The sequence below is a fragment of the Methylobacterium sp. J-072 genome (assembly GCF_022829425.1).
Classification (GTDB): Bacteria; Pseudomonadota; Alphaproteobacteria; order Rhizobiales; family Beijerinckiaceae; genus Methylobacterium.
The window spans coordinates 1-53,435 of record NZ_JAKSYK010000072.1 but is presented as its reverse complement, the minus strand read 5'-3'; the positions used below and the strand labels follow the sequence as shown (position 1 = coordinate 53,435).

Sequence of the window (53,435 nt, the reverse complement as noted above, 5' to 3'; positions counted from 1 at the left end):
ATCTGGTTGGGGATGTCGGTGACGACCCGTTCGTCGCCGGCATAGCGCAGCCATTCGGCGACGAGGTTGCGGGTCTCCGGGCTGACCATGAAGGCGATCCAGGTCGCCTGGATCTGGTCGGCGTTCCAGTAGCGCTCGGTGTCGCAGTCCATGAGCACGAAGCAGTCGCGCTTGGTCCAGACCCGCTGCGGCTTGCCGTGCAGCACACCCACGGCCACCCGGCGTCCGGACCCGGCGAGCCAGGTCAGGAGCGGGGCGACCGGCGGCAGGGGCGCGTCGTCGATCGCCTGCATGCCGGTATCGGTGAACACGATGAAGTCGCCGTCGCGGCTCTGCGCCAGCGCCTCGGCGATGATGTAGGGCTTCCAGGCCCAGTTCCCGGCGCCGCGGGACCGGTCGAGGATCGCCCTGTGCGCCGCGTAGAACGGGGTCCCGCGCAACCGGTCGGGCGACCAGCTCTCGATCGTGTCGAAATCCCCGGTGGCGGCCGCGGCGGCCACGAGGCGGCGCTGGCTCTCGACGTAATGGTACTTCGCGGCGAAGCTGACCAGGGTCTTGCGGCGCGGACGCAGGCGCCGCCGCTGCCGCATCAGGATCTCGGCCCGGTGCATCGGGAAGGCGTTGACCCGCAGGGCCTCTGAGGGCTGGACAGCGCTGACCAAATTGATCCTCCGGGATAGCTCGCGGAGCTTGTCACCGACTTTCTGAACCACGGCAAGGCACGTCGCCCGAGGGCGTTCAGGCGTCGTCGAAGGCGAGGTTCTCGAGCGGGTAGTCAAGCATCAACTGCCGACGCTCCGGCGAGTTGTCCCATTCTCCGACTTTGGTGTACGCGCCCGCCACATCGAGTACTTCGATGATGGTCCCAATAGTTGGAATGCCACGAAAGTGTTGAGGCCAGCCGGAGGCGAAATAAAAGACTTGCTCAACAGACTCCGAAAGATGACAAACTCCTGGCCCAAAGGTTCCAAGGCCAAACACTAAGTAACGCCCGTTCGCTAGTGCCGCGACGTCGTCTGCCAGGGTGCCGCTCTGAGTTGCTAGTGGAATCCCAATTTCAGAAATATATGCCTCTAAGGCAGTGATAACCGGATTGAGACGGTTCTCGAAGACAATCTTAATCGATGAGATACGCTTCTCTGCGAGGAGGCGGCTAATGACCAATTTGTAAAAGGCTAGGGGTGGCTGGGGGTAATGGGGGGCGACCCAAGTGCTGAAAATATCGCCGGAGCGGATATGGATGAGCAATTGGTCGCGCGGTTTATCACTAAATTTGGCAGGTAAGCGATTAAAGAGTGGATGGATATATTTCGTTATGATGTGCCGGGATTCTTTTTGCTCAAGATCTTGTGACAGTTTTTGTACTTTGACGTCAAAAAACATTCCAGACAAAAAATAACCGTCATCGGGAAGCGCGTCTGTCGATGGTATGAAAGTTATGCCACCGATATCAACAGGGTGTTTTATGTCAAGAACTTCGCTTCTATCCATGATCGAGAGTTTGATATATTTAAGTTTAAGCGCGCGGCAGATGCCGATGGCGAGCAAGCATTGGATGATGAAATTGCCGAAGGCGCCATTCTCGTAGAGATCGATACCGACAAGAGCTAAGCTTTTCTGATTTGGGCTGCTCAGAAATCTGTAAGCTCTGTAAACATCGAGACCTGGACGCTCAGACACAATATCAAAATCTGCGTCGAGAAGCTTGCGCAGGGCGATAAGATCGAAACTGGTGCGCTCACTCCAGATACGCACGGCGCTTCCGATATTCAGCCCTACTCCGATTCGGATATAGCGTGTCCAGCTCGTCTCGCCCGGAACAAACTGCATCGACAGCGCGCCATCCTCCCCACCGACTGGCGGGATTATCTCAGGATGCGACCACGTCTCGCCGTCATCCGAGAATGCAACGATATCGTTGAACGTCTTCTGGATTGGCCTCGGGTTTGATGAGTCTATTTGTATAGACTGGATTGGAAACCGAAGGCCGAGGTCGATCTTCCGCCAGGAAAGGGATGGGTTTATTTCTGCTTGCAAGGAACCGTCCTGATTGACAGCTTGCCATGAGCCGCCCTGCATCAGGTCGATCAGATTTTGACGGTATACGGGTCCCATAGACATCAACGTGTGTTCCGTGCCTTTCCGCCTAACTGACTGCCGACAACCACACGCCCTGGAGCCTGGGTGTTGCAAGTTCAGGCCTTCTACCACGAGCGCGATCGTTGTCGCGGGACCGGCCTGCATTCAGGTAAGAGGGTGATCCGAGCGTTTAGCCCCATGGCAGGTGTCTCTACGGTAGCCCGCTACACCGGTCGAGGGGTGAGGGCGTCGAGAATCGGGGGATCCGCGCCGGATGGACAAGGCTCTCGAACCGATGCGATATTGGCGTGACTGTCGATGGAGTCTAGCGCTCGGTCCCTCGGTGCAGCATCATCGTTGTGGCTCACGCTGGATTGCGTAAGATGAGATTGATCGAGCATGCCAATCAAGATCGTTGACCGCGGCCACAATAACCAAATTGATACGTCTGACGACTTTCTTGAGACTCAAAATGGAACAATTTTTTTTGAGCGCGATAACAGCCATGTGATTATCGGTAAGAACTCTAACAGTGACGATATTTATTTGCATTGTGGGTCAGGTGCCGTGGTCCATATCGGCGATCACGTGCGATTGGCCAAAGCTAGAATGCATATTGTGGCTCCGACAAAATTAATTATCGCAGAGTTTACCTCATTTGTCGGCAGCGCTCAAATATCTACGCACGAGCCGGCGGAAATCACTTTTGGACACAACTGTCTTATTGCTGACGAGGTTACCCTTTCCGTCAGTGATATGCATTCAGTGATAGACTTGGAGACCGGCGCGCGTATCAATCCTGCACAGCCGATTATGCTCGGTCATCGTGTGTGGATCGGCGCGAGATCGACGGTTTTGAAAGGCACGACGATCGGCGATGGATCATTCATCGGTGCGCATTCGCTGGTGCGCGGGACGTTTCCAGCCAATGTCATGGCCGCAGGCGTGCCGGCTAGAATAATTCGATCGAATGTGACATGGCGCACTGAGTTGCTGTAATAATTCTCTTTTGTCGTAAAAATCATCCGGGGCGGTCGATCACTGTATCGATGTTTTGGATGCGGACTGTTTAAGGCTTCTCTTGCGATTTGACGAGGGTATCGAATGGGTTCGTGGTTGAGAAACCTCGGTGAACAGATGACGCTTGTTCGCTTTTACAGGGGAACAGAGCCCGGATCCGCTCCCGATCCCGAAAACCTCCGTCCACGCGGAATTGCAGTCAACGTCGTAGATCGGACGTTTTATTATCTCGATAATCAGGGTAAACTCGCGCAATGGAACGCTTCAGAAATGCCCGAAGACTTGTGGGATCGGTTCGCAAACGGATTCGAGGTAAAATCTAATATCTAGCATCGCTCAATGGTACGCAGCGACTGCGAATGAAAGCTCGGCGTTTGATCGATCGGGCCGAGCTCCCAATATTGTGGGTTGCTGTACCGCTTGTCGCGTAAGGAGCTGTCAGCCGAGGTTCGGTCTGAGCATTGCGGAGTGCATCACAACTAGCGCCCGACTCGGTCTTATGCCGGGTGCTGCCGGGTGGCGGCAACCGTCGTCGCAGAACCCGCGTAGGGTGCGCCGGTCCAGGCCGACATCACACAGGGCGTCGTCGTCGAGCGCCGAGAGGACGCGGTAGGTTCGCGCAGCCGCGCGCCGGACTCGGATGGATCTCAAGATCGAGACGAGCATATCACGCTCTCCTCCGCCATGAATATTAATGTTGTGTCGATATTCGACGGATGTGAGCGTCGTTTTATGCTGCGTTACGCGCATCACTCATTTGAGCGATGCTGCGTTGAAAATCGTGTCGGCTGCCAATTTGCTTCGGCGGCCGCCGCGACCGGAAGCGGGCACAGCAGCAGGAGGCGCATCAGCTCGGCCTGCCGGCGGGTGCCGGTCTTCTCGAACAGGCGGCGCAGATGCGCGCGGGCCGTGTGCAGGGTGACCCGGCGCCGGGCCGCGCTCGCCGCGAGGTCGTGCCCGGCCATGATGTCGGTGGCGAGCGCCGCCTCGGCGGGGGTGAAGCCGAACTGCGCCTGCAGCACGCTCGGGTCCGGCAGCGGGGCGGAGGCGGGGTCGATGACGCGCAGGAGCACGGCGTTGCCGGGGATCGCGCAGGCGGCGATCAGGAGGGTGCCGGTCTCGCCCGCGAGGCGGAGGGAGCAGCCGGTGCCGACCGCGCAACGGGCGATGAGCCGGCCGATCGCCGCGCCGTGCTCGGGCGATCCGCTGCACAGGCATCCGTTCTGGAGGCGCAGCAGGCCTCTGCGGATCAGGGTCTGCGCGGCGTGGTTCAGGAAGAGCGCGCGTCCGGACCGGTCGGTCACCGCCACGCCCTGTTCGAAATGCTCGATCAGGAGGTGAAGCGCGGCCTCCACGGGGACCGGGTCGGGGGCGGCTCGCGGGGCGCCGAACCCGCAGGCCGGGCGCGTGTCTCGGTCGGAGATGGCAATCACGCGCGGCCCCCGTCGGATCGATGCGGATGACGGGGTGAAGAACCCGAGTCCCCTCGCCTTTATTCCCGGGGCGGACTGGAATTCGTCAGCGCGGCCGGGCGGTCCGGGTGCGGTACAGTTCGACGAAGCCGCGCAGGTCCCGGGCATTGAGGTCCGATATGGCCCAGTAGGTGAGATCGCCGGCCTCCCAGCGCTCGATGAACGTCCCGTCGCGGCGCTCCTCGCCGGCCGGCGCGCCGTCGGTCGCCGGGACCACCGTGACGCTGATCACGTGCCGGTCGTGGCGGTAGACCAGGGTCGGCACCGGCTTGCCGTCGACGATGTCGACCCGGCCGCCGACCAGGGGGTAGCCCCGATCGGCCAGGTCGGGGGCGTCGGGTGCGATGGTCGTGCGGCCGTTGAACCACGGCTTGACCACGTGCCCGTCCGCGGAGGCGATATCGAAGGGCTGCGGCGCGGCGAGACCCCGCAGATGGCCGGCGAGCACGGCCTCGGCCGCCGGGGCGGGCGCTTCGGCGGTCCCGAGCGGGACGAGGCCGCCCCCGATCGACGCGCCGATGGCGAGTCCCGCCACCAGCGTCGCGGCGAGCGCCGGCCAGGACCCGAACCAGGCGCGGCGGGGCTCGGGATCGGCGAACCCGACCTGCTGGACGATCCGCCCGCGCAGGGTCTCGGGGGTCGGCACCTCCGCCAGCGTGGTCCGCACGGCACCCGAGAGGCCGCGGAGGCGCTCGGCCAGCGCGCGCAGGTCCGGCTCGGCCGCGAGGCGGCGCTCCATGGCCAGCACCTCGCCGGGCGACAGCTCGCCGTCGGCGTAGGCGCTCAGCAGCAGGAGGGTTTCGTCGTCGCCGGTCATCGCCCGTCCTTCGCGAGCCGTTCGAGCAGGTGCTGGCGCGCCCGCGCCAGACGCGACATCACGGTCCCGATCGGCACGCCCGTCACCTCGGCGATCTCCCGGTAGCCGAGGCCGTGGTATTCCCGCAGGACCAGCGCCTCCCGGAACGGGACCGGCAGCGCCTCGATCGCCTGGCTGAGCCGCCCGGCCTCGTCGCGGGCGATGAGGGCGGTCTCGGGGGTCTCCGGCGCCTCGGCGAGCACGCTCCCGGCATCCAGGGCGGCCCGGGTCGCCGGGGCGAGGTCCTCGGCGAAGATCACCGCGCGCGGCCGGTGCCGCTGCAGCCACGAATAGCCGGTGTTGCGGACGATGGTCAGGAACCACGCCCTCGCATTGCCCTCCGCGAAGGTCTCGATCGCCCGGTAGGCGCGCAGACACGCCTCCTGCATCACGTCCTCGGCGTCGGTGGCGTTGCCGGTGAGCCAGTGCGCGAGCCGGTAGCCCTCATCGAGGCGGGGCAGGACCAATTGGCTGAAGCGCGCACGGGCGAGCGTCGTCATGCGCCGCCGCCCCCCGGATTCCTCTCTCGCGCCGCCATCCGCCGCTCACCCCGCAGCTCCGCGCCCCGGAATGAAAACCGCCAAGCCGCCCCGGGTATTCCCGAGGTCGGCAAAAAATCAGGCGTCGAGCCCGAGCATCAGCCCGAGATTCTGCACCGCCGCGCCGGAGGCGCCCTTGCCGAGATTGTCGAGGCGCGCCACCAGCACCGCCTGCCCGTGCTCGGACGAGCCGAACACCCGCAGCTCCAGCCGGTCTGTGTCGTTGAGATCCTCGGGCGTGATCTTTTCGCGGTGGGCGCCGGCCTCGGCGCCGGTCACCACCTGCACCAGGGGCTGACCGGCGTACCAGTCGCGCAGCGCCGCCTCCAGATCGCCGGCCGCGGGCTTGCCCGGCAGCGCGTCGAGGTGGAGCGGCACGCTCACCAGCATGCCCTGGCGGAAATTGCCCACCGACGGCACGAAGATCGGCCGCCGGGCGAGCCCGCTATAGAGCTGCAATTCCGGCACGTGCTTGTGGGCGAAGCCGAGGCCGTAGAGCAGGAACGGCGCCGCGCTGCCCCGTTCGTACTCCTCGATCATGCCCTTGCCGCCGCCGCTATAGCCGCTGACCGCGTTGACGCTGATCGGGAAATCCGCCGGGATCAGGCCCGCCTCGACCAGGGGGCGCAGCAGCGCGATGCCGCCGGTCGGGTAGCAGCCGGGATTGGCCACGCGCCGGGCGCGGGCCACGGCGGCACCCTGCTCCCGGGTCATCTCCGGGAAGCCGTAGGTCCAGCCGGGGGCGACCCGGTGGGCGGTGCTGGCGTCGAGGATGCGCGGGCCGCCCTCGGGCAGGCTGTCGGCGAGCGCCACCGTCTCCTTGGCGGCGTCGTCCGGCAGGCACAGGACCGCGAGGTCGACCTCGGCGAGCAGCGCGCGCTTGGCCTCCGGATCCTTCCGGTGCTCGGGCGCGATGCTGCGCAGGGCCACGCGGCCGTCGCGCTCCAGGCGCTCGCGGATGCCGAGGCCGGTGGTGCCGGCCTCGCCGTCGATGAACACGATGGGCCGCGTCGCTGCTTCGCTCGCCATGATCCGTCTCGCAGGCCAGAATCACACCCGGCCGTTACGCCTCGGAGGTGGAGCCTGCGGACGCCCCTGTCAACGCCGTCAGGTCGGCAGGCGGCCGTCGGGCGAGTAGCGATCGATCGCCGAGGGCAGCTCGCGGGACAGGCGCGCCAACAAGGCCGCCCGGCTGAGCCCGGTCTGCTGCGTCAGGTGATCGAGGGTCTCGGGCCCGATGGCGCGCTCGAGGTCGGTCTCGGGGATGTCGCGGTTGGTGCCGTGATTGATCCACGAGGTCGCGGTCTCCCCGTGGCCGCCCTTGGTGAAGTGGTCGACCAGTTCGCTGAGGCCGCTGGCGATCAAGCCGCCGACCCCGGCCGTCCCGGCGCCGCCCAGCAATCCGCCGATGCGGGAAAGGGGATCGGTGCCGCTCGCGGAGGCGGGGTTCGGCACGGACGGGACGGGCGACGGTGCGGTCCCGTGATCGTGGCCCTTCAGCAGCTCGGCGAGCTTGTCGCGGTTCTGGTAGCCGGCCAGGGCCAGCAGGCCCAGCAGCGCGGTCATCGAGGGGTAACCCTTGCTCATGGCGTGTCCTCTTCGCTGTCCGCCGAAGGCGTGTCACTCGCGGGCCCCGGCCGGCGGAATCCGGGGCTCGCGACGGGTGTCAGCGCGGGCGACGCGACGGGGCCGCGGACCGGCCGGCGAAGCGGCGGCCGACATAGGCGATCAGCTTCGGCAGGACGAAGATGGTGAGGAGCTTGCGGATCATCGGGGTTCTCCGTGGAGGGGACGGGGGAAGCGACCGGATCGGGATCCGGTCGCCAATCGAGGGACCCCCGCGCGAGGTGCGCGGGGATCGCGGGTCTCAGGCGCGGCGGGTGCCGTAGGAATCCACCAGGGTCTCGACCTTCGGGGCGCCGAGGCGACCGCCCAGGAAGGCGGCCAGCGCGCCGAGGATCAGCGCGAGGGCGGCGTAGAAGGCGCCCTGCGTGGCCGCCGACTTCGTGGCGACGGCGGCAGCCTCGGCCTTCTGCTTGGCGGTGGCGACCGCCTGGTCGTACTGCTTCTCGTAGTCCTGGATCTGCTGCTTGGCCTGGTCGGCCGGGATGCCCTGCGCCTTGGCGAGGGCGTCCGCGGCCCGGGTCTCGGCCTGCTGCTTCTGGGCCGGGTCACCGGTCAGAACCGCGCGGACCGCCGCCACGGCCGCGTCACGCGCCGCCTGCGGATCCTGGCCGGACGCCTGCTGGCGCACGGTGCTCTCGATCCCGTCGAGCGGGTTCGTGATCTTCGACAGCGAGGGCGCCGCGGCCTGGGCGGCCGTCTGAACCGTACCGCCGACGAGGTTGCCGGCACCGCCCAGCGTGGTCGCCACGCCGTTGAAGGCACCGCCGACGATGCCGCCCACCGCCGAGGTCAGCAGGTAGAGGACGACCAGGGTGGTCACCGACCAGGAGACCAGGCCGTGCAGGCCGGCCGCGCCGCCCACCGGCTTGCCCGAGAGCCGCCCGGCCAGGAAGCCGCCGATCAGCGAGGCGACGATGCCCGAGGCTACGAACCAGATGCCGGCGCTCATCGACAGGGTCGAGGCGGCCGGGTTGTCGGCGGCGTTCATGCCGACGCTGGACAGGCCGATGCCGACGCCGAGCATGTTGAGGATCACCTGGGCGACCAGCGCCGTGGTGGCACCCGCGAAGATCGCACCCCACGACACCTGGTGGAGAAGGACGGTGCGCGCGTCGCTCGTATGGGCGAGCGGCGCGGTCGAGAGGCTGGGGGAAGCGGTCACTGTGGACTCCTGGTCGTCGTGTCGGAAAGGGTGCCGGCGCTCAGCGGCGGGCGTGCATGAGCAGGGCGAGGCCGTAGCCGACGGCACCGGCGATCAGCAGCGCGACGAGCGGGCTTTCCTCGACCTGCTGGGCCACGGCGCGGGTGCCCCGGCGGGCGTAGTCGCCGGCGTTCTCGTAGGCGTCCTCGGCGTAGCGGCCGGCCTCGTCGGCGACGTTGCGGGCGGTGTCCTTGGCTTGGCCGTAGAGATTCTCGGCCGAGCCCTGGGCCTCGCGGAAGCGCCCCTCGACCGAGTCGCTCTTCGAGCCGGTGAGGTCGCCCACGGCGCCCTGGGCCTTGCCGACGAATTCCTTGGCGGCTCCGGTCACGCGATCGGTATCAACCATGGTGTTTCTCCTGTTGGGGTGTTGCGGTTTGGGGTGGTGGGTGTGCGCCGCTCGACCCGGACTGCGCGTGGCGCGGCATCCGGGGTCTCGCGTCGGACTTCTGCGAAGCGTGCCGAGCCGGGCTGCTCGTCGCGGCGATGCCGCGTCGCCGGGCCCTGGGCTCTGATGAGTGAACCCGAGACCGGACCGAGGGTTGCCCGCATGACGGTCTCGATTTCGAAATTCGGACTTCTCGCGGATTGATCTCGAACGATACCGCAGGTGGGATCTGATTTGCTCGGATCAATAGTTAATTCATACCGGTATCGTTCAGCTCATGTACTGGCTTCCCGCGTGGTGAAGCCGTTGTCCCGGCCCCAGACGATCACCTCGGTGCGCTTGTGGACGCCGAGCTTGCGATAGAGCGAGGCGGCGTGGTTGCGCACGGTGTTGCGCGACAGGTTCAACCGCTTGGCGATGGCCTCGTCGGAGAGGCCGGCGCAGACCAGCCCGAGGATCTGGCGCTCCCGGACCGTCAGGCTCTGGACGCCCTCGTCGGCGCTGTCCCGGCCGGGATGGCGCAGGCCGGCGAGCTTCTCGATCAGGCCGCGGCTGAACCACGAGGTGTCGGCCATCACGGTCTCGATCGCGGTGAACAATTCGCGCTCGGAGCGCTTGCGCTCGGTGATGTCCTGGAGCACCGCGAGTACGTAATCGTCGTCGCCGATCACCACCCGCTCGGCCGAGACGAGGCAGTCGATCTCGGTTCCGTCCTCGTGCCGCATGCACGTCTCCAGCCCGAGCACGTAGCCGGTGCGCCGGACCGTCGCCTCGAACTTCGCCCGGGCGGACTCCGAGATCCACAGGCCCATCTCCTCGGCGGAGCGGCCGATGGTCTTGTCCTGGCCGTAGCCGAAGATCCGCGGGAAGGCCTCATTGACGGCCGTGACGGCGAAGCCGTCGGCCCGGGCGAGGAGCGTCGGCACCGGGGTCATCCGGAACGCCGTGGCGAAGCGCGCCTCGCTCTGGCGCAGGGAGGTCTCGGCCTTCTTGCGCAGCTCCAGATCCGCGAAGGTGAAGAGCATGCACGGCTCCTCGCCCATCTCGATCGGCTGGCCGGCCACGATGACGAAGCGGGTGCCGCCATCCGGGAGCTGCAACCGGGCCTCCATCTGGGGAATGGTCGCGCCGGCATTGAGCCGCGTCACCGCCAGGTCGCGCTGCTTGGCGTCGGCCAGCACGTCGACCTCGTAGACGCTGCGCCCGATCACCTGATCGCGGGTGTGGCCGGTCATCTCCAGGAAGCCGACATTGACCTTGACGTGGCGCAGGTCGGACAGGCGGGTGATCACGGCGGGCGCCGGGTTGGCGTTGAAGGTCTTTTCGAACCGCTCCTCGGCCTCGAATTGCGGCGTGACGTTCTGGAGGATCAGCGCCAGGCAGCTCGGCTGCCCCGCATGGTCGGTGGCGACCAAGCTGCGCAGGGAATGGACGAAGGCGACGTCCGGCTGGTCCGTGCGCACCACCTCGACGATGACGTCGTGGAACGTCTCGCCCCGAACCACCCGCTCGATCGGGTAATGCTCCAGCGGCCGGTTGTTGCGGTAGCGGACCGAGAACCGGTCCCGGTAGGCGTCGACGGTCTCGCCGAGCTCCTCCAGGCTGCCGGCGCCGTGCATGGCGAGCGCCGCGTCGTTGGCCCAGGTTATCGTCTGGTCCGGCTCGACCAGGATCACGCCCTCGGTCAGGCCGGCGATGATCTGCCTCAGCTCGTGTCTGTCGACGCCCGCGGTCACGGTGGTTCAGCTGCCTCGCCTGATGCGACCCGGACTGGATCGGCGGCGGGTAACAGGTCGCGGGCCCGGTTGTTCCGTTGTGCGCAATCGTTTTGCTGGTATATTTTACTTAGGTCAGTAATCGGGCGCGGTGGTGCGGGAGTTCAGGCCGATGGCCCGGAATCGTGGGATCAGCGTGCGCGACGGTGATTGCGTTGGCGAGCTGTCACCAAATCCGATCCCTGCGTTTCGAGAACTGGGTGCGGCATGGAGTGAGCGGATCGCTACCCTTGCCCTCGGACATCGTCGCGCGGTCCTGTCTTGCGCCGCTGCGGCGACGATTGTACTCATTCAAGACGTACAAGGCTTGGGGGGAAGGGTGATGCCGCGGGCGTCGATCGATGACAGCAAGCGCATGAACCTACGGATTTCTCCGGAGGTGAAAGCCAAGCTCGTGCGGGCCGCAGCCTTGCGCAACACCGACCTGACGAACTTCGTGACGCAGACGGCCCTACGGGAGGCCGAAGCGGTTATCGAGGCGGCCGAGGTTCTACGCCTTTCCGAGCGCGACTACGCGCGCGTCCTCGCGCTACTCGAAGATCCGCCGCCGCCCAATGAGAAGCTGCGGGCTGCGATCGCGGCATTGCCAGACGCTCCGTGACGCTGCCTGCTTGGCGCGAAGAGGCCATCGCGAAGTCTCACGATCGCCAATCCTTCGACTGCGGCAACGCGGCGATGAATGATTTCCTACGCCGCCACGCCCGGCAGAGCCACGTACAGAACGCGGCAAAAACCTTCTGCGCGATCGAGACATCCGCGTCCCATCGCATCCTGGGCTTCTACACGATCGCCCCCTCGGCTGTCGCGCGTGAGACAGTGCCGGCGGCAATGGCGAAGGGCTTGCCCCGATATGAAGTCGCGGGGTTCAAGCTCGCTCGGATCGCCACGGATCTGACGGTTGCAGGGCAAGGGTTGGGCGGCCAACTCCTCGCCGCCGCGGCTCGGCGCTGCCTACGGGTCGCGGCCGAAGCCGGCGGCGTGTTGCTGATCATCGACGCCAAGGATGAGCGTGCAGCGCGGTGGTATGCCGGTTACGGGGCTGAGTCGCTTCATGGCCGGCCGCTCACGCTGGTCATGCCGCTGGCGACCTTTGCGACCGAACTCACCACGAATGGGCTTTGACCCTGCTCCGCGAAATCCTGCTCGTTTGAACGATAAGGGTGGACCTGCAGCCGCCGGCAAGCCGGCCTTCGAGGGGACGGAAGTTCCATTCCTATCGGGCCGCGTTGGCGCCCTCGGACAGCAGTTTCTGCAACGCCCCAAAGGCCTGCTTCGCGACGGTCTCGGGCGATTCGCCCTTGAGCCGATCGTTAAAGACCTCCAGCCCGACCGGCCCGCGATAGCCGATCGCGCTGAGCTTTCCGACGAGGCCGGACAGCGGCAGGCGTCCGTCGCCCGGGAGCAGGCGCGCGTGCCGGGCCACCTCCCGGTAGTCCGACGGCTGCACCGGGCCGGGGATATCGGAGAACTGCACCAGGAAGATCCGCTCGGGCGGAACGTCGCCGAGGATCGCCGGCGTCTCGCCGCGGACGAACAGGTGGTAGCTGTCGACCACCAATCCGGCATGGCGCGGGTCGAGGTTGCGGATCGTCGCCCAGGCGCCGGCGTGCGACGGATTGACCGTGCTCCAGGCCAGGCCCTCGTAGGCGATCCGCAGGCCGCGGCGGCGCGCCTCGTCCACCAGCCAGACCAGATCCTCGGTGATGCGGGCCGGATCGCAATCGGGGTCGGTGGAGGCGGGGGCGAGCAGCGTGGAGGCGCCGACCGCCGCCGCGGTGTCGAGCATGGTCAGGGCCTCGGCCCGCTTGGCGGCGCGCTTGTCGCCGGGCGCGCCGTCGAAATCGAGCAGCACCTGATAGTCGGTGAGGCCGAGGCCGATCTCGGTGACGAGGGCGCGCACGCCCGCCGCCCCGCCCTCGGCGCGGGCCACGTCGGTGGTCCAGAGCTCGACCTGATCGAACCCGGCGGCCCGGGCGGCGCGGAGCTTCTGCTCCGGCGAGCCGCCGAGCAGCACGGTGTTGATGAAGCTGGGGCCGGGCAGCAGGGGCGCCGCCGAGGCGCGCCCGACCGCGAGGCCCAGACCGAGGCCGATCCCGGTGGCGAGGAAGCTGCGTCTGTTCATCCGTATCAAGGCTCCAGGGCGCGGCCGAGCGCGTCGATGACGGATCGCAGGTCTGCCACGTCCATCTGGCCTGGAGCTGAGGCCGCCCCGACCTTGCCGAAGGTCGCGGCCGAGCCGAACACCGCCCCGGAGACCCGCGTCACGGCGCCGAGCGCGCCCATCGCCATGGTCAGCAGGGGACGGTCGGGGTGGCGGGACCGCATCTGCCGGGTGGCGTCGAGCAGGCGGATCACGTCGCCCGCATCCTTGGGCATCACGGCGAGCTTGCAGATGTCCGCGCCCCGGGCGGCCTGCTCCTCGAGGAGGGCCAGCATCCGCTCGGTCGGCGGCGTGCCGCCGAAATCGTGGTGCGAGAGCAGGACCGCCACGCCCGCACCCTGCGCGCGCCTCTGCACGGCGGCGACCGCGGGTGCCTCCAGCAAGGCGCCTTCGAGGTCGATCAGGTCCACGGCCTTCGTGTCGAGCAGGGCCTGGTAGAGCGCGGCATAGCGGGGCGGCTCGATCGCGGTCTCGCCGCCCTCGCGCTGCGTCCGAAACGTCGCCAGCAGCGGCTTGCCGCCGATGGAAGCCGCGACCGGCGCCGCCAGGGCGGCCGCGGCGGCGGGGTCGAGGGCCTCGGCGAGGTGGTCGATTCGCAGCTCGACGATGTCGATCTCGGGCCGCCCCGCGAGCGCACGCGCCTGTTCGAGCACGGCCTCCGGCGTCTTGCCGGCGAGCGAGACGATGATCTTGGGCCGGCCCGCGCCGATCGCCAGGCCCTTCACCCGGACGACACCACCCGGGGCGGCTCCCGCCGGGGCCGGTCCCGCCAGGGCGAGCAGGGCCGCGCCGCCGGCGCCGGCCGCGAGGAGGTCACGTCGCTTGAGGTCGGCCATCGTGTCGGTCCCGTCGTCCGGATGGGGTGAGCCGCGCGCGATTCGCCGGTGCGCTCCGCAGCCCGTGAACGGCCGCGCTCGGGCGCCGCCGTCAACCCCGGCACAGACCGGCCCGAACACGAAAAAGGGCGGCTCCCGCAGGAACCGCCCTCCCCCAAACCGTCGATGAAACCGCGGATCAGCGCTTCGAGAACTGGAAGCTGCGGCGGGCCTTCTTGCGGCCATACTTCTTGCGCTCGACCACGCGGGCGTCGCGGGTCAGGAAGCCTTCGCGCTTGAGCGGGGCGCGCAGCTCCGGCTCGAAGTAGGTCAGCGCCTTCGAGAGGCCGTGGCGCACGGCGCCGGCCTGACCCGAGAGACCGCCGCCGGCGACCGTGACGTTGATGTCGTACTGGTCGACGCGGTTGGCGATCTCCAGCGGCTGGCGCAGGATCATGCGCAGCACCGGACGGGCGAAGTAGACCTCGACCGGACGCTTGTTGATCGTGACCGTGCCCTTGCCGGGCTTGATCCAGACGCGGGCGACCGCGTCCTTGCGCTTGCCGGTGGCGTAGGCGCGGCCCTGCGCGTCCAGCTTCTGGACGTGGACCGGGGCCTCGTTGGCGGGGTCGACCGCGCCGGTATTCGCCCGGTTGAGGTCGGCGAGGGACTGGAGGGTCGCCATGATCAAGCGCTCACGTTCTTGCGGTTGAGGGCGCCGACGTCGAGCGCCTGCGGCTGCTGGGCGACGTGCGGGTGCTCGGCGCCCTTGTAGACGCGGAGGTTGCCGAGGATCTGCCGGAAGAGCGGGCCGCGGGGCAGCATGCGCTCGACGGCCTTCTCGACGACGCGCTCAGGGAAGCGCCCTTCGAGGATGAACTTGGCCGTGCGCTCCTTGATCCCGCCCGGGTAGCCGGTGTGGTAGTAGTAGCGCTTCTGGACGTACTTGCGGCCGGTGAACTTCACCTTGTCCGCGTTGACGACAATGACGTGGTCACCGCAATCGACGTGGGGCGTGTAGGCGGCCTTGTGCTTGCCGCGCAGGCGCATGGCGACGATCGAGGCGAGGCGGCCGACGACGAGGCCCTCCGCGTCGATCACGATCCACTTCTTGTCGACCTCGGCGGGCTTTAGCGAGGTGGTCTTCATGGTGAGATCCCAGGGTTCCGACGCGCCGGAACCCCGACGGATCGGGACGCGGACAGCCTCGGGGTGCCGAAAAACGAGCCGCCGCGTGGGGAGCACGCGGCGGCGACGGCCGGTGGATAGCCGGGGATGCCCAGTCCGTCAACCGATAAAATCGAAATCCCGAAAACGCCTTTTTCTGGAATGACTTGGCATTAGCGGTAACATGATACCGCGTCGCTCATTCCGGGCGCTTGCCCCGCTCGGCGATGGTGAGCCGCTGGACGCCGCGGCCGGCCAGCACCGGCTTCTTCGCGGTGAGGATGCGCGAGTTCACCCCGGTCCAGCCGATCTCCCCCGAGAGCCGGCCGTACTCGATCTTCGGGCAGCGGTTCATGATGACCGTGAGCCCGCGCGCCTCGGCCCAGGCGGCGGCCGCGTCGTCGCGCACGCCGAGCTGCATCCAGATCACCTTGGGCAGCGGCTCGAGGGCGAGCGCCTCGTCCACCAGGGGGCCGGCGGCGGCGGAATTGCGGAAGATCTCGACCATGTCGATCGGTTCCGGAACCTCGGCGAGGGAGGCCACCACCCGCCGCCCGAGGAGATCCTGCCCGGCGAGGCCCGGATTGACCGGACTCACCGCGTAGCCCCGGTCGAGCAGGTATTTCAGCACGATCCAGCTCGGGCGGGCTGGGTTCGCGGAGGCGCCGACCAGGGCGATCGTGCGCGTGTCGGTCAGGATTTTTCGGATCTGCGCCTCGGGATAGCGCGCGTGCCGGGCGGCGAAGTCCGGATCCGGCGCGTCCGGCGGTGGCGTCCCTTGGCCGTCATTGGTCTGGTGCATGCCCGCCGCTCCCGCCGTACCCTACGGTTTCCTGCTCACGCGCTCGGCCTATCGACCCGCGCCGTCATCTCGAGCGCGCAGCGAGCCCGTCAGCGGGATGCCCCATCATCGCTGAGCCGCCGGCCTTGCGGAAGGATTCTGTCAGAGCCGCCAGACATTGTGCCCCAGCGCCCGGAACGCTTCCGCCTCGTAGAGGGCCTTCACGTCCACGATCAGGCCCCCGGGCTTGAGCAGCGCGGCGATCTCCGCCGGGGCGCGCGCGGAATAATCCCGGTGCGGCACCGCCACCACCACGGCGTCGGCCGCGTCGGGCAGGTCGGCCCAGTCGACCAGGTCGATGCCGTACGCGGCTCTTGCCTCGTCCTTGCGGGCACGGGGATCGTGGACCGACACGGCGCAGCCGAACTCCGCCAGCTCCCGGATCAGGTCGGCGACCTTGGAGTTGCGCAGGTCCGAGCAATTCTCCTTGAAGGTCAGGCCGAGCACGATGACCCTGGCGCCCCGGGCGCTGCCCCCTTGCCGGACGATCAGCTTGACGGTCTTGCGGGCGACATGGGCGGCCATGCTGTCGTTGATCCGACGCCCGGCCAGGATCACCTGCGGGTGGTGGCCGACCATCGCGGCCTTGTGGGTCAGGTAATAGGGATCGACCCCGATGCAGTGGCCCCCGACCAGCCCCGGGCGGAACGGCAGAAAGTTCCACTTGGTGCCGGCGGCCTGCAGGACCTCCTGGGTGTCGAGGTCGAGCTTGTCGAAGATCTGCGACAGCTCGTTCATCAGCGCGATGTTCAGGTCGCGCTGGGTGTTCTCGATGACCTTGGCGGCCTCCGCGACCCGGATCGACGAGGTCGCGTGGATCCCGGCCTCGATGATCGTCCCGTAGAGCGCCGTGAGATGCGCCAGGGTCTCGGGAGTGTCGCCGGCCACGATCTTCACGACCTTGGCGAGGCTGTGCTCCCGGTCGCCGGGATTGATCCGCTCGGGCGAGTAGCCGACCCAGAAACCCGCCTTCCAGCGCAGGCCGGAATGCTGCTCCAGAACGGGGACGCAGACCTCCTCGGTGGCGCCGGGATAGACCGTGGATTCGAACACCACGATCGCCCCGTCCCGCATGTGCCGCCCGACCAGCGCCGAGGCCTCGGTGAGCAGGCTGAAATCCGGCCTCTGGGCATCGTCGACGGGGGTCGGTACCGTGACGATGATCACGTCGGCCTCCGACAGGGCGGCCGGGTCGTCGGTGATCGCCAGGTGGGTTGCGGCCCGGAACGCCGCCGGCTCGATCTCCCCGGCCGGGTCGATCCCGTCCCGATAGGCCGCGACCTTGGCGGGGGCGCGCTCGTAGCCGATCGTGCGCAGGCCCTGGCCGAACGCCAAAGCGAGCGGAAGACCGACATAGCCCAGGCCGACGATGGCCACGCAGGTCGTTTCGGAGGGGGTGACGTCCATTGATGATGCCGTGCGGGGCGCGTGCCGCCCGGATCGGGTCATACCCGCTCTCGGCGGGTTCCGGTATGCGGGGGCGAGGGCGCATCGCCTGACAGCGCGCGCGCCCTCCCCCGCCCTCTGCGGGCTACGATGTTCTCACATCGGCTTGTGCAAGGCGCGGGTCCCCTCTCCCGTGCGGGAGAGGGCTGGGGTGAGGGACCAGGTTCATCCGGAGAGGGCGCATCCCTCACCCTGTCCCTCTCCCGCACGGGAGAGGGGACCCGCGCCGCATCCGGAAGCACCTGAAACCGGTCGCCCACACGGGGGCGAGAAACGCACGCGCTTGGTCGGCGACCGCCCTCACCCCAGCGACATCCGCAGCGGCGGCGCCACCTCCGGGGGCAGGGGCGAGACGTAGCCCCCGGCGCCGACCCGGCGGGCGAGGTCGGCCTTGGCGGCCGCGCGCAGGGCCGGATCGGTGAGCGCCAGGGCGCCGGTGGCGGCCATCGCCTTGGCGACTTGGACCATCGCCTTGTGGGCCGCGGGGCTGCGCCCCTGGGCCACCACCTGCCAGGTGTGGAACGGGGTTCCGATCGCCACCGTCGGGGCGTGGGCCTGCACGGTCGGCACCACCCAGCTCACGTCGCCGACATCGGTGGAGCCCACCGCCGGGTTGCGCGGGGCGTCGAGCGGCACCAAAAAGTCGGCGAGCGGCGCCTCTGTGCGCGGCAGCCCGATGGCGCGGAACACGGCATCGATGTCGCCGTCGCTGAGCGTGCCCCGGATCGCGCTGGCGAAGGCCCGGTCGGCGGCGTCGAAATGTGGCGGCCCGAGTTCCTCCATGACCCCGTGGAGCGCCCGCTCCAGCGGGTCGTTGCCGAGCAGGTTCGACACGGCGCTGACGATCCGCATTTCGACGCTGGTCTCGGTCATCAGCGCGGCGCCTTGCGCCACCTTCTTCACCCGCTCGACGAGCGCCAGCATCCCCGGCAGGTCCCGCGCCCGGATCGAGTAGCGCACCCGGGCGCTCGCCTGGACGACGTTGGGGGCGATGCCGCCGGCGTCGAGATAGGCGTAGTGCACCCTTGCGTCCGAGGGCATGTGCTCGCGCATGTAGTTCACGCCGACGCTCATCAGCTCCACCGCGTCCAGCGCCGAGCGGCCGAGATGCGGCGCGGCGGCGGCGTGAGCGGTCCGGCCGGTGAAGATGAAGTCCGCCCGGGTGTTGGCCAGCGCCACCGGGGGCGCCACCTCCCAGAAGCTGCCGGGGTGCCAGGAGATCGCGATGTCGGCATCCGCGAAGGCACCCTCGCGCACCATGAACGCCTTGGCGGCCCCGCCCTCCTCGGCCGGGCAGCCGTAATAGCGCACGCGGCCGGGGGTGCCGGTCTCGGCGAGCCAATCCTTCACGGCGGTGGCGGCCAGCAGCGCCGCCGCCCCGAGGAGGTTGTGGCCGCAGCCATGGCCGTGGCCGCCCGGCTCCACGGGCCGGTGCTCGGCGACGCCCGCCTCCTGCGACAGGCCCGGCAGCGCGTCGTATTCCCCCAGGAAGGCGATGACCGGACCGCCCTCCCCGGCCTCGCCCATCACCGCGGTGGGGATGCCCGCGACCGGCTCGGTGACGCGAAAACCCTGGTGGCGCAGCTCCGCCGCGTGCTCGGCGCAGGAGCGCGTTTCCGTGTAGCAGACCTCCGGCATGCCCCAGACGCGCTCGGAGAGGGCGATCAGCCGCTCCTTCTGCGCGTCCACGTGGCGCCACACGGCGTTGCGGTTGTCCATCCGGTCGTCTCCGAGCGTGTCGCTGGGCGTGTCGCACGACCATAGCGGGTGCGGCACCCTGCATGTCAGGCGTTTCCCGGTCTCGTCGCTCGGCCGATCCTTCCACCGTCATCGCGAGTGCAGCGAAGCGACCCAGGGATCCGCCACGGTCCAAGATCGCGCGCTGCCCTGGCTTGCTTCGCTGCGCTCGCAATGACGGGGAAGGCCGTTCGAGGTCTTCGACCGGAATCCGTATCCGGCTCCGTCATGCAGGGCCGGGGCCAGGCTGCCGAGGCCCGGCGATGAGGTTTCGGCCGAAGCGTAACTGGCGCGCCCCTTGCCAAGAGCCTTGCCAAGGCCGCACCCAGAAGGATGCTGTGTGGGTCGCGGCGACAATCAGGGATCGATGCATGGACGAGCGGGATCTGCGCGGGCTCATCGGGCGGGTGAAGTCCGGGGACCTGTCACGGCGCGGCTTCGTGCAGCGGATGCTGGCGGTCGGCCTCTCCGCACCGCTGGCCGGGCTGATGCTGGCCGAGAACGGGGTGGCGATGGCCGCCGATCTCCGGGCCGCCTACAAGCCGGCCAAGGCCGGGGGCGGCGGCGCGCTGCGGCTGCTCTGGTGGCAGGCGCCGACCCTGATCAACCCGCATTTCGCCATCGGGACCAAGGACCAGGAAGCCTCCCGGATCTTCTACGAGCCGCTGGCCGCCTGGGACCCGGACGGCAACCTCGTGCCGGTGCTCGCCGCCGAGATCCCGTCCAAGGAGAACGGCGGGCTCGCCGCGGATGGCCGCTCGGTGGTCTGGAAGATCAAGCCCGGGGTGACGTGGCACGACGGCAAGCCGCTCACCGCCGACGACCTCGTCTTCACCTGGGACTACGCCCGCGACCCCGCTACCGCGGCGGTCACGATCGGCTCCTACAAGGACTGCAAGGTCGAGAAGGTCGACGACCTCAGCATCCGGATCCTGTTCGACAAGCCGACGCCGTACTGGAGCGATGCCTTCGTGGGCACCGTCGGCATGGTGATCCCGAAACACCTGTTCGCCGCCTATACCGGCGCCAAGTCCCGGGAGGCGCCTCAGAACTTGGCGCCGGTGGGCACCGGCCCGTACCGGTTCCTCGAATTCCGGCCCGGCGACATCGTCCGCGGCGAACGCAATCCGAATTACCACCTGCCCAACCGCCCCTATTTCGACAGCGTCGAGATGAAGGGCGGCGGCGACGCGGTCTCGGCGGCCCGGGCCGTGCTCCAGACCGGCGAGTACGACTACGCCTGGAACCTGCTCGTCGAGGACGAGGTGCTCAAGCGCCTGGAAACCGGCGGCAAGGGCCGGGTCGACGTCGTCTACGGCGGCAAGCTCGAGTTCCTGCTGCTCAACACCACCGACCCGAATGTCGAGGTCGACGGCGAGCGGTCTTCGCTCAAGACCAAGCACCCGGCCTTCTCCGACCCGAAGGTCTGCCACGCGATGAGCCTGCTGGTCGATCGCAAGTCGATCCAGGACTACATCTACGGCCGCACCGGCCGGGCCACGGCCAATTCGGTGAACGGCCCGGAGCGCTTCGTCTCGAAGAACACAAGCTTCGCGTTCGATCCGGCCAAGGCCAACGCGCTCCTCGACGAGGCCGGCTGGGCGAAGGGCTCCGACGGCGTGCGGGCCAAGGACGGCAAGCGCCTGAAGCTGCTGTTCCAGACCTCGATCAACGCCCCGCGCCAGAAGACCCAGGCGATCATCAAGCAGGCCGCCGCCAAGGCCGGCATCGAGATCGAGCTGAAATCGATCACCGGCTCGGTGTTCTTCTCCTCCGACACCGCCAACCCGGACACGTTCCCGCATTTCTACGCGGACATGGAGATGTACGCGATCAGCATGACTCAGGCCGACCCCTCGACCTGGCTGCTCCAGTACGTCTCCTGGGAGGCCGCCACCAAGGAGAACAAGTGGCAGGGCCGCAACATCGCGCGCTGGCGCAACGCCGATTACGACGCCGCCTACAAGGCCGCCCAGGCCGAACTCGATCCGGTCAAGCGCGCCGCCCTGCTGATCAAGGCCAACGACCTCGCGGTCTCGGAGAACATCCTGCCGCTGATCCACCGGGCCGAGGTCTCGGGGGTCTCCGCCAAGCTCGTGGCGCCGCGCAGCGGCTGGGACAACGACCTGTCGTTCCTGCCCGAATGGAGCCGGGAGGCCTGAGCGGGAGCCGCGCACCAAGAATCGAGGCACAACAATGGGCGCCTACATCCTGCGCCGGCTCCTGATCGCGATCCCGAGCCTGCTCGGGATCAGCCTGATCCTGTTCGTCGTCCTGGCGCTCGCGCCGGGCGACCCGTTCGGCGAGCTCGCCGCCAACCCCAACGTGCCCCCGGAGGTGCGCGCGGCCCTGCGGATCAAGTTCGGCCTCGATGACCCGATCTTCACCCGCTACCTGCGCTGGCTCTGGGCGATGCTGCACGGGGATTGGGGTTTTTCGTTCGCCAGCCGGGTGAACGTCGACGCCCTGATCCTGCAACGGCTGCCCACCACCCTGTTCGTGGTCGGCTCCTCGCAGGTCCTGGCCCTGCTGGTGGCGGTGCCGGTGGGCCTCTACGCCGCCCGCCGGCCCTACTCGCTGGCCGACCAGGTCGCCAACACCCTGGCCTTCGTGGGCTTCTCGCTGCCGACCTTCTTCACCGGCCTGCTGTTCATCCTGCTGTTCTCGATCAAGCTCGGCTGGCTGCCCTTCGTCTACCAGGCCAACCTCCCCGGCACCGGCCTGGCCTGGGCCTGGGAGACTATCCGGCAGGCGATCATGCCGGTGGCGGTGCTGGGCTTCTTCCAGGCGGCCTCCTACACCCGCTACGTGCGCGCCTCGGCGCTGGACGTCGCCCGCCTCGACTACGTCACCACCGCCCGGGCCAAGGGGCTCACCGAGGGCACGGTGACCCGCCGGCACATCGCCCGCAACGCCCTGATCCCGGTGGTGACGCTCGTCGCCCTGCAGATCCCGGCAGTGTTCGGCGGCGCCATCGTCACCGAGCAGATCTTCCGGATCCCCGGCATCGGCTCCCTGCTGATCGACGCGATGCTGGCCAACGACACGCCGGTGGTGATGGCCGTGACCTTCGTGTTCGCCGGCCTCGTCGTCCTGTTCAACCTCGTCGCGGACCTGCTCTATGGCTGGCTCGACCCTCGCATCGCCCTCCGTTGAGGCGCCCCCTCGCGCCCGCGCCCCGGCCTCGCCCGGGCGGGAGACCTTGCGGCGCTTCCGCCGGCACCGGCTGGCGCTGGCGAGCGTCGCCGTGCTGGCGGTGCTGGTCGGCGGCGTGCTGTTCGGCGGCCTGATCTGGCCGCTCGCCATCGACGACATCGACTTCGCCGCCCAGCTCCAGGGCCCATCCTGGGCGCACCCGTTCGGCACCGACGATCTCGGCCAGGACCTGCTCGCCCGGATGATCTATGGCGGCCGGATCTCGCTCGCGGTGGGCTTCGCCGCGATGGCGGTGGCGAGCTTGATCGGAATCGTGGTCGGGGCGCTCGCCGGCATGTCGCGCCGGCTGCTCGATCCGGCCTTGATGTGGCTGACCGACCTGTTCCTGTCCCTGCCGCAACTGCCGCTGCTGCTCCTGATCATCTACCTGTTTCGCGACAGCCTGAAGGCCGTGTTCGGGGTCCAGGGCGGCGTCTTTCTCATGATCGTCGCGGTGATCGGGGGGCTGCGCTGGATGCCGGTCGCCCGGCTGGTGCGGGCGCAGTTCCTCACCCTGCGGGAGAAGGAGTTCGTCGAGGCGGCCCGCTCGCAGGGGGCGACCACCGGGCACCTCGTGCGCCGCCACATCCTGCCGAACGCGCTCGGGCCGGTGATCGTGGCCGCCTCCATCGAGGTCTCGGCGGCGATCATCGCGGAATCCACACTGTCGTTCCTCGGCCTCGGCTTCCCCCCGGACATCCCGACCTGGGGCCGGCTGCTGTTCGACGCCAAGGACCATCTCGACGTCGCCCCGCACTGGGCGCTGTTCCCCGGCGGCGCGATTTTTTTGACGGTCCTGTCGATCAACTTCATCGGTGACGGCCTACGCGACGCCCTCGACCCGCGCCGGGTTTTTTGACGTGGGGCGGCCTGCTTCCGGATCTCCCACCCGACCCCCTCATCCTGAGGTGCCCGGTGATCGCAGATCGCTGGGCCTCGAAGGAGCCCTCCAGCCGGCCGCGCGATCCCTGGAGGGCTCCTTCGAGGCCTCCGCTCCGCTTCGGCACCTCAGGATGAGGTGCAGGGTGGGAGGCGCGGAGCCGCATGAAACCAAGCTGAGTCAGGAGCCAAGGCCGTGACGGACCCGATCCTGTCGGTGCGCGACCTCACCGCCGCCTTCCGCTCCGAGGGGCGCTGGCGCGAGGTGGTGCACGGCGTCTCGTTCGATATCGGCCCGCGGGAGACCGTGGCGCTGGTGGGCGAATCCGGCTCCGGCAAGAGCGTCAGCGCGCTATCGATCATGCGCCTGCTCGCCCGGGACGCGAGCCGCATCGGTGGCAGCGTGCGCTTCGAGGGCCGGGAACTGCGCACCGCCTCCGAGGCCGAGATGCGCCGGGTCCGGGGCGATTCCATCGCCATGATCTTCCAGGAGCCGATGACCTCCCTGAACCCGGTCCTGACCATCGGCTTCCAGATCGCCGAGGCGCTGATCCGGCACCGGGGCCTGTCGCGGGCCGCCGCCGAGGCCGAGGTGGTCCGGCTCCTCGACAAGGTCCGGATCCCGGGCGCCCGGTCGCGGATCCATCAATACCCGCACCTGTTCTCGGGCGGCATGCGTCAGCGGGTGATGATCGCCATGGCGCTCGCCTGCCGGCCGAAACTCCTGATCGCCGACGAGCCGACCACGGCGCTCGACGTGACGATCCAGGCCCAGATCCTCGACCTGATCAAGAGCCTCCAGGACGAGGAGGGCATGTCGGTCCTGTTCATCACCCACGACATGGGCGTGGTCGCCGAGATCGCCGACCGCACGGTGGTGATGGTTCACGGCCGCGCCGTGGAGACCGGCCCCACCGCCCGGATTTTTTCCGCGCCCGAGGATCCCTACACCCGGGCGCTGCTCGCCGCCGTGCCGCGGCTCGGCGCCATGGCGGGCCGGGCCCGGCCGATGCGCTTCCCCGTGATCGACCGCGCCACCGGCGTCGCGGAGCCGACCCCCGAGACCCCCGACACCGTCCGGGCGGCCGAGCGCCCGGTTCTGGAGGTGCGCGACCTGACCACCCGGTTCGAGATGCGCGCCGGCCTGTTCGGCCGGGTGACCGGCCGGGTCCACGCGGTGGAGCGGGTCTCGTTCAGCCTCGCGGCCGGCGAGACCCTGGCGCTGGTCGGCGAATCCGGCTGCGGCAAGTCCACCACCGGCCGCTCGATCCTGCGCCTGGTCGAGCCCCTCTCCGGCTCGGTCCTGCTCGACGGCGAGGACCTGATCGGCCTCGATGCCAAAACCCTGCGCACGCGCCGCCAGCGGATGCAGATGATCTTCCAGGACCCGTTCGCCAGCCTCGACCCGCGCATGAGCGTCGGCGCCGCGGTGGCCGAGCCCCTGCTGATCAACCGCCTCGCCTCCCGCCGGGACGCGCAGGAGCGCGCCGAGGCGCTCCTGACCCGGGTCGGGCTGCCGGCCGAGGCCGCCGGGCGCTTCCCGCACGAGTTCTCCGGCGGCCAGCGCCAGCGCATCTGCATCGCCCGGGCCCTGGCTTTGCGCCCCCGCCTGATCGTCGCCGACGAGGCGGTCTCGGCGCTCGATGTCTCGGTGAAGGCGCAGGTGGTCAACCTGATGCTCGACCTGCAGGCCGAGATGGGGCTCGCCTACCTGTTCATCTCCCACGACATGGCGGTGGTCGAGCGGGTGAGCCACCGGGTGGCGGTGATGTATCTCGGCGAGATCGTGGAGATCGGCCCCCGGGCGGCGGTGTTCGGCGACCCGCAGCACCCCTACACGAAGAAGCTGCTGGCCGCCGTCCCGGTCCCCGACCCGGCCCGCCGCCGCGACCGCCACGCCCTGCCGGACGACGAGATCCGCAGCCCGATCCGGGCGCCGGACTACGTCGCGCCCGAGCGCCTCTACCGGGAGGTCTCCCCGGGCCACATCGTGCAGGACTGGAGCGCCGACTGGGAGGCCGCCACGACGCGGGTCGCGGCGGCGTGATGGGGCGCGCGCTCAGCCCAGCAAAGCGCGAACCGTCGCGATCGGGAGAAAGAGGCGCAGCGGTTGGGAGGGCAGCGGCATAAACCCGTACCCGCTGTAAAGCTTCAGGCGCCGTGCGACCCGCTCGGGATTCCCGCAATCGAGCACGTCGAGCATGACCACCGCAATCCCGAGATCGTCGGCGGCGCGGGCGATCCGGCCGAGCCCGTCGACAAGCAGGTCGCCGCCGAATCCCCGTCCGGCGAAGCGCGTATCGACGCCGATCATCGCGATGTAGGCCGCCGGGATTTGGCCATGGCCAGGACGGGTCCGGGCATAGCGCGGCGGCAGGTCGGCATAATCGACGGCGTGCGCGTTCACGGCATAGAAGCCGATCAAACCGTCATCCGGCGACGTCATCACGAACACCCGCAGGTTGTCCGCCCTGACGAGCTTGCCCGCCGTCTTCCTGAAGAAATTGTCGACCGGCTCGACCCCGCACGAGAAGCCCGCCCGATCGTGCCGGGCGGGATCCAGCGGCTCGATGAGGGTGCCCCCGGTCACCGGCTGACGATGGTCGCCCTGTGACGGTCGAAAGCCGCGCGCAGTGCCTCCGTGGCGGGCGGTGGGTCATCGAGGGTGGCGAAGAAGGCCGCGTGATCGACCGGTTGCAGCATCGTGCGCTCGTGCGACGCGATCGTCTCGACCGCCGCACGATAGGCCGCGTTCATCGTGAAGACGGAATCGTCCACCCCTGACAGGGCCGCCGCGCGCTGGATCGCTGCCTTGATATGCGGCTTCGTCCGGAAATTCATCCGTTCGGTGCTGCGCTCGTCCGGATTGTGCACCGAATCGTGGGAGGGACGCATGCCGGTTTCCTCCTGAAACCAACCCAACATGTACGTCGGAAAGGCGTACAGCGCAACCACGTGAGTGCCCGGGAACGCGGTTGCCGAACAGCTTGCCGGTGTCCCGCAAGCGAAGGACAACGCCATACATATCGGTGGAAGGCCGTTCAACGATGGTCCGGACAGCTGTGAGGATATGGCAACGCGCGAGTCGGCCGCCCCCGGTGGGCGAGGCCGAACGGAACGCCATCGTGGCCGCCTGCGAGGCGCTGATCCGCGATGTCCTGAAGCCGCGCTTCCTGCCGGAGATCCGGCCGACCGACTGGAACTATCCGGTCGATATCCGCGGCGACTGGCGCGGCGGCCGCTACCGGTTCATCCAGCGCTACCGCTCGGGCATGGCGCATAATCGCGGCGAGGAGTTCGACGCGCCCTTCGCACGCCTCGACCGGATGGGGCCGGACCGCTTCGACATCCAGTGGATGCGGCACACCGGACAATGGTGGCGGCTCCATACCGGGCTCACGCTGGCGGAGGCACTCCACATCCTCGAAACCGATGGTATCCTGCACCCGGTCTGATGCGCCCGATGGTGAGGCTTCGGCGTGAGCGAATACCAATATTATGAGTTTCTGGCCATCGACCGGCGACTGGACGAATCCGACCGGAAGGCGCTCCGGGCCCTGTCGACCCGCGCCACCATCACGGCGACGCGGTTCGTCAACACCTATCAGTGGGGCGACTTCAAGGGCGACCCGGCCAAGCTCATGGAACGCTGGTTCGACCTGCACCTCTACTTCGCCAATTGGGGCACGCGCCGGCTGATGCTGCGCCTGCCGGAACGGTTCGTCGATGTCCCCGGCCTCGGCCGCTTCCTCGACGCGGTCGACGAGGTGACGATCCGGCGCGCGAGCAACAATGTCATCTTCGACATTCTGAGCGAATGTGAGGAGCCCGACGACGACATCTGGTACGACGATGAGGACGACGAATCGGACGAGGGCGGGCGGCTCGCCGAACTGGCGCCGTTGCGCGCGGACCTGATCGACGGCGATCTCAGGCTGTTCTATCTCCTCTGGCTGAAGGCGCTCGAAGCCGACGCCCTGGACGACGCCACCGTCGAGCCGCTGCCGGGGATCGGCCCGCTCACGGACGCGCTCGCCGCTTTCGCAGAATTTTTTCGCATCGATCCCGATCTCGTGGCGGCTGCGGCTGAAATCGAGGCGTCGGCCGCGGTGGCTCCCTCGGCCCGCGCCCTGGAAGCCGCGGTGGCCGGGCTTCCGGAGGCCGAGAAGACCGCGTTCCTGGTCCGGCTGGTCAACGCTGACCCTCATGCCGGCACGGAGCTGAAGCGCCTGCTGCGCCACCATCTGCCGCAGGCCGAGACCGCGTCGCAGCCGCCGCTGCGGAATGTCGGAGCCCTGCGTGCCCGCGCCGAGGCGATCCGCCACGAGCGCGACCGGGCCGAGGCCGAAGCAGCGGAAGCCCGGCGCCGACGCGAGGCCGAGGAGGCCGAGAAGCAGCGTCGCGTCCGCCTCGACGCCCTGGCGCGGCGCGGCGAAGCCGTCTGGCGCGAGATCGAGACCGAGATCGATCGGCGCAACGCGTCCGGCTATACCAAAGCCTTCGATCTGCTGTCGGACCTGAAAATTCTGGCGGCCGAACGCGGCCTGACCGCGGATTTCGACATGCGCCTCGCCGGCATCCGGCAGCGGCACGGGCAAAAAGGCCGCTTCCTCGAGCGGCTGGCAGCAGGAGGACTATAGAGGCGCGAAGCGTCGGGCCAGGGTGGGTCAGATGGCGGAGGGAGCGTCCTTCAAAGGACTGTCCGCCACTGTCCGCCGTTGACCGTAAGCTGTTGTTTTTCCTGGGGCGCCCTCCCCCGCGATGTCTTCCCGTACACACACGGACACGCTACAATCCGGCTCTCGTTTGTAGGTAAGGCTGTAGGTTGTGAGTTGAGGCGCGGGCCGGGACAGCTGTCTGCACTGGTTGTCTCGCGCACGCGGGAGCCGGGCCTCTATGCCGACGGCGGAGGCCTCTACCTCCAGGTGACGCATGCCGACGCGCGGTCCTGGATCTTCCGGTTCATGCTCAACGGCCGCGCCAGGTCGATGGGTCTCGGCTCGCTCCACACCCTGACGCTGGCCGAAGCGCGCAACAAGGCCACGGAGTGCCGAAAGCTCTGCCTCGACGGTATCGATCCGATAGAGGCCCGTCAGAGGGTTCGATCGGCCGCTCAGCTCGACGCCGCGAAGGCCATGACGTTCGACGCCTGCGCCGAGGCCTACATCGAGGCGCACAAGAAGGGTTGGCGCAACGAGAAGCATGTCGACCAGTGGCGCAACACCCTGGCGACCTATGCCTCGCCCGTGTTCGGCGCCCTCCCCGTCCAGGCGGTCGACACCGGGCTCGTGATGCGGGTGATCGAGCCGATCTGGGGCGACAAGACTGAGACCGCCACACGAGTTCGGGGCCGGATCGAATCCGTTCTCGATTGGGCTGCGACCCGCGGCTACCGCCAGGGCGAGAACCCGGCGCGCTGGCGCGGGCACCTGCAGAACCTCTTGCCGAAGCGATCGAAGGTGCAGCGCGTCGAGCACCACGCCGCCCTCCCCTTCGTTCAGATCGGCGAGTTCATCGCTAGCCTTCGCCAACAAAACGGGACCTCGCCCCTGGCGTTGGAATTCACGATCCTGACGGCCGCCCGCACCGGCGAGGTGATCGGGGCGACCTGGGATGAGATCGACCTAGCCGAACGGGCCTGGACCGTGCCGGCCGAGCGGATGAAGGGCGGTCGCGAGCACCGGGTACCGCTCTGCGCTCAGGCCTTGAGGATCCTCGAACGGTTCAGAGCGCTCGACGACAAGTATGTCTTCCCCGGCGGCAAGCGCAGCAGGCCGCTGTCCAACATGGCCATGCTGGAGCTGCTGAAACGGATGGGCCGGCCGGACCTGACCGTGCACGGGTTCCGGTCGACGTTCCGCGACTGGGCAGCTGAGACGACGCATTTCCCGAATGAGATGGTGGAGATGGCGCTCGCCCACATCATCGATAACAAGGTCGAGGCGGCTTACCGGCGCGGCGATCTATTCCAGAAGCGTCGCGATCTGATGGATGCGTGGGCGGTGTACTGTGGTGGATGAATGGATCTTGCTTTCGGAAGCATACAGACTGTTGCTCATCACTGAGCAGGATCCGGTCCTTGTGGAGAGGCTGCTGCTTCCTCTTCTCTGGCATGGCGAACTACCCGCAATTAGTCGTCGAGCTTTTGTGGAAGACAGACTGACAAACAACCTCAAAGTCACAACGAGCAAAGAGTGGCCATGGGAAACTAGTCCCATCATCTTCGATTGGTCTACATCTCGGGCAACTCAACCGCGTGGCTTCCATAGACCTACTAGAGACGCAGCAGAGATCAAATTTCCACTGATTGAGTATTATAGGATCGAGATAAAAAAAGATAACCTTTTATTGATTTTTCCAGAATGCGCAGAAGACAAATCTTCCGCGCCAGAAGCTATAATAAAAACTGGCTTGGTTGGTCGTTCGACGGCACGGCATGTCATCGCAGCTGAAATAGAGCGCCGGTCTGCTTTAGGAGAGCGAAGAAAGTCTATAGCAGCCTGGGGTGATGAGCTGTCAAATTGGCTGGATGCCACCTATGGTGACAAGGCCCCGAGCACTACATCGAAAACAATTCAGAACACATTCCGCGCTCGCCTCAAACAGCTCCTCGCCGCGGATAGCTGAAGCTACCGCCCGAAATTGCGCCCAGAATTATAATTTCGGGGGCACTTTTTCGGGCGTCTGACTCAGTCCAGGTTCTGCTCACCCACCGGCAAATGCCAGTGGACACGAAAGGAATATCCAATGGCTCTGCAGCAGATGCAGGCGCCGCAGGGAGACCTGCGCGCGTCGACGGAGAAGCTTTGCTTCACGCTGATGGAAGCTTGCTTCAGCACCGGTCTCGGTCGCTCGACCATCTACCAACTGGTGAAGGACAAGAAGCTCCGCGCGATCAAGGCCGGCAATCGCACCCTGATCCCGGCGGACAGCCTGCGCAGCTACCTCGCCTCGCTCCCCTCGCTCGAGACGGAGGCCGCGTGAAGCATGGCCCGTAAAACAGATGAGGGGCGGAGCGCCGGCCAGGGCGTCCACCCCTCGGAATGTCTATCTCGCCAGATTGACCATTCCGAAATAGCACCAGCCCCGCTCGAAATCCAGACCGCGCGCCTGCGTGCTCGGTACGTTTTCAGCCCCAGCCTCGCCGCGGCAATCGCGGAACTGGCGTTCCCTCACATCGACAGCTGGCGGGGTGCGCGATGATCCCCGCCGTCGACCGCTGGGGGCCGTTCGCCGACCGCATCGAGCCGGGCGAGCGCATCGCCCGTGCTCGCACTCTTCGGGCGATCGCGCACATCACCTGCGGCCCCCGCGGTGTCGAGCTCGTCGCCTTGCTTCGGGTGGCGGAGGCCGACGAGGCCGCACTTTCTGATGCTCTGGCGGCTTTGAACCGGCTGGCCTCGCTCGACAGGCGGAAGGTCCTGACGACCTACGCCGTCCTCAATCGACCTGTCTTCCAGACCGGCAAGATGGAGGCGTCGCAGTAATGGACCCCCGCTCAGCCGCCCATGCACTCGGGGGTGAGGTGTCCGGCCGTGGCGTGCTCTGCCCCGGGCCCGGCCACAGCCCCCGCGACAGGTCCCTGTCGATCACCTTCGCGGCCTCGGCCCCGGACGGGTTCACCCTGTTCAGCCACGCCGGTGACGATTTCGGCATTTGCCGGGACTACGTCCGGGCCCGACTGGGGCTTCGTGCCCCCTCTCTGCCGCGAGAGAGGGTTACCTCGCCATCCGCCGTTCGTGTGGGCGTAGTTGAAACTACACCCTCATCCTCTGAACGCGCCGCCGCCGCGCTGCGCATCTGGAGCGAGGCCGGTTCGCCGGTGGGAACACCGGTCCAGGCGTACCTCGCCCACCGCGGCCTCGCCCTTCCCTCCGATGCCGCCGAAGTTTTGCGGTTTCATCCGACGTGCCCCTTCGCGGGGCAGCGCGTGCCGGCGATGATCGCCCTGGTGCGGAGTATCGCCTCCGACGCGCCGCAAGCCATTCACCGGACAGGGTTGAGCCTCGGCGGTGAGAAGATCGAGGTGAACGGCAAGGATCGGCTCGCGCTAGGGCCACTCGCCGGCGGAGCGGTGAAGCTGACAGCGGACGCTGAGGTCAGCACCTGCTTGGGCGTCGGCGAGGGCATTGAGTCGGTGCTGTCGCTGCAGCAGTTGCCGGAGTTCGGCGCCTCGCCGGCCTGGGCCCTGCTCAACACGGCCGGCGTCTCAGGCTTCCCGGCTTTGTCCGGCATCGAATGCCTGTGGCTTGCCGTCGATCACGACCCGGCCGGCGAGCGTGCCGCCGACGCCTGTGCCGAGCGGTGGCGGGCAGCCGGGCGGGAGGTGTTCCGCGTCAAGGCGCGGGCGGCCGGCGCGGATCTCAACGACCTGCGGGAGGTGCGTCTTGCCTGAGCCCTCCTACACCATCGAGCGTTTGACGCCCCTCAAGGCAGTTGTGGCCGAGACACGCGGGATCCGGTTGCGGTGGCACGGCGACGTCGATCCTGATGCCGACCGCCCATGGCTTGTTCGAGATCTCATCCCGGAGAAGGGCAAGGGCTTGGAAGCTGGCCAGTGGGGTGCCGGCAAGACCTTCGGCGCCTTGGACCTCAGCACGTCGGTGATGATGGGTATCCCGTTCGCGGGGAAGCGCGTGATGCGGCAGGGCGGCGTCCTGTTCATCGCGCCGGAAGGAGCCGTCGAGATCCCGATCCGGCTTCGCGGCATCGTCCAAGGCAAGCTTGGGCCGAACGCCCCAGATCGGTTGCCCTTTGCGTGGATCGAGGAATGCCCGCGCCTGCTCGACGCCGATGCGGTGCCGCAGCTCGTGACCGTGGCCAGGTTGACCGCCGATCATCTCTTGGAGGCCTTCGATCTGCCGCTTGCTCTGATCGTGATCGACACCGTCGCAGCCGGCGCCGGCTTCATGGATGAGAACTCAGCCGCCGAGGCGCAGCGGGTGATGAACGCCATGGAGGCCCTGAGCCACCAGACCGGCGCCTTCGTGCTGGGCGTCGATCACTTCGGCAAAGCGGTCGAGACGGGCACCCGGGGATCCTCGGCGAAGGAGGCTGGCGCCGACGTGGTACTTGCCATGCTCGCCAACCGGGATGAGGCGGGCGGCATCAGCAACACGCGCATGGCGATCCGAAAGGTCCGCGGCGGCCGGTCGGGCTATGAAATCCCCTACTCCTTGGAGGTGATTACGATCGGCGAAACTCGCGATCGAGAGCCGATCACCACGTGCATCGTGAACTGGCAGACGGACCGGACCTCGGCCGCTGCAGCCGCAATCGCCAAGGAACACTGGCCGACGTCGCTCAAGGTGTTCCGTCAGGCGCTGACCGCCGCCCTGGATGAGCACGGCATGCGAGCATGGCCCTACGGGGCCGAAGCCGCCGAGGTTCGCGCCGCACCTTTCGAGCGCGTGCGGGATGCCTTCTACACCACCTATCCTGTCGACGGCGAGGATAGCGGGAAGCGAGCGGAGGCGAAGCGCAAGGCCTTCAACCGTGCGATCCAGAGCGCGACTGGCCGCGACCTCATCGGTTCGGTCGAGCTTACCGGCGTCGATCACCTTTGGCTGAAGCCGGATGCGGACTAACCGGACATCCGCCCGGACAGACGGGACACTCCTTAGTGTCCCTGTCCCGTCCGTCCCGCTGCGGACCCCGGACGGACGGGACAAATGTCCCGAATGTCCCGGTTGTCCCGGTGCTGTAGCGGAGGTGATCATGACACCCGTCATCAGCCTGGCAGCCGGGGTGGTGACCGGTCCGCGCGGGTCGAAAGAGATCCCGAGGGAGGACCCAGGTCGCCGGAGGGGTCGAGTGGGTCCTTGGGACCACCCCCGGCAGGAGGGGGTTACGCGCGACCTCGCAATCTCCGCAGGTTCAAACTTTTACAGCGCGTTTCGCTTCGCGCCTCAAATCCAATTTGACATCGCACACACAGGGAGGATCGCTCGATGGTAGCGAAATCCAACGCGACCGATTTCGCAGCTGATGCGGCCGACGCCGCGCTGATGGTGCCGGTCTCGACGCTCGCCAGCGCCTTCGATCTGACGCCGCGGCGGGTCCAGCAGCTGGCGGCGGACGGCATCATCCCGAAGGCCGAACGTGGCCGGTATCCGCTCATCGCGGCGGTGCGGGCCTACCTCGACCACATCCGCGCCGTGCCTGAGATCCCGGTCGGCAACATGGACCCGGCCCAGGAGCGGGCTAGGAAAGATCGAGCCTTGGCGATCAGCGCCGAGATCAAGAACAACATCGCCATTGGCAAGGTCGTTCTGATCGACGTTGTTATCTCCCTGGCAGTGGCTGAGTTCCGACGCATGCGGAACAAGATGCTCGGCCTTCCAACACGGGTCGCACCTCAAGCGGCTGTCCTGCGAACTGCCTCCGAGGTTCAGGCCCTAATCGCTGCCGAGGTCGATCTGATCCTGCTCGAACTTAGCTCCGGCCCTGAGCTCGCCGCCGCCGCACAGTCCGTCAGCGCCACTGTCGACGCGATCGAGGATAAGGAGGACTGACGATGGGCCGCCCTGATACTGCGGAGATCCGCGCCGCGCTGGCCGAGATCGCCCGGCAGCGGGCCGACCTCGATCGCATGGAGGCCACGTTGCTGCCCCTGGTGGCCTCTGCCGACGACCTCATCCCGATCAAGGTGGCGCAGGCCACGATGGGGCTCGACCAGTGGGCGGCCCTGAAGCGCGCCCGCCGCGGCGCCGGCGTCAAGTTGGACAACCGGTGGTTCTTCCGACGCGACTACGTCGAGAAAGTAGCCGCCCGAAATGTCCAGGCAAAATGTCCAAATGCGTCCAGTGTACAGGGCGCTCCTGCCGGCCGAAGATCACCGCCGTAGTTCAGAGATCCTTCCGTCGCCCGCCGGGTTCTTCCTTGGTCCCTGGCATCCGCGGCGGCAGGACGGGCCGCGCTCCTATCACCGGGGCGGGTGCGCGGCCCGACAGATCGAGGCGAGCGGATGAGCCAGGACAGACTGAGAGCCGTGATGGCGATGCCGGAAGCCAAGGGGCGCGGGGGGCTTGCGCAGCACTTGGCATCGGCCACAACGATGACCCCAGAGCAGATCCGTTCGGCGCTTAAGGCTGCGCCGGCCGACCCGCTCGCCCAGGCGCGTGACGTCGTGAGCAGGGTCCAGGCATCACAGCCGAAGGCGAAGGTCGAGGGCAGCGTCGTCTCGGCGAACAGTCACCCGCACCTGTTCGCGGCGTACCCCTTCCTCGCCGAGAAGGCCGGCAAGGACGGCTCTGTCGTCCTGAGCACCGAGCAGATCCGCGACCTGGAGGCGAACGTCGGCAAGGCTGCCGCCGCGCCGCAGGCCAGCACCGCCGGTAGTGGCGGCGACGTCGGCAACGCCGTCGACCAGGCCCTGGCGCATTACCGCGGGATGCGGGGCGCGAAGCCCGCCAGTTCTGCGACGGCGAGCGCCGCCGCCCCGCCCGCGGCGGCCAGCTTCAGCACCGGTCCGGCCAGCACCGAGATCGAGGAATCGACGGTCGACGCCGTGTTGGCATCCCTCCGGCAGCCTGCGAGGCGCCGGCACTGACTTCGGGGCAACGAGCGACGGCGCCTGCGGCCCGTCGAACAACGGGAACCCGACCTCCGCGCCCCGGACGTGAAGAGGCGGTCAAGGTCGGGACGGCCGCACCCTCTAACCGGAAGGACAGACCCTTGGGCACGACCACCACCCGCGCAACCGCCCGCACCTCGGAGCGCGTGCGCAAGGACATCACCGCAGCTCAGGCCGAGGCCGATGCCGCGAACGCCCAGATCCAGGCGCTGATGGCCGGGACCGCCGAGGTGCTGCGCACGGGCGACGACGATCGCCACGCCGCCCACGATGCCGAGATCGCTCGTATGGGCCGTGTCGCGGCCCGGTGTGATGTTCGCCTCGCAGACCTCGCCGACGAACTGGCGAAGGCCGAGGCGCGCGAGGCCGAGGACCGGGAGCGTGAGGAGGCCGAGGCCCAGGTCCGCCGGAAGGCCGAGGCCGAGACCGCTGTGCAGGCCGTGGTCGGCAAGATCCCCGAGGGCTACAGCGCGCACGCCGACGCGATCGCCGCCTTCCTGGCCGAGTGGTCCGAGGCCGAGCGCCTGGCGGCTGAGCACGGCATCCCCGGCCCACAGGTCGCCTCTGGCCGCAGCGTCCCGGCTACGAAGGTGGTTACGCCGGACCGGGAGCAGCCCTTCGAGGCCTACGTCAACGAGGCGCAGAACGGCGAGCCGACCCAGTTCCCGCACCCGTACAAGCCGGACGGCACGATCGACACGACGAAGACCAGGGAGGTGCGGACGTTCTACCGGACGATCCCCGGCAGCACCCGGCACGAGGGCGGCATGGTCCGCCCCGGCCTCGTCCAGCTCGTGAACCTCCCGAAGGCGCTGGAGGATGGCTGGCACGCCCAGGGCGCCACCAACAACGTCAACCACGCCCGGCGGCCGTGACTATGAGGCGCCTCGACCTCGACGCCATCCGTGATGACGCCCGAGAGGAAGGCCGCTCGGAGGGCGAACGCCTCGCCCGCGAGGCCGAGCGCGACCGGTGCCGGGCGATCATGACCGGCCCGCACAGCGAGCTGCGGGAGCGGCAGGCCCGGTACCTCGCGCTCCACACTGACCTCGACGTGGCCGAGTGCGACGCGATCCTGCGCACCGCCCCCGTCGATGCCGCCATTGCCGACAGGGTGCAGTGACCATGACCCGCGTCGCCGAGATCGCCGACTTCCTGCTCGGCACCGGCATCGGCGACACAGAGGCGGCGTGGAAGGCCGAGGTTCTGGAAACGATCGCGGCGCGGTGGCCGGATGTGAGCTGCGAGGATCTGACCGCGGCCTACCTGCTCGCGACGGTGCAGACGGCGACGCAGGTCCTCGACGCGATGTCGGCCACGCTGGAGCACGCGGCGCCCACCCCATCACAGGCTTAGGAGCGACCCATGGCGGATGAAGCCCTGCGCATGCAGGCGGAGGTCCAGGACAAGTTTTCCGGACCCCTGAAGGCCCTGCGGTCTCAGCTGCTCGACGTCAGCCGCACCGGCGCGAACCACAGCGACATGCTCGCCAAGGGGTTCAAGGGCGTCGAAGGGGCGATGCAGTCCACCGCCCGGACGGCGTCGAGCGTCGTGAACCCAGCGTTCGCAGCCCTGGGCGTCACGGGGCTGACGGCCGGCGCCGCGGTGGCCGGCATCTCTAACGCCCTCAACAAACTGACGGGGAACCTCACGGGGCTCGGACAGCTGTCGCGCGAGACCGGCGTAGCGGCCAAGACCCTTCAGGAGTTCGGCGCCGTGGCCGGCCGGTTCGGCGTCGAGCAGGATGCCGTCGCCAACAGCGCCAAGAACTTTGCCGCCCAGATGCGGACGTTCTCTCGCGGGACGGGTGAGGCGTTCAACTGGGTCATGCGGCAGGGTACGGACGCGGCCGGCCGAAAAGCATTCCAGGACTTCGCCTCGGACCTTCAGCACACCTCGGATGAAGGTGAGAAGCTGAAAAAGGCCCTGTCCTTCATGGAGACGATTCGCAACCCGGTGGAGCGGGGCATCTTCGCTCAGCAGTTCTTCGGCAACCAGGACCTGGGGCGCCTCGCGGATGGCCACCTCGGCAAGGTGGTGGATCTGTTCAAGAAGGCCCGGGAGAAGCTGGGCGAGTTCAAGCCCGAAGACATCATCGACGCAGAGAAGTTCGACCGGTCGGTGAGCAGCCTCAAGGGCTCGATGCAGCGGCTGGGCACGACGATCGCGCGGGAGGTGCTCGGCCCGGCCACCGAGCTGACGACGTGGGCGGACAACCTCGTTTCGGGCCAGCGCGCCGACGTGACCAAGTCCCTCCGCGAAGGCCTACAAGGCGTGAAGAAGGAACTTGGCGAAATCAACTGGAAGCAGTTCGGCGAGGATACTGTGAAGGGCCTGCAGGCCGGCACCGCGTTGGCCGGTTCGCTCGCCAAGACGATGCACGAGATTGCAGAAGCAATCCACGCAATCCGCGGCGGTGAGTACGCTCAGGCCGCTCGCGGTCTCGACGGGGCTTCCGGCCCACTTGCTCGCGCCGTAGCGCCGCGGGTTGGTGATGATGAGATCGCAGCCAAGGAGGAGGTCGACCTACTGCGCCGGCAGATAGATCGACCGATGGTCGACTTCGAGAGCGGCGCTTCGATCGATACGTCGTTTCTGGATGCGGGCCGGAAAAAGCAGCTTGAGGAGGCCGAGGGCCGGTTAAAAGCCCTCCAGGAGCGCACGCCGGAGCAACGGCAGAAGGACTTCGAGTCGTCGGACAAGCTGCGGCGCTCGATCGACAGTCTGACCGACGAGATGAAGGCCAGCCGGAGCGGCGCCACGGTCCAGAAGCAGTCCATGGACACCCAGGGCGGACTGTTCGGCGGGGCCACGGTCCAGTCGGCCGCGTTCGGCGGGGGCTTCCGTCGGCCGGGTGGCTTCGGGGGCGGCGGATACGGTGGAGGCGCGAACCTACCGGGGGGCGGCTCCGGACCGGGCTACGGCGGTGAGCAGGGGGCGGCCGGCGGCGGGCGGTTCAACGGTCTGGGCGGCGGCCGGCCGCGCATCGCGCCCATGCCCATGCCTCCGATGGGGCCAGGGGGAGCCAGCGTCGCCCGGGGCGGCCTGGCCGCCAACCAGCAGGAGGCCTATCGCGCAGCCCGCGCCGAGGGCCTGTCCGACGTCGCTGCACGCGCCCTGGTCGCCAACATGTCGGGCGAGAGCCTGCGCAACCCCAGGGACCACCACTGGGACCGCAAGCACATGTCTCAGGGCATCGTGCAGTGGGACCCACAGCGGGCAGAGGCAATCCGGCGGAAGTTCGGGGCGTATCCGAAGGACATGTCGGTCACGGACCAGACCCGGGCCGCGATCGACGAGATCAAGAGTAACCCACGGTTTCGGCGGACTGCCCGCGCTCTCGATAGCGACAACCCGAACGATATCCTGGGTGCCCTGGTCGAGAATTATGAAGCTCCAAAGAACACCCGTCGCGCGATCGCAGAACGGCAGCAGTTCTATCGAGGCTTCGTTCCCAAGAGTGCTGGAGCCACTGCAGAGCGCGCCGACAGTAGAGATGCTAACTACTTTCCGGACGGTCGCCCTCGGATCTTGAAGCCCGAGGGAATGCCTAATGCGCCTGGGGTTACCATGGCGGAGGCGCAGCGCCACCGCGACGCGATGAAGGGCCAGTTCACCCGCCGCGCGGAAGTCCTAGCCGATCCGAACGATGAGCGTCGCCAAGGCGAGAAGCCGTTCTACTCCGACGAGGACGATCGCCGGGCAGCCCGCGACCTCGGTATCGCGCTACGGGCGACTCGCGCGAAGCAGGATGCTCAGCGGGAACAGATGCGCCTAGATGGTGCCCGGGTGGGTGCCGCGGCCGCCCAGGCAGGTGTGGTCGGGTCGCAGGTAAATGGCAGCGTCACCACCGTGATCGAGAAGGCCGGACCGGAGGCGAAGGCCCGGACCAGCGTGAACGGCAACCTGTTCCAAGAAGTGCGGACTCAGAATGGGTCGCAGATGCGGAAGGCTGACTGAGCTACCGCCAGCGGCAAGCTGTTCCAGGACGTCGTGCAGCGGAGCGGGGCGCAGATGCGGCGGGCGGATTGAGGCCGGGCACCAGGAAATGCGTGGCTATGGATTATCGAAGGCAGCGGACCGTTTACAGAGGCAAGCTCAAATCGACCTTGTCCCGAACATCGAGGCGAATGTCCTAGTTTTTGATCGGCAAGCGCCCGACTAGCGATCCATCCGAAGCTCGCACGACTAGCGTCCACATCTCACCTGGATTGTCACCCGTCACCTCAACCGCCATTTCTTGGATCACGCTCCGCGCTTCTTCCATCACCTCTTCAAAGCTGGACGCTTCGACACCTTCCTCATCACGGAGGATTTCTTCGCCGTTCTCGATGTCGAAGTAGAAGCGCTCAGACAATTAGGCCTCCCGCGTGTCGCGACCCTCGGAAGGGCTTCTTGCGTGCAACTACGTAGTTCAAACATTACAACAGCATTCAGAAACAATGATAAACTTAAAATATCTCAAACGTGAATTCGACACGCGAGTTGCAATTATGTCGGGATTTTGGCGAGGGGATCCATTACAGATACCGGCGATCGCCCTCCGAACAAAGGCCATAAGGCCGCTGAGGTGGCGCTCCTTATTTGGGGCACAAGCCATGTCGACGTTTGATAAACCAGAAGCTGCAAAGAACATCGGCAAGGCGTCCGAGGACAAAGAGAAGTTGCGAGCGCACATCAGAAGCATTCTGCTGAAAATCAAGAATCATCCCGTAGCAATAAATCAGCAAAATTGATGCGCGCACCGCACTACGTCATTTGGCTAGCAGTGCCGAAATTATTCCCAGCTCCTGCTTATCTTTCGACGTAGCTGCGTGTATCGATAGGTGAGCAGCTGAAACTTCGCACGCCCTCTAGGCGTAGTTTCGACTATGGCAGCCGAATCACCGCTTCGAACGCACATCCGCATCATGCTTCTCAAACTGGCGCAGACGCTCAGGGCAAGGCAGGGCTCATAGAAGCCGCCCGATGCAATCCGAAGGCGAACGCTGTAAGGTCCGTCGTGGTCCCTAGGACTCCCCCGAGGCCAGGATCACAAACTTCAGCCCGCCCGGTCCGCCGGCGCGGGCTTTTTCGTGCCGAATCCCGGCTCGGGACCCTTGGGTTCGCACAACCAGCACAGCTCGGTAACCGCCGTCCGCCATCGTACCCCCGCGCCAAGTTGCGAATCAGCTCACACAGATGAGGCAATCGAGACCCATGCCACCGCATAGCAAGCCGCTAGCTCCCATCGCTCGAGGCGAAAAAGCTGGCCGGCTTGCGACGAGCGAGATGATCAAGACGCTGAGCCCGGAGACAGGCAGCGTTGAGGGCGTCGTGCGCCGGATCGAGCAGGTCGGGATCATTGTGGCCCGGGGGCATCAGGAGGCCGGCATGCGAACTGCTGACGTCCGAGCATGGCACATCGGCTTCCAGGCTGGGATGAGCTCCGAACTCGGAGATTACATGCGCCGCTTTTGATCGGCCGACTTCCGCCCCACCCCGTGAGCAGATCCGGGCTGGGCCGAGCGGAAGGGGCGCTCCAGGCTAGTTGCCCACCCCAGTCCTTCGACGCGGATCAGTTCAAGTTGCCGGCGATGGCGCTGAACTTGGCACCAAGCCGCGAACCGACGACTTTGAGGGAAGCAATGATCGCGACGGCGATCAGGGCGGCGATCATGCCGTACTCGATCACGGTGGCGCCGTTCTCATCTCGGACGAAGCGCTGCAGCAGCTGAGGCATCGCACGGATCCTGCGCCGGTCATGGCTCACAGACCCGTGATAGCGTTGTCGTGTTTACAGATCCTGAACCTCTGGCTTGGCCCGCGCTTTGCCCACGACCACTGCTCGTCGAGGAGACCGCGAGCCAACTTGCGGCGCGCTCCTGACGGGGTGCGCCGCTCCTTCCGGTTGAGGTAGTCCGCCCGTCACATGTTCGCTGAAGGGGCTAGCAGCCGGACCGGCACGATGCGGACCGGACCAGGATGTCGTGGTCGCCGATCGTCATGACGCTGATGAGTTGCTCACCCCGCTTCCAGAGCATCGAGCACGCCGCGGCTCCAAATGGCGCGCAGCTTTCAGCTTCCGGATAGGCCTCGCAGGTGTTCTCGCGCTGGTCGCATGTTCTGCTCAATGCCGGTACCGGCCGCCAGCCGAGGCTCAGAAGCGAGACCCGGGCATCTGGATAGAGGGTGTTTGGCTTGAACTTCGGCACCGACTCGGCTGCCCGCGCCCCACCGGCAGCGACGACGAAGGCGAGGGCGGCGATGGCTGTGCGCATGGCGGGAGGATAGCTGCCGGGATGACGGTGTCGAGGGGCTAGTATTCCAGCATGCGGAAGTGGCGGTCGAGAGGTGCGGGAACGCCGTTCGGAAACTCCTTCCACCCAGCGACAGTCGAATCTCGGGTCTGCTCACCAATAAAGATCAGGATTTGTGAGAGCTCAAATGCGGTGATGTCCTGCTGCGGTTCAAAGTGATAGCGCTTACCGAACCAAGGCTTTATCTGACTCATCTGGTTTGGGAAATCGGCCATGTGATCTTCCACTTTGCGCATTGCCCCAGCATATTGGGTTCGCTTTACCAACTACGCCGAGAACTCCGCTATCTTGCGGAACTCGCCGTCCACGTCCGGCACCTGAATTTGCCAGCGCAAGCAATGAAGACCATGTGCAACATCGAGTTGCGAAATCAGGCCGGACTCCATGTTGACCTTCATCCTACGTTGCTGAAACTCCGCCAACACAATAATTTCAGTTCCACATAAATATAAAGCTTTCGACGATCCGCCACTGCCGTGATACCCAAATCCGATCAATTCAGGAGCTATGCCGGGCACAATTCTAGCGCCTGCGTACACTAAGGCGCGCTCACCGGAGAAGCTTTCTAGCAGATAGATAGCGGGACGCTCATTGCCGTCCTTCGGCTTCGCTTCAATGTCAAGAATGCCGCGCTGTCCGTCGCCGATCTCGACTATGAAACCTACCCGCGCCTTCTGATGCACCGCAAATAGAACGCATGATCCAGCAGGAATTTCATTAATCTGCTGAATGGTTCCCGGCAGATATTTTTCCATTTTGATCGCCCGTCTTAGATGATTTCGGTGAGGACTTGGGAGTCGATTTTTTGGAGCTTGCTACGTCGACCGCGCGAGCTGCCTGAAGAATGAAAGTATTAATTTCATCTCTTAGCCGATCAATGTCCGAAATTTTGATATCCTCCGGAAATCCCTCTAATTTACGAATTATATCTTCAGCAGATTTGATAAATTTTGGATCTCCACTCAAGAGAAAAGCTTTGTTTGCCCTCTCAAAAGCTACAGCACAATCTGTGTTGTTGCCATTTATTGCAACCTCAAGCCCGACGCTTTCAAATTCAGCATAACTCTCAATTTCGTCGAGAGCTAGCTTCAACGTAGCAGTAAATTCTGCCGTATTATTGGGGTCATACACGAGCCAATCAGTTCGCTTTAGATCCGACGGAGCTTCTGCCTTAGCTGATTTCACTATCAAAAGCGGCTTGCCGCACATTGCAGCAAACCCGAGTTCAAGAGCGATATTCGCCAAAGATCGCGGGCGCGTATCCTCTGAGAAGATTGCGACGGTAAAACCAGTGCCTCGAATAAGACTTAGGATACGGGATAGAAAATCCTTTGCCCCTACAGAGCTAGTCGCATCTACAGTGGAAAAGCCCCGGCTCTTAAATACCTTTTTGACGAGCTTATTGATATCCTCGTCAATCTGTGCAGGCTCTCCAAGCTGCCGCATTATAAACGCATGCTTTGGATAGAGCTTTGTCGGTGGCGTATCTAGCACCGACTCGTCCATGGGCGAAAATACCAGCGACATTACTTTTTCTTCGTAATGTCGCGGATACCTTTAAAAGGCCCCGCCGTGCTTTTTTCAGAAAGAATACGCCCTGTATTGGAGTCAAGTTTTACATACTTGCCGCTGATCGGATTTTTCAATTGAACACGGCTTTTCACTGTCCCCTTTCTGTGTCCATCCCCTGTGTTCTTCGCCATAACCGGCCCTGCCTCGCAGGAGTGTCCTAATCTGCCGAATGTTTTTTCAGATCGCAGGCGTTTTGGCTAGCTCTTTGCCGGTAGAACGCTTTCGACAATGAGTCCCCTCTTCCGCAGCCGCGCGCCCGGCCCCTCGCCATTCTCCTTGATGAAGATGACGCCGGCGGCTTCGAGGGCGGCTACCAAAGGCGCAGCAGGTAACCGCTGGCCAGCACGACGACGAAGAGCGTCACGGCCGAGAACCCGATTTTCTTGGCCGCCTCGGCCCCCGGATAGGGAGAGCGTCGACGATTGCGGGGCCTCAGAGCCACGATCTTCGGATCCGACACGTGCTGGGTCGGGCTCTCGGATAGCCTGTGTTTCGATCGCCCCATGCGCATGTTCGCTTCCTTACGCCCGCCGCATCGCATGGAGAACTTGCGTCAGGTGCCCCACGACGTCGTCACCCTTAGTCGCAGCCGGGCCAGCGTGTGGAGCCACCTCAGCCGGCTCGGCGCGCTTCGCCACTTCCATCAGCACATGCTCCACGGAAGGCGGCCAGGGGACGCCGTTGTCCTGAAGCATCCTGGTGGCGTTGACGAGCATGTGGAATTGGTTCGGTGCGATCGTTGTGCCGGCAGCGTGCTGCTCAAGGATGCGGTCAGCGAGTGCCGTTGCCAGCCCGGCGACCTCGGCCAGCTTTTCGGGCGGCACGGCAGGCCCTGTCACTTCAGATAGCCCTTCGCCTTCAGGTGCTCGGTGAGGAGCTTCTCGACGTAGGAGGCGACCGGCCGATGATCCTCGGCAGCCGCCTGTTCGAGGGCCTCCTTGAGCGACGGCAAGATCCGAAGACCCAAGGGCGCGGATCGCTTCTCACGTGTCTCTGACATTGTTAGCAGATGCTAGTTGACGCTCGGAATGTGAGCAACTATAAGCGGTCTGCTAGCAATAGCAAACGGCCCGCAACGGTGCTGGACACACCGCGCGGGCCTGACCATCAACGCCTGGGATCTTCGCAGATGGCTACTTACGCCCATAGCACACGCACGCCCTTATTACCCCAGTCCGGCAACCCGCGGCCCTTATTAGGCCAGGGGTCCGGCAGGCAGCTGGGCCCCGTCACCCAAGCCATCCGCGCTATGCGGGCGGCCGATCCTGCCGACCTGGCCATCGCCGCCATCCAGGACGGCCTGAACCGCTTCTTCGCCGAAACGGGGATCCCCGTAACGGCCGCCGAGCTGCGCCGCCGGATCGAGGACAGGATCGAGGCGGACCTGGCGTTATTAGATGCGCTCGACCCTGACCCGGAGGCCGAGCCCAGCCTTGGGGCTTCCGAGCCCTTCACTGTCGGCCCGGCCCTTGATTGGGTCTACGGCAGCGGAGACGACCGCGAGGAAGATGCTGGAGACGACCGCGAGCACGAGAACGAGCACGGCGGCGATATCCAGGATGAGCCGCACGATGAAGAGCCCGATCTCGAACCGAGCCTATGCGGTCTGACGGTCAATGCCGCGATTTTCGCAGGTGATCCTTGGCCCGGCAGTGATCGCGAAGCCGGCGACGACAACGGCATCGCGGATTGGGCCGGGGAAGCCGAGCAAAATCAGCGGTTCTTGGCGATGGGCGGCAACCTCAATGCCTACGCGCGGAGGTTCGCATGACCGAGCGCCACCCCGCCTTCAGCACGCTATTCGATCTTGAGGAGGCCGTCGCCGACGTCGAGCGCTACGGCGATCTCCTGATGGATCTTGGCTGCGGCGACGTCGAGCTGACCCGCAACGGCGTCTACGTGACAGGCAAGCAACTCAAGCTGCTCGGCCAGAACGTGGAGCGCCAGTGGAAGCTCGCCATTGAGCAGACCAGGGGCGGCCGATGACAGCCCCCGCATCCCGCCGAGGCCTGATCCTCGGCCTCGCTGCGCTTCCCCTCGCGGGCGGCGCGGCGATAGCCGGCCCTTCCGATCTAGCGCGCGCCTGCGATTGGGGCGTGTCTCATCTCGCCTGGATCAACAACCCCGCGCCGGACGATCGAGACTGGCCGGACGAACGCCTGGAGGCCGATCTTGATCGCGTTGACGACGTGCTGAACCGCGTTGCTGACGAGGCTTCCGCTAGCCTATCCGATCTCGCTGCCAAAGCCAGGATCGTACTCGCCAGCGATGGTCAGCACCTCAGCATGAGCCATCATGATGCCGACCGCGCCTTGCTCACGCTGCTGCGGGAGGTGGTCGTCCTATGCGCCTGATTTTCTCCCTCATGGCTTTCGCCAACCTGCGCTTCGCCCTCGCCGAGTACAGCCGGGCCGAGATGCTTGAGAGGCATGCTGACGAGGCGATCGCCCGAGCCCGCGCTCGCGTGGTCCTGGCTGACACCTTCGCTCAGCGCGCCGGCTGGCGAGAGCGGCTGATGCCGATGCGGTGATTCCCGTCTCGGCGGTCTCACGGCATCCACGCCCGCCCTTGTCGCTGAGGGGCAAACGGTGGGCGGGCGTGGAAGGTCGGGGAAAGACCGACCTCATACCCGTAGCAAGGAACATGCTGCCCCTCACGAACGCCGCTCGCGCACCCCGAGCGGGCTCACCCCTTGGCTGCACACACGGTCACGGCGGTAGCGCCAGAAAACGTGCGGTTCGACTCAGCGATCATTTTTGCCGCCTCTTCACACGCATGCTTGCTGTTGAAGTCGATGGACCCGATCGCAGAGCCCGAACCCGAGCCGGATCCGGCCAGCATGATGATGAGCACGTAGACCAAGGCATCCTCCTCATGACGAGGATGCCACCACGTCGTCGGGTGACGCTCGCGCATCCCCGTGCGAGCGGCCTGTAGGTACAATTGTAAGCAGGGTTGAGATGAAAGCCGCTAACTCGTTGCAAAATAACGGTTATTGCGGGTCAAATGGCGGAGGGAGCGGGATTCGAACCCGCGATACGGTTTCCCGTATACACACTTTCCAGGCGTGCGCCTTCAACCACTCGGCCACCCCTCCGGCCGCGGACAGGGCGCCCGAGCGCAAGAGCGCCGGGCGCGACCAGGGCCGCGCGGTGGGGTGCTGTTAGCCGGGTGCGCCGCCGGGCGCAAGGCAATGGTGCCCGGGCGGGACGAAAACCGTCCCGCCCGGGTGTTTTACGCCTCCGGGTCGAGGTGGAAGTGCACGCTCTCCACGTTGGCGCGCTCGAACGCCTGCATCACGTGTTGGTAGGAGCGCTCCATCTCGGTGGCGTCGTCGCCCGGGGTGTCCTCGGGCTTCAGCACGAACATCAGCAGCGAGCGACCGGTCACGTCGTAGCCTTTGCCGAACGAAAAACTCTCCACGTCCTGGCTGTCGGGCAGGTTGGTGTCGAGCAGCCGGGTCCAGGCGATGCCGTTGGGCGATTCGGGCAGCGTGAACGTCACCAGGTCGTGGTGGGCGTTGAACATGATCAGCAGCGTCGCGTCGCCCCCGCGGCGGTGCAGGCCGGTGGCCTGGGCGCGGCCGTCGAGCTGGACCGCGAAGGCCTTCGCCGCCCCCTCGGACCAGTTCTCGCTGGCCATCTCGCCCCCGTCCGGGCGCAGCCAAGTGACGTCCTTGACCCCGAACTCCTCGTCGTACTGGCCAGTGAGGAAGCGTCCGCGGCTGAGGATCGGCAGGGCGTTGCGCAGGATGATCAGGCGCTGGGTGAACTCGGCCAGGTCCCGCTGCTCGTCGCCGATCGCCCCCCAGTCGAGCCAGGAGACCTCGTTGTCCTGGCAATAGGCGTTGTTGTTGCCGCCCTGGGTGCGGGCGAACTCGTCGCCGGCCAGCAGCATCGGGGTGCCGCGGGACAGGAACAGGGTCGCCAGCATGTTGCGCATCTGGCGCAGGCGCACCGCCTTGATCTCCGGGTCGTCGGTGGGGCCCTCGACGCCGTAATTGTTCGAGAGGTTGTGCGAGTGGCCGTCGCGGTTGCCCTCGCCGTTCGCCTCGTTGTGCTTCTCGTTGTAGGCCACCGTGTCGTGCAGGGTGAAGCCGTCATGGGCGGTGAGGAAGTTCACCGAGGCCCAGGGCTTGCGCCCGCGCTTGTCGAACTTGTCGGCCGAGCCCGAGACCCGGGCGGCGAGGTCCGGCAGCAGGCCGGGATCGCCCCGCCAGTAGGCGCGCACGTCGTCGCGGAACCGGTCGTTCCACTCGGCCCAGCCGGGCGGGAAGCCGCCGACCTGATAGCCGCCGGGGCCGCAATCCCACGGCTCGGCGATCAGCTTGACGCCGTTGAGCACCGGGTCCTGCCGGCAGGTGTCGAGGAAGCCGCCGCCCTCGTCGAAGCCGTAGGGCTCGCGGCCCAGGATGGTGGCGAGGTCGAACCGGAAGCCGTCGACCCGCATCTCGGTGGCCCAGTAGCGCAAGCTATCGGTCACCAGCTGCAGTACCCGCGGATGCGACAGGTTGAAGGTGTTCCCGGTGCCGGTGTCGTTGATGTAGTAGCGCGGCTCGCCCGGCATCAACCGGTAGTAGGAGGCGTTGTCGACGCCCTTGAACGACAGGGTCGGGCCCTTCTCGTTGCCCTCGGCGGTGTGGTTGTAGACCACGTCGAGGATCACCTCGAGGCCGGCGCCGTGGAAGCGCGAGACCATCTCCTTGAACTCGGAGAAGGCGAAATCCGGCACCGCCGCGTAGCGCCGGGCGGGGGTGAAGAACGAGATCGTGTTGTAGCCCCAGTAATTCACCAGGTTCTTCTGCTGCAGGTAATCGTCCTGCACGAAGGAATGCACCGGCAGCAGCTCCACCGAGGTGACGCCCAGGCTCTTGATGTAGTCGAGCACGTCCGGGGTGCCGAGGCCGGCATAGGTGCCGCGCAGCTTCTCCGGCACCCGCGGATCGAGCTTGGTCATGCCCTTCACGTGGGCCTCGTAGAAGATCGTCTTCTCCCACGGCACGTGCGGCTTGCGGTGCCGGCCCCAGGTGAAGGCCGGGTCGATCACCCGCGAGCGGCGGTTGTACGGCGCGCTGTCACGGTCGTCGAAGGTCAGGTCGTCGCCCGATTCCATCTGGTAGCCGAACAGGGCCGGGTTCCAGGTGATCGAGCCGACGAGACCCTTGGCGTAGGGGTCGATCAGCAGCTTGTTGTGGTTGAACCGGTGGCCGGCCTTCGGCTCGTAGGGGCCGTGGACCCGATAGCCGTAGATCGTGCCGGGCCGCGCATCCGGCAGGTAACCGTGCCAGATCTCGTCCGTGTATTCGGGGAGCTCGATCCGCTCGATCTCCTGCTCGCCCTGGTCGTCGAACAGGCAGAGTTCGACCTTGGTGGCGTGGGCCGAGAACAGGGCGAAGTTGACGCCCAGCCCGTCCCAGGTGGCGCCGAGGGGATAGGGCTGGCCTTCCTGGATGCGCGTGCGGGTCGCGCGGGACGAACTTGTCGAACGGGTCGGGTCGGCCATGGGAGCTCCGGTGCTGGCAGCCCGGAACACCGGCCGGAGCGCCGCGGGACGCCTCGGCCGGTGACCCGGACTGCAACGCAAACGTCCCGGGCACAGCGAAGCTCCCGCCGGAGCGGGCGAATTTTTGCGGTGCGAATTCGGGCCGGCGGGGCCCGCCTCAGTTCGCGTTCGGGGCCGGCGCGGTGAAGCTGCGATCGAGCACCCGGCTCACGTCGAGCCGCTTGCCGAGGATGCCGTAGCGCGTGGCGCGATCGGACGCCTCCTGGACCTCCGCGACCACGCCGTCGTCGATCCCGATCGGGCTGGTCCGCTGCGCGCTGTAGGCCGAGAGCAGCACGTCCTCGGGCAGGCGGGTCAGCGCGGCGGTGCTCCTGGCGTATTCGGGGAGATGGTCGAGCGACCAGAGCCGGGCCTTGTTCAGGCGCTCCAGCAGGTCCTGCACGGCCGCCCGCTTGGTGGCGATGGCGCTGTCGGAGGCGACGATGAAGGTGATGGTCGGCGTCAGGCCCGCGCCATCGGCGATCACCCGGGCCTTGTCCTTCAGGGTCGCGAACGAGACGTAGGGCTCCCACACCGCCCAGGCATCCACCGAGCCGGCGACCAGCGCCACCTTGGCGTCCACGGGGTTGAGCGGCGCGAAGGTGGCGTCCTCCAGCTTGATCTGCGCCTTCTCCAGGGTCGCGTCGATCAGAAACTGGCCCCAGCCGCCGCGGGTGCCGGCCAGGCGCTTGCCCGTGAGGTCGGCGGCCGAGCGGATCGGCGAATCCTGCCGCACCAGGATCGCCTGGCTCCGCGGGTCCGACTTGGTGCCGCCGATCGCCTTGATCGGGGCGCCGGCCGCGTAGGCGGTGAGCAGCGACAGGTCGCCGGTGTAGCCGACATCCAGGGCGCCGGCATTGAGCGCCTCCAGGATCGGCGCGGCGGCGGGGAATTCCGACCAGGCGATGGTGTAGGGCAGGTCCTTTCCGTAGCCGGAGATCTCGAGCAGCGAGCGGTTGCCGCCCTTCTGGTCGCCGACCCGCAGCACGATCGGCTCGGCCGCCAAGGACGGGGCGGCCGACAGCGCGAGGACGGCGGCGAGCCAGGCGGCCGCGCGCCGGCGGGTGGGACGGGGGGCGTGGAAGCGGAGGGGCATGGGGCCTGTCGTGTTGCTCGGCTCACGAGGCGCGAGCGATCCAGCGGAGCGGCGAAGTTTATGGGGGCGGCTCAAGCAGTCAATGAAACGGTGATCCGTATTGCAGGCGGTTTTGATAATGATGTTTTCCGCAATCGGCTTATAAAAGAAGATAGACGTCTTTGCGGCAGCACATCCGCATATGGAGATACTATTCTTCCAACGGGATTCGGGGCCCCCGACCACTCCTTCACCCGCCTTGTCATCCCGGGGCCGCGAAGCGGAGCCCGGGATCCAGAACCACTGTCGGATCAATGACTTGCACCGTTGGCGGCTCTGGATCCCGGGCTCGCCTGCGGCGCCCCGGGATGACGGAGCGGCTGACGGAAGTGCCTCTGCACAGCCTCCGGCGTCGTACCGAAGCGGCGCAGTTCGATGCCCGACCTCTGCGTCGAGCCCTTGGAAGATCTAGACTCCGGATCTTTTGAAATCTGGATGGTCGATCTTTAATTAAATCCGATTTGAGATTGCGATAAGTTCTGGATAAGCAAAAGTATTTCAGTCGTAGTGTGTGTTTATTTCAAGAAATGGCCGACTTTTTTCTCGTTTCTTACGGAGCGCATGCACGGGTATAGCTATCGCCTAGGCGAATGATTCCGCGTGTGCTGTCTCTCCCGGTACGGCCCGCGTGGGCGCGGGCGGGGCTCTGTTGAGATGGCAGTGCGTCCGTGACGTCATTCGGAGTCGCTCGCCGACCCACCATCAGGACGCCCAACATGATCTGGCCCATCGCAGCAGGGCTTATGGCCGGCGCCTTTTGGGCTCTGACCTTCATTGCCCCTGGCCTCGTCGCGCCGTTTGGACCGATCGACCTGACCGTCGCCCGGTATGCGGTGTTCGGCCTGTCCTCCGGGGTCGTTTTGATTTTCTTGGGTCGGGATCAGTGGCTGCCGACGCTCTGGAGACATTGGCTGGTCATCCTAGGGCTCGCCCTGACCGGGAACACGATCTACTATCTGTGCCTATCCGAGGCTTTGCTGCGCTCCGGTACGCTGCTTCCGACGATGATCATCGGCACGTTGCCGGTCGTGATGGCCCTGCTGGGCGGTGTTCGGAACGGGACGTTTTCCCTGAGACGCTTCGTGCTGCCCGCATGGCTCATACTGGGCGGCATCCTGTCCCACATCCTGCCTGCGACCTGGGCTGAGGCCTCCGAGCCCGTCGTCGCGACATCCCCGGCCGGGCTTGTCCTGGCCCTCGTAGCTCTCGCGAGTTGGGCGTTCTACGGGGTGCGCAATGCGGAATTCCTCGCGCACGAGAAGCAGACCAACATCGTCGCTTGGACGGCGCTGACCGGCATCGCCACGCTCGTCACCCTTGTTCCTGTCGCCGCGTTGCTGCCCGGTGGGCAGCTCAGCCTCTGGCATGGATCGATCGGCGGCGCGGGTCCGCTCCTGCTGTGGGGAACGGCCCTCGGGCTTCTGTCGTCGTGGGCAGCGACCTGGCTCTGGAATATCGCGAGTCGTTCCCTGCCGGCCGAGGTCCTCGGCTATCTCATCGTGTCCGAGACCGTCTTCGCGATCCTGTACGCCTTCGTTCTGGAGCAGCGGCTGCCCACGACGGCGGAGATCGTGAGCGTCGTGCTGCTGATCGGCGGCGTCAGCCTCGGTATCCGCGCCGCATCGAACGCATCGCGGCTCTCAGCAAGGGGCTCCGGGCCGGCCGCCAGGGCACCCTAACCCCCGAAAACATCCGCCAGATAGGCCCGCACGAAGCCCGGCATCTGGGCCGCCTCGGGACCGTCCGCCGCCCGCGCCAGGTGGATCCCGGCGAGTTCCGGCTCGGCCTCCTGGCGGTGATGGGCCGCGATGCGCGCGCACAAAACCTCCGCCGGCTCGGGAAACCGCACCGGCCGCAGGAAGGCCCATTGCCCCTGCCCGGCGAGCATCACCCACTCCGTCGCGGCGCCCTCCGGCAGGGCCAGGCCGGTCTCCTCGGCGAGCTCCCGGGCGGCGCTGCCGGCGAGGTCGACCGCGTCGCCACGCACGTCGTCGAGGTCCGGGGTGCCGCAGGGGAAGTAGAGCTGGCCGGCATTGGCCGTGTGGGCGCCCATCTCGCCGAGCAGCACGGCCCCGTCCGCGCTCCAGGGCACGATCGCCGCGAAGGCGTTGACCACGCCGCCCTCATGCTGTCCCCGATCCCGGTAGGCGATGAAGCTCGAATAGCGCACCGGGAACAGGTCGACCCGGGCGATCCCGGCCACGACCGCGCAGGCGCAGCCGAGCAGCACGGTGCCGTCGAACATCCCGGGGCTGCGGGCGAGCCGCGCCTGCCAATGGTCGGCGATCGCCGCCGCGTTGTCCCGGGGAAACGGCCAGTCGTAGGCGACGAGCCGGGCCGTGACGCCGGACAGCCGGGTGATCCGGAAGCCGTCAGACACGTAAACGTCCGTCCGATACGATGACGGCCGCGCCGCCGATCTCCACCGAGCGCAGGGCGCCGGATTCGATAGTGAGCTGGAGCGCGATGTCGCTCGGCCGGCCCATGGCCTCGCCCTGGCGGATCGCCACGTCGTGGGTGCCCTCCCCCAGCGTCTCGAACTGCATCAGCACCCCCGCGAAGGCGGCCGCCGCCGAGCCGGTGGCGGGGTCCTCCGGAATGCCGGAACGCGGCGCGAACATCCGCACCCGCCAGCTCTGGCCGGTGGCCTCGGGGTCGGGGGCGTAGAGGTAGAGCCCGTCCTCCGCCTCCGGCCCTTGGGCGGGCCTGGCGGCGTCGAGCGCCGCCACCGAGGCGATGGGCACGCAGGTGAAGCTCGGCCCGACCCCGTGGCGGCTCGGGACGTGCCGGCCGGTGCCGATGTCGCCGGGCGTGAGCCCGAGGAGCGGCGCCAGCACCGCCGGCTCCGGCCCGGGGCCGAGATATTCGGGCAGGCCCGGCAGCTTGAAGCGGGCCCGGCCGCCGCTGCCGTCAGAAAAGGTCTCGACCACGCAGGGCACGATCCCGATCCGCTCCTCCAGGCCGAAGGCCCGGGCATCCCCCTGGGACGGCCCTTCCAGCGCCAGCAGCACGGCCGTGCCCACGGTGGGGTGGCCGGCAAACGGCAGCTCCCGCGCCGGGGTAAAGATCCGCAGCCGCGCCCGGTGGCGGGCATCGCTCGGCGGCAGCACGAACACCGTCTCGGACAGGTTGAACTCCCCGGCGATCGCCTGCATCGCGGCCGTGTCGAGCCCCTCGGCGTCGAGCACCACGGCCAGCGGATTGCCGGCGAGCTTTTGCTCGGTGAACACGTCGAGGGTGACGAAGCGGCGCGCCATCGTGTCGATCCTCCAGGCGGCGCCCGCGACCGGCTGGCGGCTGCGGCGCGCTTTGCTAGGCTGTGCGGTCGCCCGACTCGATCCGGGCGGCGCGGCCCGGGAGCCTAGCCGAGTGCGGCCCCGCTTCCCAGGCCGCACAGCCGGGAGGGAGCCATGCCCGAGACAGAGCACACATACGCAGTCACGGTGACCTGGACCGGCAACCGGGGCACCGGCACCCGGACCTATCGCAGCTACGACCGCGCCTTCGAGGCCGCGGCCCCGGGCAAGCCCCCGATCCCGGGCTCGTCGGATCCGGCCTTCCGGGGCGACCCGGCCCGCTGGAACCCGGAGGACCTGCTGGTCGCCTCGCTCTCCTCCTGCCACAAGCTCTGGTATCTCGGCCTCTGCGCCCAGGCCGGGATCGTGGTGACGGCCTACACGGACAGGGCCGAGGGCCGCATGACCGAGGAGCAAGACGGCGCCGGCCAGTTCACCGCCGTCACCCTGCGCCCCCGCGTGACGATCACCGCGGACTCGGACGCCGCCGAGGCCCTGGCGCTGCACCACCGGGCGCACGCGCAGTGCTTCATCGCCCGCTCGGTGAATTTTCCGGTGACGCACGAGCCGACGATCGTGCGGGCGGGGGAATGAGGGGAAGCGCCGCCCGCGTCCCGTGTGGGCGAGCGGGTTCACCCATCCCCGGATGTGGCGCGGGTCCCCTCTCCCGTGCGGGAGAGGCCTGCTCGACGCGGTGCCCGACCTCGCCCATGTCGGCCGCGCCCGGGTGCCGGTCTCCGGCGAGATCCCGAACCCGATCGACCCGCCCCCGGGCTGCACCTTCAACCCGCGCTGCCCGCTGGCGAACGACCGCTGCCGCGCG

Annotated in this window: 64 protein-coding genes, 1 tRNA gene and 1 pseudogene (1 of these 66 running past the window's edge); 30 read left to right on the top strand and 36 right to left on the bottom strand. The window is 66.9% G+C overall.

The window, feature by feature from the left end; genetic code table 11:
• Positions 1-662 carry the 5' portion of a discoidin domain-containing protein gene (locus MKK67_RS06970; protein WP_243963025.1) on the bottom strand. The gene continues 583 nt to the left of window position 1, outside the view, so 662 of the gene's 1,245 nt are visible here — the first part of the coding sequence; its start codon is at positions 660-662; its stop codon lies beyond the left edge, outside the window.
• 76 nt (positions 663-738) lie between these two features.
• The gene (locus tag MKK67_RS06965) at positions 739-2,121 is read right to left on the bottom strand and encodes a coagulation factor 5 8 type domain-containing protein (RefSeq protein ID WP_243963023.1); all 1,383 of its coding nucleotides are present in this window, start codon (positions 2,119-2,121) and stop codon (positions 739-741) included.
• A gap of 357 nt (positions 2,122-2,478) precedes the next feature.
• On the opposite strand from MKK67_RS06965, the gene MKK67_RS06960 reads away from it, so the two are divergent.
• Positions 2,479-3,078 (top strand): acyltransferase, encoded by a 600-nt coding sequence (locus MKK67_RS06960; RefSeq protein ID WP_243963022.1) that lies wholly within the window; start codon positions 2,479-2,481, stop codon positions 3,076-3,078.
• A gap of 459 nt (positions 3,079-3,537) precedes the next feature.
• Here the strand turns inward: MKK67_RS06960 and MKK67_RS32860 are convergent, their stop codons facing one another.
• The 9 genes from MKK67_RS32860 to MKK67_RS06920 all read right to left on the bottom strand — a co-directional run bounded on the left by MKK67_RS32860 (position 3,538) and on the right by MKK67_RS06920 (position 10,914).
• Positions 3,538-3,765, bottom strand: a complete 228-nt coding sequence (locus MKK67_RS32860) for a DUF1127 domain-containing protein (protein ID WP_409568374.1) — start codon at positions 3,763-3,765, stop codon at positions 3,538-3,540.
• An 83-nt stretch (positions 3,766-3,848) separates the two neighbouring features.
• Entirely contained in the window at positions 3,849-4,532 is a 684-nt protein-coding gene (locus tag MKK67_RS06955; RefSeq protein WP_243963021.1) for a helix-turn-helix transcriptional regulator, read from the bottom strand.
• Between the two features lie 85 nt (positions 4,533-4,617).
• A complete protein-coding gene (locus tag MKK67_RS06950) occupies positions 4,618-5,388 on the bottom strand; it encodes an anti-sigma factor family protein (RefSeq protein ID WP_243963020.1) in 771 nt (256 codons plus the stop codon).
• Positions 5,385-5,927, bottom strand: a complete 543-nt coding sequence (locus MKK67_RS06945) for a sigma-70 family RNA polymerase sigma factor (RefSeq protein ID WP_243963019.1) — start codon at positions 5,925-5,927, stop codon at positions 5,385-5,387. The genes MKK67_RS06950 and MKK67_RS06945 overlap by 4 nt, the downstream gene beginning before the upstream one ends.
• A 117-nt stretch (positions 5,928-6,044) precedes the next feature.
• On the bottom strand, positions 6,045-6,995 hold the full coding sequence (argC, locus tag MKK67_RS06940; protein ID WP_243963018.1) for an N-acetyl-gamma-glutamyl-phosphate reductase: 951 nt from the start codon (positions 6,993-6,995) through the stop codon (positions 6,045-6,047).
• A gap of 78 nt (positions 6,996-7,073) precedes the next feature.
• The gene (locus MKK67_RS06935; protein ID WP_243963017.1) at positions 7,074-7,553 is read right to left on the bottom strand and encodes a YidB family protein; all 480 of its coding nucleotides are present in this window, start codon (positions 7,551-7,553) and stop codon (positions 7,074-7,076) included.
• A gap of 280 nt (positions 7,554-7,833) precedes the next feature.
• The gene (locus MKK67_RS06930) at positions 7,834-8,754 is read right to left on the bottom strand and encodes a PhnA-like protein (protein WP_243963015.1); all 921 of its coding nucleotides are present in this window, start codon (positions 8,752-8,754) and stop codon (positions 7,834-7,836) included.
• A 40-nt stretch (positions 8,755-8,794) separates the two neighbouring features.
• Positions 8,795-9,139 carry a CsbD family protein gene (locus MKK67_RS06925; protein WP_243963013.1) on the bottom strand — a complete coding sequence of 115 codons (345 nt, stop codon included), beginning with the start codon at positions 9,137-9,139 and terminating at the stop codon, positions 8,795-8,797.
• Positions 9,140-9,453: 314 nt separating this feature from the next.
• Positions 9,454-10,914 carry a helix-turn-helix transcriptional regulator gene (locus MKK67_RS06920; protein ID WP_243963010.1) on the bottom strand — a complete coding sequence of 487 codons (1,461 nt, stop codon included), beginning with the start codon at positions 10,912-10,914 and terminating at the stop codon, positions 9,454-9,456.
• 361 nt (positions 10,915-11,275) lie between these two features.
• Between MKK67_RS06920 and MKK67_RS06915 the strand changes: the two genes are divergently transcribed.
• Positions 11,276-11,554 carry a DUF1778 domain-containing protein gene (locus tag MKK67_RS06915; protein WP_243963039.1) on the top strand — a complete coding sequence of 93 codons (279 nt, stop codon included), beginning with the start codon at positions 11,276-11,278 and terminating at the stop codon, positions 11,552-11,554.
• Positions 11,551-12,075: a GNAT family N-acetyltransferase gene (locus MKK67_RS06910; protein ID WP_243963009.1), complete on the top strand. Its 525-nt coding sequence runs from the start codon at positions 11,551-11,553 to the stop codon at positions 12,073-12,075. Before MKK67_RS06915 ends, MKK67_RS06910 begins: the two co-directional genes overlap by 4 nt.
• A 91-nt stretch (positions 12,076-12,166) precedes the next feature.
• Here the strand turns inward: MKK67_RS06910 and MKK67_RS06905 are convergent, their stop codons facing one another.
• The 7 genes from MKK67_RS06905 to MKK67_RS06875 form a co-directional block, all read right to left on the bottom strand.
• Entirely contained in the window at positions 12,167-13,075 is a 909-nt protein-coding gene (locus MKK67_RS06905; RefSeq protein ID WP_243963008.1) for a sugar phosphate isomerase/epimerase family protein, read from the bottom strand.
• Positions 13,076-13,080: 5 nt separating this feature from the next.
• A complete protein-coding gene (gene aroD / locus MKK67_RS06900) occupies positions 13,081-13,950 on the bottom strand; it encodes a type I 3-dehydroquinate dehydratase (protein WP_243963006.1) in 870 nt (289 codons plus the stop codon).
• A 178-nt stretch (positions 13,951-14,128) separates the two neighbouring features.
• Complete coding sequence (rpsI, locus tag MKK67_RS06895; RefSeq protein WP_243963005.1) at positions 14,129-14,614, bottom strand: 30S ribosomal protein S9; 486 nt, start codon at positions 14,612-14,614, stop codon at positions 14,129-14,131.
• A 2-nt stretch (positions 14,615-14,616) separates the two neighbouring features.
• Positions 14,617-15,078 carry a 50S ribosomal protein L13 gene (gene rplM, locus MKK67_RS06890; RefSeq protein ID WP_007565855.1) on the bottom strand — a complete coding sequence of 154 codons (462 nt, stop codon included), beginning with the start codon at positions 15,076-15,078 and terminating at the stop codon, positions 14,617-14,619.
• Between the two features lie 217 nt (positions 15,079-15,295).
• Positions 15,296-15,898 (bottom strand): CoA-binding protein, encoded by a 603-nt coding sequence (locus MKK67_RS06885; RefSeq protein WP_243963004.1) that lies wholly within the window; start codon positions 15,896-15,898, stop codon positions 15,296-15,298.
• A gap of 141 nt (positions 15,899-16,039) precedes the next feature.
• Complete coding sequence (locus tag MKK67_RS06880) at positions 16,040-17,344, bottom strand: nucleotide sugar dehydrogenase (RefSeq protein WP_243963003.1); 1,305 nt, start codon at positions 17,342-17,344, stop codon at positions 16,040-16,042.
• Positions 17,345-17,683: 339 nt separating this feature from the next.
• Positions 17,684-19,102: a M20 family metallopeptidase gene (locus MKK67_RS06875; protein WP_243963002.1), complete on the bottom strand. Its 1,419-nt coding sequence runs from the start codon at positions 19,100-19,102 to the stop codon at positions 17,684-17,686.
• A 389-nt stretch (positions 19,103-19,491) separates the two neighbouring features.
• Here MKK67_RS06875 and MKK67_RS06870 point away from each other — a divergent pair, with 389 nt between their 5' ends.
• The 4 genes from MKK67_RS06870 (at position 19,492) to MKK67_RS06855 (ending at position 25,241) form a co-directional block, all read left to right on the top strand.
• Positions 19,492-21,282: a peptide ABC transporter substrate-binding protein gene (locus MKK67_RS06870; protein WP_243963001.1), complete on the top strand. Its 1,791-nt coding sequence runs from the start codon at positions 19,492-19,494 to the stop codon at positions 21,280-21,282.
• A 34-nt stretch (positions 21,283-21,316) separates the two neighbouring features.
• Positions 21,317-22,276, top strand: a complete 960-nt coding sequence (locus tag MKK67_RS06865; protein ID WP_243963000.1) for an ABC transporter permease — start codon at positions 21,317-21,319, stop codon at positions 22,274-22,276.
• The gene (locus MKK67_RS06860; protein WP_243962999.1) at positions 22,242-23,174 is read left to right on the top strand and encodes an ABC transporter permease; all 933 of its coding nucleotides are present in this window, start codon (positions 22,242-22,244) and stop codon (positions 23,172-23,174) included. The genes MKK67_RS06865 and MKK67_RS06860 overlap by 35 nt, the downstream gene beginning before the upstream one ends.
• A gap of 216 nt (positions 23,175-23,390) precedes the next feature.
• Complete coding sequence (locus MKK67_RS06855) at positions 23,391-25,241, top strand: ABC transporter ATP-binding protein (RefSeq protein ID WP_243962997.1); 1,851 nt, start codon at positions 23,391-23,393, stop codon at positions 25,239-25,241.
• A gap of 12 nt (positions 25,242-25,253) precedes the next feature.
• Here the strand turns inward: MKK67_RS06855 and MKK67_RS06850 are convergent, their stop codons facing one another.
• Both MKK67_RS06850 and MKK67_RS06845 read right to left on the bottom strand, forming a co-directional pair.
• Positions 25,254-25,640: a GNAT family N-acetyltransferase gene (locus MKK67_RS06850; protein WP_243963038.1), complete on the bottom strand. Its 387-nt coding sequence runs from the start codon at positions 25,638-25,640 to the stop codon at positions 25,254-25,256.
• Between the two features lie 140 nt (positions 25,641-25,780).
• The gene (locus MKK67_RS06845) at positions 25,781-26,089 is read right to left on the bottom strand and encodes a DUF1778 domain-containing protein (RefSeq protein WP_243963037.1); all 309 of its coding nucleotides are present in this window, start codon (positions 26,087-26,089) and stop codon (positions 25,781-25,783) included.
• A gap of 203 nt (positions 26,090-26,292) precedes the next feature.
• On the opposite strand from MKK67_RS06845, the gene MKK67_RS06840 reads away from it, so the two are divergent.
• From MKK67_RS06840 to MKK67_RS06770, 15 genes are all read left to right on the top strand, one after another.
• The gene (locus tag MKK67_RS06840) at positions 26,293-26,649 is read left to right on the top strand and encodes a hypothetical protein (protein WP_243962995.1); all 357 of its coding nucleotides are present in this window, start codon (positions 26,293-26,295) and stop codon (positions 26,647-26,649) included.
• Between the two features lie 24 nt (positions 26,650-26,673).
• On the top strand, positions 26,674-27,834 hold the full coding sequence (locus MKK67_RS06835) for a hypothetical protein (protein ID WP_243962993.1): 1,161 nt from the start codon (positions 26,674-26,676) through the stop codon (positions 27,832-27,834).
• Between the two features lie 192 nt (positions 27,835-28,026).
• Positions 28,027-29,214, top strand: coding sequence for a tyrosine-type recombinase/integrase (locus tag MKK67_RS06830; protein WP_243962991.1), 1,188 nt, complete (start codon positions 28,027-28,029; stop codon positions 29,212-29,214).
• Complete coding sequence (locus MKK67_RS06825; protein WP_243962990.1) at positions 29,207-29,821, top strand: hypothetical protein; 615 nt, start codon at positions 29,207-29,209, stop codon at positions 29,819-29,821. Before MKK67_RS06830 ends, MKK67_RS06825 begins: the two co-directional genes overlap by 8 nt.
• Positions 29,822-29,941: 120 nt before the next feature.
• Positions 29,942-30,178, top strand: coding sequence for an excisionase family DNA-binding protein (locus MKK67_RS06820; protein ID WP_243947215.1), 237 nt, complete (start codon positions 29,942-29,944; stop codon positions 30,176-30,178).
• Between the two features lie 215 nt (positions 30,179-30,393).
• Entirely contained in the window at positions 30,394-30,681 is a 288-nt protein-coding gene (locus MKK67_RS06815) for a hypothetical protein (protein WP_243962988.1), read from the top strand.
• A gap of 452 nt (positions 30,682-31,133) precedes the next feature.
• Positions 31,134-31,589 (top strand): toprim domain-containing protein, encoded by a 456-nt coding sequence (locus MKK67_RS06810; RefSeq protein WP_243962986.1) that lies wholly within the window; start codon positions 31,134-31,136, stop codon positions 31,587-31,589.
• A complete protein-coding gene (locus MKK67_RS06805) occupies positions 31,582-32,781 on the top strand; it encodes an ATP-binding protein (protein ID WP_243962984.1) in 1,200 nt (399 codons plus the stop codon). Before MKK67_RS06810 ends, MKK67_RS06805 begins: the two co-directional genes overlap by 8 nt.
• 363 nt (positions 32,782-33,144) lie before the next feature.
• Positions 33,145-33,708, top strand: a complete 564-nt coding sequence (locus MKK67_RS06800) for a hypothetical protein (RefSeq protein WP_243962982.1) — start codon at positions 33,145-33,147, stop codon at positions 33,706-33,708.
• Positions 33,709-33,710: 2 nt separating this feature from the next.
• Complete coding sequence (locus MKK67_RS06795) at positions 33,711-34,040, top strand: hypothetical protein (RefSeq protein ID WP_243962980.1); 330 nt, start codon at positions 33,711-33,713, stop codon at positions 34,038-34,040.
• 147 nt (positions 34,041-34,187) lie between these two features.
• A complete protein-coding gene (locus MKK67_RS06790; protein ID WP_243962978.1) occupies positions 34,188-34,745 on the top strand; it encodes a hypothetical protein in 558 nt (185 codons plus the stop codon).
• A gap of 125 nt (positions 34,746-34,870) precedes the next feature.
• The gene (locus MKK67_RS06785; RefSeq protein ID WP_243962976.1) at positions 34,871-35,644 is read left to right on the top strand and encodes a hypothetical protein; all 774 of its coding nucleotides are present in this window, start codon (positions 34,871-34,873) and stop codon (positions 35,642-35,644) included.
• Positions 35,645-35,646: 2 nt separating this feature from the next.
• Positions 35,647-35,892, top strand: coding sequence for a hypothetical protein (locus MKK67_RS06780; protein ID WP_243962974.1), 246 nt, complete (start codon positions 35,647-35,649; stop codon positions 35,890-35,892).
• A gap of 2 nt (positions 35,893-35,894) precedes the next feature.
• Positions 35,895-36,125, top strand: a complete 231-nt coding sequence (locus MKK67_RS06775) for a hypothetical protein (RefSeq protein ID WP_243962972.1) — start codon at positions 35,895-35,897, stop codon at positions 36,123-36,125.
• A gap of 9 nt (positions 36,126-36,134) precedes the next feature.
• Positions 36,135-38,729, top strand: a complete 2,595-nt coding sequence (locus MKK67_RS06770) for a phage tail tip lysozyme (protein WP_243962970.1) — start codon at positions 36,135-36,137, stop codon at positions 38,727-38,729.
• 175 nt (positions 38,730-38,904) lie between these two features.
• Here the strand turns inward: MKK67_RS06770 and MKK67_RS06765 are convergent, their stop codons facing one another.
• Positions 38,905-39,126: a DUF6894 family protein gene (locus tag MKK67_RS06765; RefSeq protein ID WP_243962968.1), complete on the bottom strand. Its 222-nt coding sequence runs from the start codon at positions 39,124-39,126 to the stop codon at positions 38,905-38,907.
• Between the two features lie 914 nt (positions 39,127-40,040).
• Between MKK67_RS06765 and MKK67_RS06760 the strand changes: the two genes are divergently transcribed.
• Entirely contained in the window at positions 40,041-40,229 is a 189-nt protein-coding gene (locus tag MKK67_RS06760; RefSeq protein ID WP_243962966.1) for a hypothetical protein, read from the top strand.
• A gap of 97 nt (positions 40,230-40,326) precedes the next feature.
• Here the strand turns inward: MKK67_RS06760 and MKK67_RS06755 are convergent, their stop codons facing one another.
• The 9 genes from MKK67_RS06755 to MKK67_RS32550 all read right to left on the bottom strand — a co-directional run bounded on the left by MKK67_RS06755 (position 40,327) and on the right by MKK67_RS32550 (position 43,607).
• Positions 40,327-40,491 (bottom strand): Flp family type IVb pilin, encoded by a 165-nt coding sequence (locus MKK67_RS06755; protein ID WP_243962965.1) that lies wholly within the window; start codon positions 40,489-40,491, stop codon positions 40,327-40,329.
• Positions 40,492-40,696: 205 nt separating this feature from the next.
• Entirely contained in the window at positions 40,697-41,029 is a 333-nt protein-coding gene (locus MKK67_RS06750) for a hypothetical protein (protein WP_243962963.1), read from the bottom strand.
• A 38-nt stretch (positions 41,030-41,067) separates the two neighbouring features.
• Positions 41,068-41,283 carry a hypothetical protein gene (locus MKK67_RS06745; RefSeq protein ID WP_243962961.1) on the bottom strand — a complete coding sequence of 72 codons (216 nt, stop codon included), beginning with the start codon at positions 41,281-41,283 and terminating at the stop codon, positions 41,068-41,070.
• A gap of 51 nt (positions 41,284-41,334) precedes the next feature.
• Positions 41,335-41,823 carry a hypothetical protein gene (locus MKK67_RS06740; protein ID WP_243962959.1) on the bottom strand — a complete coding sequence of 163 codons (489 nt, stop codon included), beginning with the start codon at positions 41,821-41,823 and terminating at the stop codon, positions 41,335-41,337.
• Positions 41,786-42,574, bottom strand: a complete 789-nt coding sequence (locus MKK67_RS06735) for a hypothetical protein (RefSeq protein ID WP_243962958.1) — start codon at positions 42,572-42,574, stop codon at positions 41,786-41,788. The genes MKK67_RS06740 and MKK67_RS06735 overlap by 38 nt, the downstream gene beginning before the upstream one ends.
• Before the next feature lie 20 nt (positions 42,575-42,594).
• Positions 42,595-42,771, bottom strand: coding sequence for a hypothetical protein (locus MKK67_RS06730; protein ID WP_243962957.1), 177 nt, complete (start codon positions 42,769-42,771; stop codon positions 42,595-42,597).
• A 179-nt stretch (positions 42,772-42,950) separates the two neighbouring features.
• Positions 42,951-43,151, bottom strand: coding sequence for a hypothetical protein (locus MKK67_RS06725; RefSeq protein ID WP_243962956.1), 201 nt, complete (start codon positions 43,149-43,151; stop codon positions 42,951-42,953).
• Positions 43,152-43,161: 10 nt separating this feature from the next.
• Positions 43,162-43,464, bottom strand: coding sequence for a hypothetical protein (locus tag MKK67_RS06720; protein ID WP_243962955.1), 303 nt, complete (start codon positions 43,462-43,464; stop codon positions 43,162-43,164).
• A gap of 11 nt (positions 43,465-43,475) precedes the next feature.
• Positions 43,476-43,607, bottom strand: coding sequence for a hypothetical protein (locus MKK67_RS32550; RefSeq protein WP_279601478.1), 132 nt, complete (start codon positions 43,605-43,607; stop codon positions 43,476-43,478).
• Positions 43,608-43,769: 162 nt separating this feature from the next.
• On the opposite strand from MKK67_RS32550, the gene MKK67_RS06715 reads away from it, so the two are divergent.
• The 4 genes from MKK67_RS06715 to MKK67_RS06700 are packed head-to-tail and all read left to right on the top strand — an operon-like array spanning position 43,770 to position 45,170.
• Positions 43,770-44,411: a hypothetical protein gene (locus tag MKK67_RS06715; protein ID WP_243962954.1), complete on the top strand. Its 642-nt coding sequence runs from the start codon at positions 43,770-43,772 to the stop codon at positions 44,409-44,411.
• On the top strand, positions 44,408-44,626 hold the full coding sequence (locus tag MKK67_RS06710) for a hypothetical protein (RefSeq protein ID WP_243962953.1): 219 nt from the start codon (positions 44,408-44,410) through the stop codon (positions 44,624-44,626). Before MKK67_RS06715 ends, MKK67_RS06710 begins: the two co-directional genes overlap by 4 nt.
• Positions 44,623-44,994 carry a hypothetical protein gene (locus tag MKK67_RS06705; RefSeq protein ID WP_243962952.1) on the top strand — a complete coding sequence of 124 codons (372 nt, stop codon included), beginning with the start codon at positions 44,623-44,625 and terminating at the stop codon, positions 44,992-44,994. Before MKK67_RS06710 ends, MKK67_RS06705 begins: the two co-directional genes overlap by 4 nt.
• Before the next feature lie 11 nt (positions 44,995-45,005).
• The gene (locus MKK67_RS06700) at positions 45,006-45,170 is read left to right on the top strand and encodes a hypothetical protein (RefSeq protein WP_243962951.1); all 165 of its coding nucleotides are present in this window, start codon (positions 45,006-45,008) and stop codon (positions 45,168-45,170) included.
• 155 nt (positions 45,171-45,325) lie between these two features.
• Here the strand turns inward: MKK67_RS06700 and MKK67_RS06695 are convergent, their stop codons facing one another.
• From MKK67_RS06695 to MKK67_RS06680, 4 genes are all read right to left on the bottom strand, one after another.
• On the bottom strand, positions 45,326-45,502 hold the full coding sequence (locus MKK67_RS06695; protein ID WP_243963043.1) for a hypothetical protein: 177 nt from the start codon (positions 45,500-45,502) through the stop codon (positions 45,326-45,328).
• Between the two features lie 145 nt (positions 45,503-45,647).
• Positions 45,648-45,737 (bottom strand) — tRNA-Ser (locus MKK67_RS06690).
• A 137-nt stretch (positions 45,738-45,874) separates the two neighbouring features.
• A complete protein-coding gene (gene glgX, locus MKK67_RS06685; protein ID WP_243962950.1) occupies positions 45,875-48,142 on the bottom strand; it encodes a glycogen debranching protein GlgX in 2,268 nt (755 codons plus the stop codon).
• Positions 48,143-48,299: 157 nt separating this feature from the next.
• The gene (locus tag MKK67_RS06680; protein ID WP_243962949.1) at positions 48,300-49,277 is read right to left on the bottom strand and encodes an ABC transporter substrate-binding protein; all 978 of its coding nucleotides are present in this window, start codon (positions 49,275-49,277) and stop codon (positions 48,300-48,302) included.
• A 755-nt stretch (positions 49,278-50,032) separates the two neighbouring features.
• Here MKK67_RS06680 and MKK67_RS06675 point away from each other — a divergent pair.
• On the top strand, positions 50,033-50,995 hold the full coding sequence (locus tag MKK67_RS06675; RefSeq protein ID WP_243962948.1) for a DMT family transporter: 963 nt from the start codon (positions 50,033-50,035) through the stop codon (positions 50,993-50,995).
• Here the strand turns inward: MKK67_RS06675 and MKK67_RS06670 are convergent.
• Together MKK67_RS06670 and MKK67_RS06665 are read right to left on the bottom strand one after the other, a co-directional pair.
• Complete coding sequence (locus tag MKK67_RS06670) at positions 50,992-51,696, bottom strand: NUDIX hydrolase (protein ID WP_243962947.1); 705 nt, start codon at positions 51,694-51,696, stop codon at positions 50,992-50,994. The genes MKK67_RS06675 and MKK67_RS06670 overlap by 4 nt on opposite strands.
• On the bottom strand, positions 51,689-52,573 hold the full coding sequence (locus MKK67_RS06665) for a PhzF family phenazine biosynthesis protein (protein ID WP_243962945.1): 885 nt from the start codon (positions 52,571-52,573) through the stop codon (positions 51,689-51,691). The genes MKK67_RS06670 and MKK67_RS06665 overlap by 8 nt, the downstream gene beginning before the upstream one ends.
• 153 nt (positions 52,574-52,726) lie before the next feature.
• Between MKK67_RS06665 and MKK67_RS06660 the strand changes: the two genes are divergently transcribed.
• Together MKK67_RS06660 and MKK67_RS06655 are read left to right on the top strand one after the other, a co-directional pair.
• The gene (locus tag MKK67_RS06660) at positions 52,727-53,206 is read left to right on the top strand and encodes an OsmC family protein (RefSeq protein ID WP_243962943.1); all 480 of its coding nucleotides are present in this window, start codon (positions 52,727-52,729) and stop codon (positions 53,204-53,206) included.
• Between the two features lie 37 nt (positions 53,207-53,243).
• Positions 53,244-53,435 (top strand): annotated as a pseudogene (locus tag MKK67_RS06655) (oligopeptide/dipeptide ABC transporter ATP-binding protein); the annotation flags it as partial.

What these genes read in the sequence shown, in the direction of transcription:
- MKK67_RS06965 (WP_243963023.1), bottom strand. Translation starts at nt 2,121, where the DNA reads ATGTCTATGGGACCCGTATACCGTCAAAATCTGATCGACCTGATGCAG.
- MKK67_RS06960 (WP_243963022.1), top strand. Translation starts at nt 2,479, where the DNA reads ATGCCAATCAAGATCGTTGACCGCGGCCACAATAACCAAATTGATACG.
- MKK67_RS32860 (WP_409568374.1), bottom strand. Translation starts at nt 3,765, where the DNA reads ATGCTCGTCTCGATCTTGAGATCCATCCGAGTCCGGCGCGCGGCTGCG.
- MKK67_RS06950 (WP_243963020.1), bottom strand. Translation starts at nt 5,388, where the DNA reads ATGACCGGCGACGACGAAACCCTCCTGCTGCTGAGCGCCTACGCCGAC.
- MKK67_RS06945 (WP_243963019.1), bottom strand. Translation starts at nt 5,927, where the DNA reads ATGACGACGCTCGCCCGTGCGCGCTTCAGCCAATTGGTCCTGCCCCGC.
- argC (WP_243963018.1), bottom strand. Translation starts at nt 6,995, where the DNA reads ATGGCGAGCGAAGCAGCGACGCGGCCCATCGTGTTCATCGACGGCGAG.
- MKK67_RS06935 (WP_243963017.1), bottom strand. Translation starts at nt 7,553, where the DNA reads ATGAGCAAGGGTTACCCCTCGATGACCGCGCTGCTGGGCCTGCTGGCC.
- MKK67_RS06925 (WP_243963013.1), bottom strand. Translation starts at nt 9,139, where the DNA reads ATGGTTGATACCGATCGCGTGACCGGAGCCGCCAAGGAATTCGTCGGC.
- MKK67_RS06915 (WP_243963039.1), top strand. Translation starts at nt 11,276, where the DNA reads ATGCCGCGGGCGTCGATCGATGACAGCAAGCGCATGAACCTACGGATT.
- MKK67_RS06905 (WP_243963008.1), bottom strand. Translation starts at nt 13,075, where the DNA reads ATGAACAGACGCAGCTTCCTCGCCACCGGGATCGGCCTCGGTCTGGGC.
- aroD (WP_243963006.1), bottom strand. Translation starts at nt 13,950, where the DNA reads ATGGCCGACCTCAAGCGACGTGACCTCCTCGCGGCCGGCGCCGGCGGC.
- rpsI (WP_243963005.1), bottom strand. Translation starts at nt 14,614, where the DNA reads ATGGCGACCCTCCAGTCCCTCGCCGACCTCAACCGGGCGAATACCGGC.
- rplM (WP_007565855.1), bottom strand. Translation starts at nt 15,078, where the DNA reads ATGAAGACCACCTCGCTAAAGCCCGCCGAGGTCGACAAGAAGTGGATC.
- MKK67_RS06885 (WP_243963004.1), bottom strand. Translation starts at nt 15,898, where the DNA reads ATGCACCAGACCAATGACGGCCAAGGGACGCCACCGCCGGACGCGCCG.
- MKK67_RS06880 (WP_243963003.1), bottom strand. Translation starts at nt 17,344, where the DNA reads ATGGACGTCACCCCCTCCGAAACGACCTGCGTGGCCATCGTCGGCCTG.
- MKK67_RS06875 (WP_243963002.1), bottom strand. Translation starts at nt 19,102, where the DNA reads ATGGACAACCGCAACGCCGTGTGGCGCCACGTGGACGCGCAGAAGGAG.
- MKK67_RS06870 (WP_243963001.1), top strand. Translation starts at nt 19,492, where the DNA reads ATGGACGAGCGGGATCTGCGCGGGCTCATCGGGCGGGTGAAGTCCGGG.
- MKK67_RS06865 (WP_243963000.1), top strand. Translation starts at nt 21,317, where the DNA reads ATGGGCGCCTACATCCTGCGCCGGCTCCTGATCGCGATCCCGAGCCTG.
- MKK67_RS06860 (WP_243962999.1), top strand. Translation starts at nt 22,242, where the DNA reads ATGGCTGGCTCGACCCTCGCATCGCCCTCCGTTGAGGCGCCCCCTCGC.
- MKK67_RS06850 (WP_243963038.1), bottom strand. Translation starts at nt 25,640, where the DNA reads ATGACGTCGCCGGATGACGGTTTGATCGGCTTCTATGCCGTGAACGCG.
- MKK67_RS06845 (WP_243963037.1), bottom strand. Translation starts at nt 26,089, where the DNA reads ATGCGTCCCTCCCACGATTCGGTGCACAATCCGGACGAGCGCAGCACC.
- MKK67_RS06820 (WP_243947215.1), top strand. Translation starts at nt 29,942, where the DNA reads ATGGCTCTGCAGCAGATGCAGGCGCCGCAGGGAGACCTGCGCGCGTCG.
- MKK67_RS06815 (WP_243962988.1), top strand. Translation starts at nt 30,394, where the DNA reads ATGATCCCCGCCGTCGACCGCTGGGGGCCGTTCGCCGACCGCATCGAG.
- MKK67_RS06810 (WP_243962986.1), top strand. Translation starts at nt 31,134, where the DNA reads ATGATCGCCCTGGTGCGGAGTATCGCCTCCGACGCGCCGCAAGCCATT.
- MKK67_RS06800 (WP_243962982.1), top strand. Translation starts at nt 33,145, where the DNA reads ATGGTAGCGAAATCCAACGCGACCGATTTCGCAGCTGATGCGGCCGAC.
- MKK67_RS06795 (WP_243962980.1), top strand. Translation starts at nt 33,711, where the DNA reads ATGGGCCGCCCTGATACTGCGGAGATCCGCGCCGCGCTGGCCGAGATC.
- MKK67_RS06790 (WP_243962978.1), top strand. Translation starts at nt 34,188, where the DNA reads ATGGCGATGCCGGAAGCCAAGGGGCGCGGGGGGCTTGCGCAGCACTTG.
- MKK67_RS06780 (WP_243962974.1), top strand. Translation starts at nt 35,647, where the DNA reads ATGAGGCGCCTCGACCTCGACGCCATCCGTGATGACGCCCGAGAGGAA.
- MKK67_RS06775 (WP_243962972.1), top strand. Translation starts at nt 35,895, where the DNA reads ATGACCCGCGTCGCCGAGATCGCCGACTTCCTGCTCGGCACCGGCATC.
- MKK67_RS06770 (WP_243962970.1), top strand. Translation starts at nt 36,135, where the DNA reads ATGGCGGATGAAGCCCTGCGCATGCAGGCGGAGGTCCAGGACAAGTTT.
- MKK67_RS06760 (WP_243962966.1), top strand. Translation starts at nt 40,041, where the DNA reads ATGATCAAGACGCTGAGCCCGGAGACAGGCAGCGTTGAGGGCGTCGTG.
- MKK67_RS06755 (WP_243962965.1), bottom strand. Translation starts at nt 40,491, where the DNA reads ATGCCTCAGCTGCTGCAGCGCTTCGTCCGAGATGAGAACGGCGCCACC.
- MKK67_RS06750 (WP_243962963.1), bottom strand. Translation starts at nt 41,029, where the DNA reads ATGCGCACAGCCATCGCCGCCCTCGCCTTCGTCGTCGCTGCCGGTGGG.
- MKK67_RS06745 (WP_243962961.1), bottom strand. Translation starts at nt 41,283, where the DNA reads ATGGCCGATTTCCCAAACCAGATGAGTCAGATAAAGCCTTGGTTCGGT.
- MKK67_RS06740 (WP_243962959.1), bottom strand. Translation starts at nt 41,823, where the DNA reads ATGGAAAAATATCTGCCGGGAACCATTCAGCAGATTAATGAAATTCCT.
- MKK67_RS06735 (WP_243962958.1), bottom strand. Translation starts at nt 42,574, where the DNA reads ATGGACGAGTCGGTGCTAGATACGCCACCGACAAAGCTCTATCCAAAG.
- MKK67_RS06730 (WP_243962957.1), bottom strand. Translation starts at nt 42,771, where the DNA reads ATGGCGAAGAACACAGGGGATGGACACAGAAAGGGGACAGTGAAAAGC.
- MKK67_RS06725 (WP_243962956.1), bottom strand. Translation starts at nt 43,151, where the DNA reads ATGCGCATGGGGCGATCGAAACACAGGCTATCCGAGAGCCCGACCCAG.
- MKK67_RS06715 (WP_243962954.1), top strand. Translation starts at nt 43,770, where the DNA reads ATGGCTACTTACGCCCATAGCACACGCACGCCCTTATTACCCCAGTCC.
- MKK67_RS06710 (WP_243962953.1), top strand. Translation starts at nt 44,408, where the DNA reads ATGACCGAGCGCCACCCCGCCTTCAGCACGCTATTCGATCTTGAGGAG.
- MKK67_RS06705 (WP_243962952.1), top strand. Translation starts at nt 44,623, where the DNA reads ATGACAGCCCCCGCATCCCGCCGAGGCCTGATCCTCGGCCTCGCTGCG.
- MKK67_RS06700 (WP_243962951.1), top strand. Translation starts at nt 45,006, where the DNA reads ATGGCTTTCGCCAACCTGCGCTTCGCCCTCGCCGAGTACAGCCGGGCC.
- glgX (WP_243962950.1), bottom strand. Translation starts at nt 48,142, where the DNA reads ATGGCCGACCCGACCCGTTCGACAAGTTCGTCCCGCGCGACCCGCACG.
- MKK67_RS06680 (WP_243962949.1), bottom strand. Translation starts at nt 49,277, where the DNA reads ATGCCCCTCCGCTTCCACGCCCCCCGTCCCACCCGCCGGCGCGCGGCC.
- MKK67_RS06675 (WP_243962948.1), top strand. Translation starts at nt 50,033, where the DNA reads ATGATCTGGCCCATCGCAGCAGGGCTTATGGCCGGCGCCTTTTGGGCT.
- MKK67_RS06665 (WP_243962945.1), bottom strand. Translation starts at nt 52,573, where the DNA reads ATGGCGCGCCGCTTCGTCACCCTCGACGTGTTCACCGAGCAAAAGCTC.
- MKK67_RS06660 (WP_243962943.1), top strand. Translation starts at nt 52,727, where the DNA reads ATGCCCGAGACAGAGCACACATACGCAGTCACGGTGACCTGGACCGGC.